The organism is Ruegeria meonggei (genome assembly GCF_900172215.1).
GTDB classification, from domain to species: Bacteria; Pseudomonadota; Alphaproteobacteria; order Rhodobacterales; family Rhodobacteraceae; genus Ruegeria; species Ruegeria meonggei.
On sequence record NZ_FWFP01000011.1, the window covers coordinates 114223 to 160848 of the forward strand.

Sequence of the window (46626 nt, forward strand, 5' to 3'; positions counted from 1 at the left end):
AGAATGCTTACCGCCCGGGCGCGAACATTCTCTTTGGTCAACCCTAGGACCTGCAGCACGATGTCCAGGAACCCGGCCATGTCGAACCGTTCCGGCAGCTTTAGCCCTGCCCCTTAGCGATGTCACCAATCTGGCCGCCATTGGTCGCTCGGATCTGGTCACGCTTTGGCAGCAACTGTTTGATCAACCCGCACCCGCTATGCTCAGCCAACCCTTCCTGCGCCGTTTCATTGCCTTTGAGATGCAGTCCCGCCGTCATGGCGGGCTGTCTCGACAAGTCAAAGCCACGCTGGGAAAAGGCTCTGAGAAGAAGTCCCGGCCCCAATGCCCTGCGCTTAAACCCGGCGGGCGCCTGCTGCGCGAGTGGTATGGCGTGACCCATGTGGTCGATGTAGCAGGGGATGGTTTTACTTGGAACGGTCGGCCCTATCGCTCGCTCTCGGCCATCGCCCGAGAAATTACCGGCGCGCATTGGTCGGGGCCGCGTTTCTTCGGACAAGACCCTCCGAAGTTGGTAACAAATTCCGCAAAAAAGCTCCTAGTGGAACATATCTGCTGTGATGGCGGCGTACCAATTCTCGGATTCTTCGTAGGTTGTCTTGCGCAGATTAGCGTCCTCACCGACTTGGCTGACAAAGCCGTCAACTCGTGCAATCTTTTCTTCGGTCGCTTCGTATGTCGCACCGACTTTGACACCGTCATTTACAGCGATCAATGACCAGCACGTGTTTGCGTATCTAGGCGGGAATATTCGGGACCCGGTCAGCGAACCCCGGACAGCATTGGCGCAGACCTTGGCTTGCGAATTGGCCGAGAATCCAGATTTTGGCATGTCGCCCTGTTGACAGGCATCGCCCAGAACATAAACATCCGGGTCGGTTTTTGACGACATGTCAGCCGAATTGACCGGCGCCCATCGGCCATCCGTAACACCCGCGAGTTCAGCAATACGTCCGGCTTTCATCGCAGGGATGACATTGCAAACATCAACAGCCATTTCTTCGCCGTCAATCGTCAGCATCATCTGATCCGGGTCTACCGATACGTCTCCGCCGCCAAAATCTTCGCCGATCCAGTCGATCAAGCCCGGATAGTGCGTGGCCCAGCCATCCTCGAACAGAGCCATTTTGGAGAATTTTGGTTTAGGGTCGGCAATAACGATTTTGGCCGTCGGGTTGGTGGCTTTCAGAACATGCGCCACCATCGAAATACGCTCGTATGGACCGGGCGGGCAGCGATAAGGGTTTGGTGGCGCAACCATTGCATACACCCCGCCTTCGGGCATGTTCTCGATCTGGGCACGCAGAAGCTGAGACTGAGAACCGGCCTCATAAGCGTGGGGCATTTTAGTCTGCACCGATAGATCCCAGCCTGGAACAGACCCTTCGATGAAATCGATACCCGGTGACAGGATCAGCTTATCATAGGGCAGCACCTGACCACCTGCCAAAGTCACATTTTTGTCGACCCGATCGACCGCAACGGCCCAGTCATGGATAACGTTGATACCGTAATTTGCAGCAAGCGCACCGTAAGTGTGCCCGATCTCATCGATCGATTTCAGTCCGCCGATGTAGAGGTTGGAGAAGAAGCAGCTGAAATACACCTGTGACGGCTCGATAAGGGTGACATCGATTGCACCATCGCTATCCTTGGCAATATATCGCGCGACCGTTCCCCCCCCGGCCCCACCACCAACGACGACGACACGGGGCTTTCCGCTGCCCTCCGCCAGCACTGCTGGCGCTGACAAAGCGCCCGTCGCGGCACCCAGAAATTTGCGTCTGTTCCAGGTCATCTGAATCCCTCCCTGCGGCCCATGTCACTCTAACGTGCTAAAGTAGGCCGCCAACGCCACTATTTCTTCATCATTTAGACGCCCGGCCATCATCTGCATGATGGGATGTTCACGCTGTTTGGCCTTATACGCCTGCATCGCGGCCATAAATGCGTTGGGATCAAGCCCGGCAATCTGTGGGATTTCCTCCGTCTGCGCATTTACCTGATGGCAAGTCACACATTCCGCAGACAGATATGCCCCAAGCTCCACGTCCCCGTCCTTCGCTTCTGCCCTTGCCCCGGCAACGGGAAGAATGCCAAAGCAGGCACAGATGGCGAGCATGGCCTTCCGCACTTTTGATCCACAGTCTTTCAACGCCCAACGCTTACAAATTCCACGCATGATCAGAACCGCCACTTTCGTCGGCATCATGACATGACCGAAATCGCGCGGCTATCGGTGTAGATAGCACCGTCATCGTCAAACCAAATAAAGGTAAAAACGCCAGGTCCCGGAACAAGTGCCTGGAACTCAAAAAACGGGTTTGTCGAAATGCCCGGGCCGATGTCGAGGTCGATGACCAGCTCGCCTTCGAATTCGCACAGAAAACGATGGATGATCGACCGGGGTATAGGCTGGTTATCTGAATCAAGGCGATGCCCGGACTCCATACGGTGGGTGATCAAGGTCTTGATCGTGACCACCTCACCGGCGCGGACCTGTTTGGGTAGCTTGACACGGGTTTTGACGCCTGTGGCCATGTCACAGCACCTCTGTCATGAGCAACCGCCAACGATAACTGACACCGCCTGAGCACCACGGTTGACACCACCGCCCGGCAGGCGCGCGAGGGCAAAAACCTCTTGAGATTGCCCCAGGCGCATGCGCGTTGCGATGGACTGTGCGCCAGCCAAAGGTCCGAACCGCGCCCTGAGAACCGGCAGAACCGGATTGCCGGGCGCGATCAACATGACCTCCTCTGCTGAGGGAGCGTCAATTGTCACCGGTACCCGATAGCCATCCTCGGCAATGGCTTCCATACCGATGGAAACACCACCTTTCTCAGGCGGTGCATCACCCGCAAAACTGTAGATTAGTTCTTCCAGCGTCGCGACGTTTGGCAGAGCCACCAAATCCTGAGCGCGTACCGGCAAAGCGAGGCACATCAAAGCCCAAAGGCTCACCTGCATTGCATCGCGCCGATTTAGGGTCATTGCGGCCCTTTCTTTTTGGTCAGACTCTGATGTTACCTGCGCCATCTCTTTTCGGATAAATAACATATCCGTGAACCTTCACATACTTAAGTCGCGGTTACACACCGGACAGCAAGGTTGAGAAACGTGACCCGACATTGCAAGCTGCCGTCGAGACACACTGTTCGGGACGGAGGAAGAATGTCACACACGCGGTCCCCGGCAGAAGCCAACCCCGGTCTCGCCGTACGCGAGTTGAACTTTCACTATGGTGCCAAGACGGCGCTGGATTCTGTCTCGTTCGACGTGGAGCCTGGGACCTTTTGCGCCCTGCTCGGGCCGAATGGTGCCGGGAAGTCGACTTTGGTGTCACTACTTACAAGGCTTCTCGTGGCGCCAGATGGTGAAATCAGTGTTGCGGGCTACGACCTTCGCCGAACACCGCGTAAGGCGTTGGCAAAACTCGGCGTGGTTTTTCAGCAGCCGGCTTTGGATATGGGACTGACGGTGCGCCAGAACATGACCTATTTCGCCGCCCTGCACGGATTGCCGCGATCAGCTGTTCCGACCCGGATCGACGCAGCACTAGACCGGTTGAACATGCGGGAACGGGCCGGGGAACGCGTGCGCGACCTGAATGGAGGTCATCGACGCCGTATGGAACTGGCGCGCGCGCTGATGCACGACCCTACAGTGTTGCTGTTGGATGAGCCAACCGTCGGGCTTGATGCTGCGGCGCGGCAGTCAATAACCGACCATGTTCATGATCTGGCGGCACAGGGGCTTTGTATTTTGTGGGCCACGCACCTCACAGATGAAGTGCGCGACGATGACCAATTGCTGGTGCTGCATCGCGGTCAGATTTTGGCCCGAGGACAGACGGGCGACCTGCGCGGTGATCACACGCTGTCCAATTGGTTCTTGTCCCAAACCGAGGTCCCAGCATGAGCGGCTTCTGGGGAGTCGCGCGGGCCATTATCGGGCGCGAATTTCTGCGCTTCGTCCATCAACGCGAACGGTTTCTTGCAGCTCTGGTCCGGCCAATGGTGTGGCTAGTGATCTTCGCCGCCGGGTTTCGCGCGGCCCTCGGCCTGTCGATCATCCCGCCCTATCAGAACTACATCACGTATGAGACCTACATCGTACCCGGCCTGTGTGCGATGGTTCTGCTGTTCAACGGGATGCAGAGCTCGCTCAGCCTTGTCTATGATCGCGAGATGGGTTCGATGCGCCTACTGCTGACCAGTTCATTCCCGCGCTGGTGGCTGTTGTTCTGCCGCCTGCTGGGATCAACAGCAATCTCTATCCTACAGGTCTATACTTTTTTGGCGTTGGCGGCGCTGTTCGGAATTGTCCTACCCCTGCCCGGCTATGTTGCAGTACTGCCGGGTTTGTTTCTGGGTGGTCTGATGCTGGGGGCACTGGGTCTGGTGCTGTCCAGTTTTGTCAAACAACTGGAGAATTTCGCCGGAGTAATGAACTTTGTCATCTTCCCTATGTTCTTCCTGTCATCTGCACTCTACCCCTTGTGGAAAATGGCCGAAAGTTCGCCCTTGCTGCGCGATATTTGCGCCTTCAACCCTTTTACACATGTGGTCGAGTTGATCAGGTTCCTGCTTTACCTGCAGATCAATTGGGGGGCCTTAATCTGGGTTCTGGGGTCCACGGTCGTTTTGTGCACGATTGCCGTTTGGGGATATGATCCGGCCCGTGGTCTTATGAAGCGAAAGTCATGAAGACCCAGCCCGAAACCACCAAACGCAGCCTGCTTCTGAAAACCCGTTTAGGTCTCGGTGCGGTTGTGCTTGGATCTGGAACCTTGTTGACTGCTGCTATTCTCTATTTCGGGATGCAAACCGTCGCCAACCGTCTGGAGACCGCGCTGGCCTCGGAAACACGGATGGCGCGCTATGCCGCTTTGTCTACACAGGCCGCCACATTTCTTGTGATCGCTACCGAGTCGATCCAGACCGGTCAATCCGTCGAAACCCGACTGGATCGCCTGTCCCCGATCCGGGACCAGATCGGGACAACCTTTCTACAACTGCGCTCCGATGTGGAGGAGGCCGTAGCCGCCGTTCAGTCGCTCGGGTTGGACGAACAATCTCGGTATGGAACCCAATCCCTCGGCCTGGCTAGGATGGAGGCGCTGCTGGCCAATACGCTGGACGGGCTTGCTGATACAGATGCCGATCAAGCACGGCTGCGTGCTCATATCGACTCGTTTGCATCCGCCTTTGATCCCTTGCTCAGTCAGGCCGTGAATACCGAGGTTCTGTTTCGAAACGCGACATTGGCTGGAATCGAACGGACCCGCCTAACGCTGACTTGGGTCGCATTGGCGCTTGCGCTATTTGCTTTGCTCAGCACGGCATGGTTTTACTATGGTCTGGTAAGGCCGCAGTTTTCTCGTCTTAACCGGCTGCGCAACGCCGCAGTTCAGGTTGGCAAATCAGAGTTTGCTATTTCGCTGCCAAAAACCCGCAACGATGAGATCGGTCAATTATATGGTGAGACCAACCGAATGGCGGCTGCGTTGAAGCAGCGTCAGGATGAGGTTGATGCAGAATGGGCCGGATTGAACGAAACGATTGATCAGCGGACACGGGAACTCAGCGCGGCGAATGAAACCTTGTCCAGGATTGATGAAAACCGCCGTCGCTTTTTTGCAGATATCAGCCACGAATTACGCACACCGCTGACAGTTATTATGATGGAGTCGCAGATTGGCCAACGGGACGGCCAGACCGCGCCAGATGCTTTGGAAACGATCGAAACCAGTGCAGCAAAACTGAACCAGCGTATTGACGATTTGCTACGTGTTGCGCGATCTGAAACCGGGGAATTGGCTTTGGAACCGCGTGATGTTGCGCTGCGCGCGCTGATACAAACCGTTGTGGGTGACATTCAGCCCGAAATCGACAGCGCTAATATGCAGCTCGAGGTCGGAAAATTCCCGGATTGTGCATTGCATTGCGATCCGGACTGGATGCGTCAAGTTTTGCTCAGCCTTTTGCGCAATGCGATCCGGCACGCGCGCGATGGCAAAGCATTGTCTCTTTCCGGCCAATCAGAAGATGGGAGTGCTCAGATAAAGATAACCGACAACGGACCGGGAATTCCTGAAGGCGCACAAGATCAGATATTTGAACGGTTTGTTCAAGGTGCTGCAACGAACAGTCAGGGATTTGGCGTCGGGCTGGCCCTGGCCAGATGGGTCGTCGAGGCGCACGAAGGATCGATCTCGATCACCAGCCCGGTCGCGCGTGAACGTTCCTTGGGCGTAAATCCCGGTACAAATGTCTGCATTCGATTGCCGTTGGCAGAGGCTTAGTGTGATCCCATGGCTTCGAGACTCTTGATCATTGATGACGACCCAAAAATTGCTTCGGCGCTTGTGCGGGGCCTCTCGCTGCACGGCTACTCTGCCGAAGCAGAAAATCGCGCCGATCAAGGGCTGGAGCGGTTGAAGAGCGGTGAATACTCTGGTGCGATTGTCGATGTCATGCTGGGCGCAGACAGTGGTATCGAGCTGGTCCAATCTGCGCGCGCGGCCGGAGTCGCGATTCCTATCCTGATGTTGTCGGCCCTCTCTGACGTCAATCATCGCGCCGCCGGGCTTGAGGCCGGAGCTGATGACTATGTCGTGAAACCCTTCAGCTTTGACGAGCTTGTTGCCCGGCTGCAGGTACAGGAACACCGCGTAGCTTCGCAACGCCCCGATCCAGCGCGGATTTCAACAAAAGACAGAACGCTCACTATCCGCGGAACATGCATCGCGCTAACAGAGCGCGAATTCGATCTGCTCATGCTGCTCAATAGCAAAGCGGGATCGCCCATCTCACGCGGTGAGCTGTTTGACACGCTCTGGTCGCAGGAACGGTCCAGTAACGAAAACGTGGTCGACGTCTACATCGGGTATCTGCGCAAGAAGCTGGGGTCTGATGATTTTGGATTTGAAATCATAACAATACGCAATCAGGGTTTTTGCCTTCAAGGGCTTCCTCCGTTGTTGGATGACGCCTGAGTACCGACCAAAGTCTAAATCCTTCTTATGAATTAAGAGTCGCACGGGCGCACCGGACCTGCCACATTGATTGCAAGCACATCTTAGGAGGAGGACCCCGATATGGCTTGGAGCAAACCTGTTATCCGCGAAATCGAGTGCGGCATGGAAATCAACATGTACGGCCCAGATCATGATGATGAGCGTGGCGGCGGCCTGATCTGATCAGCCGTAAGCGCCAACACTAGATGACGTTGCGCGCGATAATACTTGGGGCCGCTGCTGGCGGCGGCCTTCCGCAATGGAACTGCGGATGTGAAAACTGCAATCTTGCGCGACGCGGAGAAATTCCTGCGCAGACGCAGTCATCGCTCGCCGTGTCCCCAGATGGCCGAAACTGGGCTATCCTGAACGCTTCTCCAGATATTCGCATACAGCTGGGCAACACGCCCGTCCTGTTTCCAACAGGGTTGCGAGAGATGCCGGTTCAATCGGTGTTGGTGACAAACGGGGATATCGACCATGTCGCGGGTTTGCTTACGCTGCGCGAGATGCAGCCTTTCTCGCTGTTTGCGACCAACGGCATTCATGACGTGATTGCAGAAAACCCGATTTTCGATGCTTTGAATGCCTCGGTCGTGAAACGCAGGCCGATCTTGTTGAATGAGCCCTTTGAACTGGTTACAAACCTTACTGCGACCCTTTTTCCAGTACCCGGAAAAGTGCCTCTGTATCTGGAAGGTGATCAGGTCCAAACGGATCTGGTCGGCGAACAGACCGTCGGGGTAGCGCTGCGCACGCAAGGAAAGACAGCCTATTACATCCCAGGATGCGCTGCATTGACGCCGGAATTGCGCGCGCAGCTTGAGGGAGCCAACCTTTTGTTTTTTGATGGCACGCTTTGGCAGAATGATGAGATGGTGCGCGCCGGGCTGGGTCAGAAAACGGGCAAGCGTATGGGGCATATGTCTATGGATGGCCCCGACGGCTCGATAGCAGAATTTGCTAATATGCAGATCGGACGCAAAGTGTTCGTCCATATGAACAACACCAACCCAGTTCTGCGACCGGGCAGTACCGAAAACGCCCGGGCGCAGGCCAAAGGCTGGACGATCGGTCAAGATGGAATGGAGATCACGCTATGACCCAAAGCCGCGACGATTTTGAAGCCCGGCTGCGCCAGATCGGAGCCGAGCGCTATCACGACCTGCATCCGTTCCATCATCGCCTGCATGGCGGTCAGTGCACCCCCAATGAAGTCCGCGCCTGGGTGATCAACCGGTATTATTATCAGCATTCCATCCCGATGAAGGACGCGGCCTTCATGTCGCGCGTTGAAGATCCGTCCCTACGCCGCGCCTGGCGGTCACGGATCGAAGATCATGACGGCACGGATGAGAACGAAGGGGGCATCCGGCGCTGGTTGCGGCTGGCCGAGGCGGTCGGGCTTGATCCGGATTACGTCGCCTCGTGCGAGGGCGTCTTGCCTGCCACCAAATTCGCGGTGGATGCCTATGTGCGATTTGTCCGCGAAAAGACATTGCTTGAGGCGGTTGCTGCTTCGCTCACTGAACTTTTCGCGCCAAAAATTCACGCCAACAGGATCGAAGGTCTGCTTCAGCACTACGATTTTGCGGATGACAGATCCTTATCCTATTTCCGTAATCGCCTGAAAGAGGCCCCGAAGGACGTGGCCTTTGGTCTGACATGGGTACTGGATCATACCGACGCCCCGGAAAAACAGGATGCCGCAGCCAAGGCGCTGGTTTTCAAGACAGATGTCCTCTGGTCGCAATTGGATGCATTGTGGGGAGCCTATGTCGAACCCGCACGCGTTCCTCCGGGGGCCTGGGAACCGGACAGCGGTCTGCTGATGCGACAGGCATCGTGATGCTGGCGCAGGAGATCCCCTCGCTCCCGCGCGGTGTCCGCATCTATTTCGATTCCGTACGGGACAAATGGGTTCTGTTGGCGCCAGAACGCGCCGTGACACTGGATCAGGTTGGACATGCGATTTTGAATGAAGTCGACGGCCACCGTTGCTTTGGGCATATCACGGCTATATTGTCCGAAAAATACAATGCCCCGAAAGAACAGATCGCCGAAGACAGTTCGGGTTTTCTGGATGCCCTGCGGGCGCGGCGCTTTCTGGATGTGATTTGATGCAGGCAAAGGCCCCACCCCCAATTGCCATGCTGGCCGAATTGACCCATCGTTGCCCGCTATCTTGTCCCTATTGCTCCAATCCGGTCGAAATGGCGAAGCTCGACAGCGAGTTGGATACTGAGACCTGGACACGTGTTTTCCAAGAGGCCGCTGCGCTTGGCGTGTTGCAATTGCACCTGTCAGGTGGTGAACCCGCATCGCGCCGCGATCTGGTCGCTTTGGTCAAATCCGCGCGCGAGGCTGGGCTATATACCAACCTGATCACATCGGCGATCGGCCTGTCTGAACGTCGTCTGAATGATTTGGACGAGGCCGGTCTGGACCATATCCAGCTGTCCCTTCAAGGCACCGACGCGGTGATGGCGGATAAGGTTGGCGGTTATCGGGGCGGGTTTGACCGAAAGATGAAGACGGTCGAATGGATCAAACAGATCGGGTTCCCGTTGACCCTGAACTTTGTCCTGCACCGCCACAATGCGCACCAACTGCCACGCGCGCTGGAGCTGGCACAGGAGATGGGCGCACGACGGATCGAGGTTGCAACGGTGCAATTCCACGGCTGGGCCCTGAAGAACCGGGACGCCTTGATGCCCACGCGGGAACAGGCGCAGCAAGTGACGCAACTGGTGACGGAGGCGCGCAAAATCCTTAAAGGACAGTTGGTAATCGACTATGTCCCGGCGGATTATCATGATGACTATCCCAAGCGATGTATGGGCGGCTGGGGCACCACCGGGCTGAACGTGACACCGGATGGTCAGGTTCTGCCATGCCACGCGGCACAGTCCATTCCGCATCTGACATTTGACCGGGTGCAGGACAAACCGCTTGCGGATATCTGGTACAACAGCTCTGCGTTCAATGCGTATCGTGGAACGGGCTGGATGTCAGACCCTTGCAAATCCTGCGAACGAAAAACCATAGATTTCGGGGGCTGCCGCTGTCAGGCCATGGCCATTGTCGGAGACGCGAGCGCCACCGATCCTGTTTGCATCAAGTCGCCCCTTCACCGGGCTTTGCAGGATCAGGCGAACGAACATGCAGCCAATTCGGACGCGCCTTTTTTCTATCGCATCTCACCCGGAAAAGCGACCGAGCCCGCGGAATAAACCCTAACCCAAAACGGCCCCATCCGGCCCGGATATCAAATTTAGTATCCGGTTGGAAAGACGTTGTGCTTCGGATTGGGAGTGGGTCACGAACAGGGTGGCCGGGCCATGCTGCGCGATCAGATCCTCGGTCAGGGTCAGCATCGTTTCGACTGTTTCGGCGTCCAGAGACACAAAGGGCTCGTCCATAATCAAAAACTCGGGCTGCCCGGCAAAGGCGCGCGCCAGCGACAAGCGACGCTGCTGACCCAGGGACAATTGACCGGGAAACAGATTCCCCTTTCCGTCCAAACCGACGTCTGTCAGAGCGGCCTCAACATCAGCGCGAGACAAGCTCGGGTGGACCAGGATCAGATTATCAGAAGCCGAACGCCAAGGCAGCAAGGTCGGTTCTTGAAACACAATCGCGAGCCGATCCGGCCGTACGATTTGGCCGTCAAAGTCAGGATCAATACCGGCCACCAACCGGAGCAGAGTGGTCTTGCCGATACCCGATGGTCCGGTCAGCACGATCGTTTCCCCCGCAGCGATATCAAAGGAGACGGGTCCCAAGACGACATCATTGCCAAAGCGTTTCTGTCGGATGTCAATGCGGATCATGCAGCTCTCCACCGTCGTGCCTTACGCTCCCACGGTTGCAAAACCAACCATTCGACGATCAGCATGACCGCAATGAAGGAAAACGCATAGACAAGCACCATCGCCACATCAAACAGCTGAAAATACAAGTGGATTTGAAATCCAACGCCGGAGGAACGCCCCAGAAATTCGACCACAAGCACGATCTTCCAGATCAGGGAAAGCCCCGACCTTGCAGCAGCGGCGATAAATGGGGCCAACTGCGGCAGGATCACATGTTGCAGTCGCGTTTGCCTCGGCAGCCGGTAGACTTGGGCCATCGCGTCCAAATCCGGGCTCAGTGCTCTGCTGCCTTCGCGCAGGATCGTCGCGACATTGGGAATTTTGTTCAATGTCACGGCTGTGATTGCCGCTGCCTCGGTCAATCCGATCCAGAGATAGCACAGCACGATCAATACCAACGCGGGCAGGTTCAGGAAAATGACCAACCACGGGTCGAGCCAGCGGTTCAGCGCATCCGAACGCCCCATGGACAGCCCAATGATCGTTCCCAATGTCATCGCCAATGCGAAAGCCCAGATCACGCGCACCAAAGTCACGCCAAGGCTGCGCTGCAATTCGCCCGATACCAGTTCCTGTTTAAAACGTGGGATCAGGTCCCAAGGCTGTGGCAGAATCTGGGGGTCTGCCGTAAGAGTGGCCGCAACAATCCACAACACCACAAGGCCCGCAATGGACAAAAGCGGCGTGAGGCACGTGTCTTGCATCACTTCCTATTCCACGTCTGCAAACAGACCTTGTGGCACTGTTGTTGCTTCGCCCACCAGCTCGGCCCCACCCAACTCGGCTATCAGTTCCAGCATCTTGTTTGCGGCTTCCGCGTCGACTGGGCTGCGATCAGGAATCCCGGCGATCCAATCGGATTTGAGCTGTTCAAACTGCGCGTCGGACTTGGCGTTCATACGAGGGCGGATCGCCTCCCACGCCTCAGGAGAATTGGCCAACAGATCCTTGGCTTCTCGGCTGGCGGCGAACAGGCTTTGCGCAATACCTGGATTTTCAGTCAGAAAACTCTCTTTCAGGTAATAGCCCAGCAGCGGCGTATTTGTATCAAGGCCAAGCGCCTGCCCGGCGTCTTCCACCGAGATCAGCTCTTTCATACCTGACGCTTTCATCTTGGCCAGAAAGTGCCAGAAATTGATTGCCCCCGCATAATCCCCCCCGAGAGCGGACTTAAAGATCAGTGGCGGTGCACCGAACACCTGCTCGGTCTCGGTTTTCAGATCCATCCCATATTCCTGCGCTGCATAGGCGCGCAGGATAAGCCAGGATTTGTCCAACGGTCCGCCGGCAACGCCGATCTTGCCGCCTGCCAAATCCTTCAAACTGGTCGCCGGGCTGTCAGCAGGTACAACAACCCCACCGACAGCTTTGGAATAAGGGATGAAGACATATTCCTTGCCAGCAGCCCTTTGGCGGGCAACCCAGATCCAGTCAGCGACGGCCAGATCAGCTTCGTCACCTTCAACAGCGATGCGGGTCGCGCCATTGTCGGCAAAGGGTTGAACATCAAGAATGAAGCCATGTTTCTTGTCCAGACCGTTCTGGCGAATGGTCTCCAGCTCCCAATTCACCGTCCCGATCTTGAGCACCGCTGCGCGAATGGTCGGCAAAGTATCTGCGGCCAGAGCCCCCGCCGTGAAGGTCAGTGAAAGACATGCTGCAAGTAGTTTCATCATGGCTTCAACCCGCTATTCCGCCTTGCGGCTCACTTCGTTCAGGTCCTTGTCCAACTTAATGTCGAACTGGTTGCCACCCTTACAGATGACGTCGTCCAGATCGTAACCGTCATCTTCAACCTCGATATCATCCGGGTCCATCTGGCATTCGATGGATGCAAGATAGGCCTCGATCTTTTCGACGGTTGCCGCGTCAATTTCGTCTGCGAAAGCCGGTGTCGCTATAAGTCCAGCGATCAACAAAACCCCAAGCTTTTTCATCATGCTATCCTTTCTCTATTGAATGCTGACCGTGATGCGTTGTGTTTCCCCGGTGGACCCGGGGATGCGAATTTCATGGCTGCCAGGTTTGATTGCGATAAACGACAGTTCCGCCACACCGGCCTTGTCAAACTCGATGCTATCCACCGCCATTGGGCGGATTTCTATCTTGTTGATCACGATCTCATTCATCCAGATCGCACGAAAGAATGAAGGCCCCTCGATCGCTAGTTCTGCCGAGCCATCCGCGGTGATCTCAAGTTTGTAATACGCGCCGGATTGCAGAACTACGTCCTCGCCCAGTGGCCACCCCGAGGCGAGCGTCAGCTTGATGGTGTCACCGCGATTGCATTTCGCCAGAAGTCCGGCAAATCCCAAATCGTCACAGAGTGGCGCCGCCGAGACCGGCCCACCGAGCGCCGCGACCATCGCTGCGATCATAAGTTTCTTCATTCCCGTCCCTCCCAGAACTTTAGTCAATGGTCACTACACCCCAAGGCTGTTGACCGACCTGCACCGATTTGATGGCTTTCTCTGCCGCCACATCGATAATTGTGATGTCGTTTGAGTTGCCATTTGTGGTCAGTAGGAATTTTTCATCCGGCGTGAAATTGAGCTGCCAAACCCGCTGCCCAACAAGGATGTAGTCCAGAACCTTAAGGCTTTGCGCGTCGACGACGGCAACTCGGTTTGCAGGTCCCAGAGCAACAAACAGACGCTTGCCGTCCGAAGTTACCTTGGCCCCGACGGGCTGCAGCCATTCCGGTTGCACGCCGGGCACCTCAAAGCCGATCTTGCCGACCAACGTGGGCGCTCCGTCCTCGGCAATATCCATGACCGAGACGGTTCCGCCAATTTCCGACGTTACAAACAGCCGTTTGCCATCGGCGGTGTACTGGGCATAACGTGGACGCTGGTCGACCAGAATGTTATGCTTGATGGTGTAATCCTCGGTGGAGATGAAATGCGCCATGTTGGTGGTTTCAGAGGTGTTGACCACAAATTTTGCGTCCGGGCTCATCCCCATGCCTTCGGGTTCGACGCCAACCGGCACCTCGGCCAAAATGGTGCGGGTTTCGGTGTCTGTGACCGTCACCAGATTGTCGTCCTCATTGGCGATGTAGAGCCGCTTGCCAGAGGGTTCGAGGATGAAAAGCTCAGGGTCCGGACCAGAGGGCAGGCTGGGCAGTTCCTCGTAGGTCTCGGTATCAAACACCCGGATGATATTGTCGTCCGAGGCACAGACATATAGCGTCCCGCCGTCCGGGCTGACGGTAATGCCACGCGGGCGGTTGCCGCCTGGAAATTCGGTGATCACCTCCCAGGTTTCGGTATCCACCACGGTAATGGTGTTGCCCCGTTCATTCGAGACAAATGCCTTGCCCGCCAGTGCAGGACCCGAGGTCAGCGCAGCGCAGGCGACGGTCAGCAATAGTCGTTTCATCAAATCCTCCGGTTATTCAAATGCCTGACAACTGGATTCCGTCCGATCCAATCCCAGCGTATCGAGCGGTGATACCTGGTGCAGAAACCCCTCTTGCGGGCTGACGCTGACGGTGATCGATCCGTCATACAGAAGGATCGGTTGGCGCAACTGCCCATTCCAGTCGCGGAACGTTACCTTCTGCCCTTTGAAGGCAGCCAGTTCGAATTCGTCCGACAAGGCATAGTCTCGCACTCCATCGGGGTCAGCTGTGCTGGCACGGGTCACGGCCTCGCCAATCACACGCAGCGCAAGCCAGGTGTTGTAATCTTCGGGCCGAACATAGCGGCCCGTAAGTTCCTCGAAACGGGTCTGGAACTGGGTTGCCCCCCATGCCTCATGTGCGCCGTGAAACGTCGTCGGGCGCAACCCGCCTGATCCCATCACCGGGCGCGGGATCCAGAGGTGGTAAGACAGGTAACGCCCGAAGTAATCGGTTTCGTCCGCAGCAATCACCACGTCATGATCTCGCACGTCCTGCGTATCCAGTGGCAATTGACGCTGAACCAGAACATGACCGGAATCCGTCCGCCGAGAGCCTCCGGTATCCGCAAAGATTCGATCCTCGGCAATCTTTGCGCCAAACTTGGTAGCCGCGCGGCGATAGGCATCTGCCAGTTTCACGTCTTCGGGGTTTGAACCGGCCAGCAGGAACCAATCTCCCCATTTTTTCCAGACCGCAAACTGCGCCACTGCATCGGCCGTCATGGCACGGGACGGCGCAATATGCAGCAGGTTGCCGCGACAGTTTACGTCACGCAAATTGATATCCGGTGCCGATACATTGAACACCAGCACCCCGGATTCAGCCGCCTGATCCGTCAGGCGCAAAATGTCGGGGGCTTCGGCCATCAGAACGATCAGGCGTACCCCGTCGGCGATGATCTGTTCCATCGCGGCGTCTGCCTCTTCCGGCGAAACTGCAACGGTTGCAGTTTCATAGGTATGCCCCAGAAATCCGCCGGTGGTGCCGTTATCCTCATCCCCAAGCGCGGCACCGGCAAAGCCCAGATCGTCCGGCTTCAGATCATAGCGTGAGATCGGCAGAAGCGACGGATAGTCGATCCGCAGCACCGTAGCTTTCACTTCGATCGCCACCGCAGTCACTGCAGACATACACCAGAAAAGCGCTGCAAACAGCGGCAATATGCGCATGGTCAAAATGCCCTCCTGTTACCCGAAAGATCAGGTTGGCTCATCAAGGGTAAAACGCCCCAAGAACGGAACCGATACTTTTGGCCGTGTTGTAAAACAAAGCCTATCAGCTTCATGATTAAGCTCGATTCTTATTTTATAAGAATGCGCGTATGCGATTGATCTTGCTATGGTTTCCCGCGACCAACTGCGTTTTTGCAGGGGGGCGTATAGGATGGCCGTTTCAGTGTGTTTGGTTGTGGAATTGACTGGGAACGCACGATCGGGAGACAGGCCAACGACCGCCAAGCGCATTCAGGGAGGATACAGAATGAATCGACGAGTGCTTCTTGTGACGACCGCTGCGCTATTGGTTCCGGGCATGGTCTGGGCGCACGGACCAACCCGGCAAAAGGTCACATTGACCGCCGAAGTCGCGGCTTCACCCGAAGAAGTCTGGACTGTCGTCGGAAACTTTGATGACATGTCATGGCATCCCGCTGTGTTTGCGACCGAGGGCAAAGGTGGCAATGAGATTGACGCGACGCGGTTGCTGACGCTGGGTCAAGAAGATGGGCCGACGATTGACGAAGTCCTCTACAAATTCAGCGACGATAAGATGAGCTATTCCTACCGGATCACCGATGTCGCGGTTGAGGTACTGCCAGTAACCAATTATTCGTCGCATCTGACGGTCAAACCGCGTGACGGGGGCGGTTCGATCATCGAATGGCGCGGGGCCTTTTATCGTGGCTATCCAAACAATGACCCGCCAGCCGAATTGAATGATGAGGCCGCCATCGCCGCCGTGACCGGAGTGTATCAGGCCGGACTGGATGCGCTGGTCGAGCGTTTTGGTGCGGCAAGCTAGTCGATTGTTCACGTTGCCTGCGGCGATCTCTGCTAGCATGGCGCTGGCAGAGACGGCGTTCATCACTTGTCAAAACGGCGAGGAACTCAGCCGGATTGATCTTTCCGAAATGCAGGAAACCGCCCGTTGGCCTCTGCCTGGCAAGCCTGCGGGCGTAGCCGCTGGGTTGGACGGAACGCTGTTCACCGTATCCCCGGACAGCAAAACGGTGCGGCGTTTGTCCTCTGAGACCGGTGAGACGATAGCGCAAGTTGTACTGGATGGTGGTCCCATCGGGATCGTGCTGGACTCGACAGGTGGACGGGTATTTGTGTCGGATTGGTACAACGCCCGTCTTTGGGTGCTGGACGGCGAAAACTTGGAGGTTCTGACAGAGTTGCCAACAGGCACCGCGCCAGCCGGGATCGCGATTTCAGCCGATGGTCGTTTTCTGGCATCGGCCAACAAGGACGCGGATCAGGTGTCCGTATTTGATGCAGAAACTCTGCAATCACGTCATCGAATTACCGTTGGTATACGCCCTTTCGGATTGCGCTTTGCCCCGGATGGGAGGCTATTCGTCGGCAACGTCGGCAGCAATGATGTCAGCGTTATCGATGTCGATACTGGCACGGTCACCGCCACGGTTCCGGTCGGCGAACGCCCTTATGGGATCGCTTTTGCCCAGGGTCATGCATTCGTCACAAACCAATATGCAAATACGCTCAGCGTTTTCTCTCTAAAGACGTTGGAGCATGAAGCTCTGATCGAGGTCGGAGAGTATCCGGAGGGCATTGATGCAACCGCCAGACAGGATCTGGTGGTCGTTGCAAACTGGTTCGACAACACTGTCAGCATCGTGGACCCAAAGGCGCTCTCTGTGATAGAAACGATAGAAACCTGCGACGGGCCGCGTGCCTTTGGCAGCTTTCTGAAAGGAGGAAGACAATGAAGGCTTCTCACTTGATTGCTGCCCTATTCTGCGTGCTGGCTGCCCCGGCCTTTGCATCGAATGAAGCATGGGAAAATGTCCGCGCACTGCTTTACGGCGACCGGCCCATGCAGAATGGCGACGCATTGATCGCAATTGATGCACCCTATCGCACACCTGATGATGCGCGAGCAAAACTGGCGGCGCAGGTCATCGCCCCCCGAGGAACGAACGTAGCCAAAGTGACTTTGGTACTGGACGAGAATCCAATGCCGGTTTCTGCAATGTTCGAGCTGGAAGAACCGCTGCCGAGTTTCTACTTCGACGTGACCATGCGCGTGAACGGGCCGACCCCGATGCATGTCATCGCCGAAACCACGGATGGCCGGCTTTGGGTCTCGGAAACATTCGTCAAAACATCCGGCGTTGGGGCTTGCGCCGCACCACCCGGCACTGATCCGAAGTTGGCGTTGGAAAATCTGGGAATGATGGAGGCTGAGCTGGTCGGTCGTGTCCCTGCGCTCGACACGCTGTCACGCCTGACCAATTTGGGTGCGGATCGTGCCAACAAAATGGATTTGAACATTGATCATCCATCGCATTCGGGAATGCAGATGGACCAGATTTCTCTGCTGTTCATACCGATGCGATATGTCGAAACCGTGGATATTGATCTTGACGGCACCGGTTATGTTCAAATGATCGGATCAATTTCATTGTCTGAAAACCCGAGGGTCGGCATATCTGTCCCAAGCCGGGCGCAAGCGGTTGATGTGACGATGACGGATACGGACGGCACGGTCAGTCATTTGCATAAGAAACTGGCGGGGTATTAGATCAACCGCCACCGGCCACGGGCTGACCAGGAAATGGCTCGACCTGTTCCAATGGGTACCCCCACAAGGCCCAGCCATCGGTGCCTTCGGGAAACCAATAGACGTTGGTGTAGCCCCATTCGATCACGCGGCGGGCAGCATTCCAACTCATCCAGCAATCTTCGAGGCAGAAAAACACAACTCCATGGTTAAGATCGCCATTGGTGCTGGACTCTAACCCGGTTCGAAAATAGTCCGCAGTGACGTCCGCGATGGCTCCGTAGCCGACATTGGGCAACCAGATCGTACCGGGAATGCTGTCGCGCGGCTTGTCTCGCCAAATCGTGCCCTCGGGCAGATTGGCTGGTTTGGGAGGCTGGGGCAAAACGTCAATAAACGCGGCACTCTGATCTTGCCATAAGCTGTGAGCCTCTTCTGGGCCGATGGTTGTGCCGCCGGTTATCTGGTCCGGCACCGGCGCCCGATAGTGGTCATTGCGGAAGTCACTGGGTTCGGGGACGGTTTGGGCCATCGCGGCAGTTGACAAAAGCGCAAGTGCCACGAACAAGCGCATCATTGCGACAGATCCAGCACCTCAGTTCCCAGATCATTCACCAGCGGAACACCGGCCTCGGCCAACACAGCATTAATCTCATCCTGATTGCGCCTGATCAGAGAATTCAGCTGCCGCTGCCAAACCTTCTCACCCTGCCGCACGCCCATGGTGATGCGATAGAACAAACGCGGAGGCAGTTCTTCGTTGATCAGCGGGATTACCTTGAAACCTGGGTAATCGGCCTTGACCAATGGCCCGCCCAGCGGGCCCCAGAGGATGGCCGCGTCAATCTCGCCCGATTGCAGGTCATCCAGCATATCTATAGCCGGTCTTTCCACGCGCCGATCGACGAATAGGTTGTAAGGCTTGGCCTGTCCGATCAGCCCATTCCGGGCCATATGCGCCGCCGGCGGAGTACCAGCCACGATCCCGATCTTTCGCCCCTTGAGCGCAGGGTCCTTCAACCGATCCACCTCAGTCAGATCGCTGTCCATCGGCACGATGAGCGCATAGGCGGACGTATAGTAGTGATTGGTGTTCTGCACCAACTCATGACCTTGCGCGTAGCCGATCACCACATCGCACCGTTTAGCGGCTAAGGTGTTTCGAATGAACCCCGTCGCTTGGGGAAACCAGACATACTGAACAGGCAATTCCAACTTAGCAGCAATTAGCTCGGCGAGTTGGTTTTCGTACCCTGATCCGTCCTCGGTCGACACAGGGTAGTTGGCGGGGTCCGCGCAAACGCGAAAGGCTGTCTTTGATACTAGGTCAGAAGTTTGGGCCTGCGCAGGCAGCGCCTGACCGAGCCACATGCCAAGTGCCGTCAGAGCAAGACAAGCCTTAACCCATGCACGCATCTTCATCCTCGCGGATCACGTCGGATTTCGCCTCTTTCTTGGGCGGGCGACCACGCGGAATCGCGCCCGACCCATGAGCCTTCAAGTATACATAGATGTCATCCAGAAAGCACATCACATTCGGGTTGTCGCCAAATCCCGGCATCACCGAGTTTTCAGCGGCGTTCACCACCTGTCGACCATTCGTGACGATGTCGACAAAGTCATAATAATCCATATCCAGCGCTGACTCTTTCAGAGCCGGCGCATAGGTCGAGCCCTCGCCATCAGGACCATGACAGACATGGCATTCCGCGTGATAGCGCCGGAAGCCTGAAAATGTCATCCAGTCCACAGTTCCATCTTCGGCCACATTGAATGTCGGAATATCGTCTTCGGTGTAGTACCTCCCATCTTCGGAATACGAGACCGCCAGATTGTCAGCAATCGCGGCAACGGGAAGCCAGGACACAAGAACAGATGCCAGAAGACGTACAGAGAGGTTCATGGAAAGCTCGTTTCATTGCATGTGAAAAACCGGCGCGGTCCGTTTGGGCCGCGCCGGTCGTTGCCTTGGCTTAGTTCGGCAGGGCGAACACGGTCAGCTGACCGCCCAGCGCGGTATAGTCGCTGAGAGCGGCATAGCCACCTACGGCACCCAAACCATCATTGGGGTTGGTCAGACCAGCCGCCAGACCAATACCGGCCCAGCCACCAACACCCGACAGGATGCCGATATATTGCTTGCCACCTTGCTCATACGTCATGACGTTTCCGATGATGCCAGAGGGTGTTTTGAACTTGTACAGTTCTTCACCGGTTTCAGCATGAACGGCCTTCAGATACCCTTCGAGAGTTCCGTAGAAGACAACGTCACCTGCTGTTGCCAGTGCACCGGACCAGACCGAGAATTGCTCGGGCAGCGACCACTTGATGCTTCCATCAGTGTTGTCCCAAGCAATGAAGTTACCCATACCACCATGGCTGTCAGGTGCCGGATACATCGCCAGCGTCGCACCCACATAGGGCTGACCAGCGGTGTAGGACACGCGGAACGGCTCATAGTCCATGCAAACGTGGTTGGTCGGTACGTACATCAGCTGGGTCTTCGGCGAGTAGGCTGCAGGCTGTTGGTCTTTGGTACCCAGAGCCGCCGGGCAGATACCGGTCGAGTTTACGTCCTCGCCGTTCTGTTCCGTCGAATACTGAGCGACCACAGCCGGACGACCATAGGTCTCGCTGTTGGGATCCATATCAACACCCGTTGTCCAGTTAACAACCGGGTCGAACTTTTCGGCCACCAGTAGCTCACCCGTGACACGGTCCATGGTGTATCCCAGACCGTTGCGGTCAAAATGGGTCAGCAGCTTGCGCTCGGTGCCATCAATTTCCTGTTCCGTAAGAATCATTTCATTGATGCCGTCATAGTCCCATTCATCATGTGGCGTCATCTGGTAGAACCATCTTGCCACACCGGTGTCGATATCGCGCGCCATGACGGTCATGGACCAACGGTTGTCACCGGGGCGCTGCGCCGGGTTCCAGGTCGACGGGTTGCCCGTGCCATAATACATCAGGTTCTCGTCCAGATCCGCGGAATACCAGCCCCAAGTGGTGCCGCCACCGATCTTCCACTGATCACCTTCCCAGGTATTCGTACCCGAGTCCGCGCCAACCGGTTTACCCAGATGGGTGGTCTTTTCAGGATCAACAAGGATGTCCGAATCCGGCCCCATCGAATAGGCCCGCCAGACTTGCTCACCCGAGTTCATGTCGTAAGCCGTAACCGACCCGCGCACCCCGAACTCACCACCCGAAATTCCGACAATGACCTTGTCCTTAATGGGCAGGACCGTAGCTGTGTTGGTTTCACCAATCGCCGGGTCACCATTCTGGACTTCCCAAACGACGTCACCGGATTTAGCATCCAGTGCCACAACCTTGGTGTCCGCTTGATGCAGGAAGATCTTGCCATCCGCATAGGCCACACCGCGGTTCACGGTGTCACAGCACATCACAGGAATAACATCCGGATCCTGCTTGGGCTCATACTTCCAGACGATCTTGCCGTCATTCGCCAGATCCAGAGCATAAACAATGTTCGGGAACGGCGTGTGGACATACATCATGTCGCCGATTACCAGCGGCGAACCTTCGTGCCCGCGCAGAACGCCGGTCGAGAAAGTCCACGCCACCTGCAGATCACCAACGTTGTCCGCGTTGATCTGATCCAATTCGGAATAGCGCTGATTTTTGTAGTCACCCGTCTGGATCGCCCATTGTTTCGAGTTATCCATCTGAGCAATCAGGTCGTCATTGGCATAAGCCGCAGTGGCCAGCACAATGGCAATCCCGGAGGTCCAAAGCGATAGATTTTTCATTCAATCTCCTCCCTTTCGTGCAGCGTTGTCGCTGCCTTGTAACACCTCACCCAGGTCGGATTGCGGTGTCTGTTAATGCTCACCCGGACCGGTCCTTTTCCGGTCGTGTTGGGGGCGAGCAATGCGGTCTCTTACGAACCGGTGTCCTCAAAGGTCGCAAGATATGCGATGATGTTGGTGCGATCGTCCTCTTTGCGCAGCCCTGCAAAGGTCATCTTGATCCCCTTCGCGTAGTCACGCGGCTTTGTCAGAAACGCGTCCAGTTCTTCGGGTGTCCAGACCAGCCCTTCTTCGGACAAAGAAATCAGCACCGGCGAATAGCCAAAGCCTTCAACGGTTGCGGCCTGACGGCCAACAATACCGTTCAGCATGGGCCCCACCTTGTTTTCAGCCCCCTCGCCCACAGCGTGACAGGCTTTGCACTTACGAAAGACTTTCTCACCCGCTTCGGGATCGCCTTCGGCACTTGCGAAGGCGGGTGCAAGCGTGAGGCAAGTAGCCGTGATTACCGTTCTGTACACTATCATTCTTTCCTTGCTGTTTTCATTGACTGAGACGTTCGGCGTGCCACTCGACATGATCGCGGGCAAAGCTATTCACGAAGAAATACGAATGGTCATACCCCTCCTGAATTCTGATCTGTCCAGGCTGGCGGCGCTTGGCCATCATGTTAGCCAAAGCTTCCGGCTTGAGCAGATCAAGGAACTGATCATCCGCGCCCTGATCAATCAGCAGTTCCCCTTTCCAACCGTGCTCCTCTAGAAGCAATGTCGCGTCATACTCTGCCCAGGTGTTTTCGTCGTCACCCAGATAGCTGCTGAGCTGTTTACGCCCCCAATCCGAACGCGTCGGATGCGCGATTGGCGCAAACGCCGAAAGAGACCCAAATTTTTCTGCATTGCGTATCGCGATCGTAATCGCGCCATGACCGCCCATGGAATGACCTGTGATCCCATGGCGATCCTGAATCGGGAGATTCTTCAATACGATATCGCGAAGCTCGTCGACGATGTAGTCATACATCCTGAAATGCGACCGCCACGGGTCCCGGGTAGCGTTTACATAGAACCCTGCCCCCTGCCCCAGATCATAGGCGTCGTCATCCGCAACGTTGTCGCCGCGCGGAGAGGTGTCAGGAAACACCACAGCAACGCCGTAATCCGCCGCGGCCTCCTGAAACCCGCCTTTGGTCATCGCGTTTTCATGGGTGCAGGTCAGGCCGGACAGATACCATAGCACTGGCACTGGTCCGGTTTTGGCCTGAGGTGGCAGATAGATGGCAAAGGTCATCTCACAATCACAGCTCTCGGACGAGTGGGAGTAGACAGTTTGTTCCCCTCCAAAACTGCGGTTTTTTGAGATGACCTTTAGGTCCATGTCAGTACTCCACTACTGCACGGATCGACTTACCTTCATGCATCAGGTCAAAGCCGTGGTTGATCTCATCTAGTGTAAGCTTGTGCGTGATCATGGGATCGATCTCGATCTTGCCGTCCATGTACCAATCGACGATTTTCGGAACGTCCGTCCGCCCCTTGGAACCGCCAAACGCCGTTCCACGCCACGACCTTCCAGTGACCAGTTGGAAGGGGCGTGTCGAAATCTCTGCTCCGGCCGGTGCAACACCGATGATGATGCTTTCACCCCAGCCTTTGTGCGCGCATTCCAAAGCGGTGCGCATTACGCCAACATTGCCCGTTGCGTCAAAGGTGTAGTCCGCACCGCCCCCGGTCAGTTCAACCAGATGCGCAACGATATCGCCGCTGACTTTCGAGGGATTCACGAAATCGGTCATACCGAAATGCGCTGCCATCTCGGCTTTGCCATCGTTCAGATCGACACCGACGATTTGATCCGCGCCAGCCATGCGCAGACCCTGGATCACATTAAGGCCGATACCGCCGAGACCGAACACAACGCCGCGCGATCCGATCTCGACCTTGGCGGTGTTGATTACCGCCCCGATACCAGTGGTGACGCCACAGCCGATGTAACAAATTTTGTCGAAGGGCGCGTCCTTGCGCACTTTGGCCAGCGCGATTTCTGGCACCACCGTGTGATTGGCGAAGGTCGAACAGCCCATGTAGTGATGGATCGGCGTGCCATCCAACATGCTGAACCGGGTTGTTCCATCCGGCAACAGACCCGCCCCCTGCGTCGCGCGCACTTTCTGACAGAGGTTCGTCTTGGGGTTCAGGCAATATTCGCATTCGCGGCATTCGGGGGTGTAAAGCGGGATCACATGGTCCCCAACCTCAAGGCTGGTGACACCTTCCCCGACCTCCAGAACAACTCCAGCGCCTTCATGGCCCAGAATTGCAGGAAATATCCCTTCGGGGTCATCGCCCGAACGGGTAAACTCGTCCGTATGGCATAGACCGGTCGCCTTCACCTCAATCAGGACTTCGCCTGCTTTCGGGCCATCCAGTTCAACCTCCATGATTTCCAAAGGTTGACCTGCCGCCACAGCAACCGCCGCGCGTGTTCTCATTTCTGTCTGTCCTCACTTGCACCGGAATCATTCAGGCCGGCCACTTGGGTCGAGTATGAGGGTCAGCCCCTTGTTCAAACAATTAAGACAATGGTGTGTATTGGGTTGAATGGACTTAGCGCGCAGATTTCATGCATAATATCCGCGTGGAGGTGAACTGTGATGTCGAACGGCAAGCTGATTGTTATGGCACTGGCTTGGCTCGGCACGGCTGGTCCAAGCATTGCGGCCGATTTTTCCGATCCAACCTGGCCGTGTATTCAACGCAAAGTCGAAGATCTTTCGCTGGGTCTTATGTGGCCGCACCAGATCAGTGAGAGTGAATCCACACAAAACAGCGCCGACATTGACGAAATCGTCGGACTGCTGGCCCTGAGACGGATCGAACTGGAAGACCTGAAACCCCAAGTCGCGGAATTTGCAGCGCGCTACAACGGGGATCCGGATGTATTAGGATTGGTATTCCAGCGTGTCTTTGAAACCTTGTCGAAACGACGCAAGCGCATCATCACCGGGATCGGAGAGTTTTCACTGAATCAGATCGACATAGCCGAAAAAATTGATCTTGCCCGAGTGGAAATGGAGCAAGCCTTGTCTGCTGACCCGCCGGATTATGACCGCGTTGATGCCCTTGAAGAGCAGCTGGACTGGGACCAGTTGATCTATACAGACCGTCAGCGCTCGATCACCTATCTCTGCGAAACTCCTCAAATAATTGAGCGCCGTCTGTTTGCGATCTCGCAAATGCTGCAGCAGTTGACGTCGGATCAGGGTTAGAGCGCCAGCCAAAAAACGGAGGGATACATGAGAACCTTACTGATCATCTTGTTAGCTCTCGCGCCACTATCCGCCCTTGGCCAGTCACCGCTCAGTGGCGTTGACATGACATTGCCTAAAATGACCGAAGCGCAGATGTCCCGCGCCGACGTTATCGCCCGGTTGGACGCCGCCATGACCGACAACCCCGCCGATTTCACCCGCGTCTGGCTCAACAATCTGGACTTGTCCGGACTGGATTTCAGCAATGCGATCCTTCGAGCGGCATCTTTAAACGGCACCGATTTGTCAGGGGCAAAACTGGATGGTGCAGTTCTTAGCCAGTCCTGGATGATCGGAGCGAACCTTTCAGGCGCATCACTTGTTGGGGCCGAATTGTTCCAGACCCAGCTCAGCAAGGCCGACCTTAGCGACGCCGATTTCACAAGTGCCAGAACCGCCGCGGACTTTACCAAAGCCAATCTGACCCGAGCGGTGTTTAAAGGGGCAGATTTCTCCGCCGACATGCGCAACCAATCCATGGGGCTTATGCGCGGCGTTCTGACCTCGGCGCGTGGGTCGGATGTGGATTTTACCAATGCGCAAATGTCCCGCGCCGATCTGGAATTTGCCAAACTGCCCAACGCAAATTTCACCGGTGCGGACATGTCGATGGCCACATTGGGTGGGGCAGACCTGACAGGGGCCACATTGTCCGGCGCTGATTTTACGGATGCTGATCTAACTGCAACGCAGTTAACGGATATTAAAGGTGCAGATCAGACCAATCTGGACGCCGCGAAGAACCTGAATCGCGCCATTCGCTGATGTGCTATTCCCATTCAAGTTCGGTAAACGCGACCGTTGCATTGCGGGGATTGTAGGTTTCAAACAAATCCCAATGTTCCGCTTCCTCCTGCGCGATCGTTTCGACTGCATCTCCCAGACGCTGACCGCTGTCGATTGCTGCGCGCGTATCTGTTTCCAGCACATCCAGGTAGTGCAGCATATCCGCTGCACCTTCCGGCCAGGCCAGGAGGGGACCACCATGGCCGGGTACAATTTGAGTAACCTCCAACCCGGTCAGTTTTTTGAGAACACGCTGCCAACCGATCAGCTCGCCATCCAACGCCGGGATATGCCGATGAAACACTAGATCACCCGTGAACAACACACCGGAGTTTACATCCATCACTGTCAGGTCATTCCCCGTGTGCGCTCTGGGCCAGGCCCGCAGGATCAGTTTACGCCCGCCCAGATCAATCTCCTCCTCGGTTTCGACCTCGATTTCTACCGTAATCGGCTCAACACCCAGATAGGCCTCGGGGCCAAGAGCTGTGCTCAGGCTTTCGACGTAGTTGCCCAAACGGTCCAACAACGCTCTTTCTAATCCCGCATGGCCAACAACCTTTGCCCCTGCAAGAGTCAACGGTGCGGTCCCAAGAGTGTGGTCGGGATGCATGTGTGTCAAAATTACGTGACTGACGGGTTTGTCTGTTTCTGTCCGAACGGCGCGCCAGATGGCCTCTCCCATCCAAGGTGCAGTTCCCGTGTCGATCACCGCAACACTGTCTTGGCCGATGACAAATCCGATATTCGATATGTCCCCCAAATTGCCCGCTAGGGGCTCTTCTATCAAACCGAGATGCACAAAAAGGCCGGGCGCAACTTCGTCAAAGTTCAGTTTCTGACCAACAGGTTGGCAAAAGGGTTCTCCGCTGTGCCCATCGGTAAGCAGCGGAGGCGAGACCCTTAGCTCCAGTTCGCAATCGACCCGATATTCAGCTTCGTAGCCCGGCAAAAGCTGCTCTCTGCAGAGCTCGGTCGCGGTCTGTGCGCACACTAAAATCACAGCTTCGAACATAGAAAACCTCCGCTGAGTACCTTGGCACAGATCGCTGCCGGAACCACACCGCCTTTCGTCGGCATATATTTTGTTGGGGTTTTATGGCATATTCTGCTGCACCGGTTGCCGGAGGAGACAACATGGCCAGAGCACTTGCACCCGCAGCGATCCTTTCATTTGCGATATCCTTGCCCGCATGGGCAGAACAGCCAGTCAAGAACCCGCTTGCCGACAGCGAGACATGGCAGGACCTGCAATATGACGTGGTGGGAGACGCCCAGATCGGGAACGCGGACACATTGCTTTCTCTGGACGCACCCTATAGGGCACATGATGCGGCGACAGTGCCTATCGTTTTGAAGCAACTCGACCCCAATGTGGAGATATCCGCCGCTACTGTCGTGATCGACGAAAACCCGGCTCCAATCGCTGGTGTCTTCACCTTTTCACCAGCCATGGGTGAATTGGATTTCGAAATGCGGGTCCGCGTGAACCAATACTCGAATATCCGGGTGATTGCCGAAACGCCTGATGGGCTTCACATGACGGGCCGGTTTGTCAAAGCCTCTGGCGGCTGTTCTGCTCCGGCCAGCAAGGATCCAGAGGTCGCTTTGGCGTCGATGGGCAAGATGAAACTGCGCAGTTTTGGGCAAGAAGCACAGGTATCGACACCGCGCCGCGAAGCTCAGATCATGATCCGGCACCCGAACTATTCCGGTCTGCAGCGCGATCAGGTCACGCAACTGTTCATTCCGGCGCACTTCATCGACCATATCGAAGTTTGGCAGGGCGAAGAGCTGTTGTTCACCATGGACGGCGGCATCTCGATCTCGGAAAACCCTGCTTTCCGGTTTACCTATAACGACAACGGCACGACCATGTTGACGGTCAAGGCCACAGATACCGAAGGCAATACGTTTGAGAAAGACCTGCCCAAGGCTGCGGCCAGCTAACGGACGGTTTCGCGTTCAGCTCAGAAACAGACAATTTCAGCTTCGGCCTGTGCGCGGCGCAGATCAGCAACCATGTTATCAGCCAGAACCGCGCTTTTGAAAAACGCCATTCTCTCCCCCCCGACCCGGCGCATCGACAGTACGGTTTCCGCCTGTTCGTATCGTTCATAGGGCAATATCGAAGCGATAAGATCAATCGAGCACGAACACCGGTCCAGCATCTCGCGGGTCTGGCCATTGGTCACCATACATGCGAACACGTAATCCGCGCGCGCTGCGGTCGGGTAATCGTTGAGCCGGTCGGCGACGCTTTGTGCTGACACTGTGATCGGTACAACCAGGAAAGCCGCAACTAAGACGGTATAGATCATCCGGTTACGTCCCCATTTACGGCCCGAGGCATTCATTCTCGACCCTCCTGCACGCCTTCAAACTGTATCTCCGATCGATAAACTGCCGCGCCCTCGCCTTGGGGCGCAGCTTCAGCGACCAGGTGCAGATACCATCCCGGAACCTCCTCTGACACGGTGACGCTGAGGGTAAGATCTCCGAACCCTTGCATTCGGTCCCGGTTCGGATCCTCGGCGAAGGGCCGCATGAGGATGGTCTGTACAGGAATGGTTTTGCCATCGAGCAACGCCTCACCCTTGATAATCTCGGCAGGTTGAACCAGCGCGTCTTTGACGCGGTTTCGGATGTAGAAAGGGCTGCCTCCGGCGGACTCAGCCATGTCCCGGATGGCACTTTCATAAAATACCATGATCATCGGATTCCCGACACTGGCCGGAAAGACTCCCATGGCGCGGTGTTTGTCATTTTGGCGAAACTCCAGATGCGCCATTTCGGTTCCATCGTCCGCGAAGCTGAGCGCGATATCGCCGGTGTCACGCTCGGCTGTATCGGCCCGAAGCTGGTTTGTGACGGTGCGCTGGTATAGCAACTCCTTGTCCCTTGCGATACTGTCCAGAACGCCATCCTGGAACAGCAAATCATAAGCCTGTTCTGCGTCAATCGAGGCAGCGGCCAACGGACTAAGACTCAAAAATGAAGCCACCAGTCCGCAAAGAAACAGTCTCATGATTTTGTCCTCCCATGAATGAAAGTATGGGCTATTCGCCCCATGTCACCGCCGACTTTTGTCGGTGTCGAGCGATTGAGTGGCCAGAGCGTGCTGAATCTTCCAGATGATCAAGGACCGGAGCCGGGGCAGCTTGACCGGTTTTGTCATAACGGAAATCTCATACCGCAATCCTTCTTTGCGTAAAGCTTCGCTGCGATCCGCCGTGATCAAAATCGCCGGAATCTGAGTCTGCGTCATCTCTCGGATTTGGCGGATTGCGTTCACACCAGTTTCACCATCATCCAGTTGGTAATCCGCCAGAATGATATCGGGCGGCATTCCTATATCTGTGATGAACTGCATGGCCTCCTGCGGTGACAGGGCTGGCAGAACACTGGCGCCATTCTGTTCCAGCCATTGCGTTGTGCCAAACAGAACATCACGGTCATTTTCGATTACCAATACGATGAAATCCAACGGCAGATCTCCGGCGTTCGTCAGAAGATCCAATGGCTCAACAACACTTTGCTCGGTTTCGACCCTGTCCATTTCGATGCTGAACACAGATCCCATCCCGGGTTTTGACCGAAGCGCCAGTTTGTGGCCCAAAAGCCGGCACGCGCGGTCCACGACGGACAACCCCAGTCCCATACCGGACCCAAGAAGCCCGTTTTCAGCGCGTGTAAATTCTTCGAACACGCGTTCCTGATCTTTGCGTGCAATGCCAATACCCGTGTCCCAGACTTGCAGGATGACTTTGTCACCACGTCTGCGACACCCCACCAATACCCGACCACCGGGCTCAGTGTATTGGATGGCATTCACCACCAAATTCTGGATCGAGCGCAAAAGATAGACCGGATCGGAGTTCACGATTACCGAGCACAGAACCACATCAAGCTTCACATTTTTGTTCTCAGCGACCAGCATCTGGTCGCCTTGTATCCCTGCAATTATCGAGGCGAGGCTGACATCTGTGGGTGAGACCATATCCGGGTCAACGGTTTCGAGCCGTGAGATATCCAGCAATGAATGCAACAACTGCTCGGCAGAACCGAATGCACCGTCTAGTCGCTCCATCATCTCATAAAACTCGCTCTCGCGCGTGATCTCCAGCAAAGTTGAAATCATCAGTTTTGCTGCATTGATCGGCTGAAGCAGGTCGTGACTGGCGGCAGCAAGGAACCGTGTCTTGGAGGATACCGCAGCTTCAGCGCGTTCCTTTGCGATCCGCAGCGCCTCTTCCACCCGCGCTTTTTCGTCGTATTCCTGAACCAGCTTGGCATTTGCATGAGTCAATTCTGCCGTGCGTTCCATGACTCGGTTTTCCAGGGTCTCAGTCGCACGGGCCTCCAGCGTCACGTCTTTGAGTTCGACCAGAAAACCACCATCTGGCAGTTGGTTGACTTGTATGTCCAGAACTCGGTCCGATCCGTCACGTACACGTTTGCGCAGCCAGCCCCGACTTTTAAGTTCGTGCTGCCATCTACCGATCCTGCGTTCATCTTCGGCCTTGATCAGCTCACGTGTCCGCATCAGATCCAAAAGCGTTTTCACAGGTACGTTTCCCCGCAAAAAAGAGAGCGGCAGGTTCAGAATTTCTCGAAATCGCGCATTGTGCATCATGATCTGGGACTCAGACGAGAACGTGCAGACGCCAGAGCTCATGTTTTGGAAAACAGCCTGAAGATAGTCCTCCTGCCGGTCGATAAGGGTCTCTTTCTCGTCGCGGTTCCGACGCACAACCGAAGTGATGTCGGTGAGCAGAATAACCACGTTCTGAGCCGAAGTGTATTGCGCACTGAGTTGATACCAACGGTCGCCACGCAGTTCGATCACGTCACTTGACACCATACCCGTGTGGCAATTGCGCTCCAGCGTGTCCAACATGTTCGAGATGCCATGGTCGGACGACACGAACTCGGGGCTACTTTGCACCAATAGAAAGAACCGTCCCAGGCTGAGGCCTGGACCGACAATTTCCGATATGTCCGGGAAAATCGCCTGAAACAGCTCGTTACACAGGTTCAACTCACCATCAGTGAACAGCGCAAACCCTTCTTCCATGGAAGACAGCGCTTTGACGAGGCTTTTGCGGGTTTGCTCGCGTTCGTATCTGGCGCTTTCAAGTTCGGTTGTGGCCCGTTCCAGATCGCGGCTCTGCTCCATCACCTGCTGCTGTAGCTCGATAGCAGACTGAAACGCCAGGAAGGCGGATGGTCCGACGTCCTTTTGGCGATTGGCGCGCCGCATCAGCGCATCAATGATCTTGGCTTGTTTCGAGACCTGAATCTCGAGCGGATCGTCTGGATTAAGCATGGTCAACTCAGGTCCCGCTTCTCTGGCTCAAAGAAGGCGACCCCCACAAAGGTCTGGTTCATGTGGACACCGGATTGCTGCTCTCCATAGGTGTTGAAACCAACAACCCGGTGGGATTGCAAAACGTCCGAGACCTGATTGCTCAGCTGTTTCTGTTCGATTTCCAGCTTGCGCAAAATACAGTCGAACCCAAGGATGAAATCCGGTGCCGTTCCGGTATTGTCGCGCACATCGAGCCCAGACTTGAGCGTTTCGATGATTTCCTTCCCCCGTCCCAAAGTCATGATCAGGCCATCGTCTATCGCCGCGAGAAAGGACAGCGAGCCCCCGTCCATCGGTTCGCGAATGGCGCGTACGTAGTAATTCAAGTTTTGCCGCAGAAGCAGCGGGTTTTCTGCAAAAACCAGCGGCGAAAGATCCTCGGCTGCGCAGCCGACCAGCCGCGCGTATTCCTGAGCCGCCGGAGCGCCATTGATCTCATAGACCACACGCTCTTCCGGATTGGCATCGGTGATAATGATCTCTGACCCGATTGGCAGGAAATGGTCAAAACCGATACCTTGAAAACCGAGGTTTGTCTCAATCAACAAAAGGATAGCGGCATTGCTGTAGGCACTGCCGCCATGTAAAACAAACGTTTCTTCATATTGCAAGCCATCTCCAGCAGAGCCGCCAAAGATCGACAATCCGTCAAGAACGGTTTCCAGGGTTGAGACCAGCAGATCTTCTTGCTTGGACAATCCATCCGAGAATACCAAAGCCAACCTGTTCCATCCTGCCGTATGACGAAATCTCTCGGCCTGACGTTGTGCGGTAGCTGCGATTTCCGTTGAATCCAACGGCCTGAGTTCCTCGTACAGAATCGAGGAGCATCGAAAATTGGACTTGGGAAAGGCCAACAGCAAAAGCGCATCCGATTCATAACCTGATCGCGTTATCTGCCCCGCAGTTGTGCAGCCGAAAACGGGAACGCCCGCAAGCTTCCAGTTTAGGCGGCGCGATACTTCCGCGGGATCATGGTTGCTGGGAACAAAGGCTAGGACGAAGCAAGATGAGAGGCAATCAATGTCCGCGCAGGCTTCCTCAACGGCGGTTGCCGGGTCCGAGCTAGCGGAACGGCCAATAGCTATGAAGTTCGGTCTAGGTTCCAAATCCCGCATGCACGCCCCCTAGTGCTGAAGAAAGGACTTAACCTCCGGCTCATGTCGCGACTGACGGGCGACAACCGAGTCGACCAGAACAGCGGCCTGGGTTCGATTGCGCACCCCTAGTCGACGCAGTAAAGCGGTGATATGCGCCTTGACGGTCGCCTCGGCCAACGACAGCTCGTATGCGATCTGTTTGTTAGATTGGCCCACACAAATAAGTTTGAGAATTTTGACCTGTTGCGGCGTCAGTGATGAAAGTTCAGGGCTGGATTGATAGACAATGCTCTCTAGTGGCTTTGTCTCTTCAACCCGTCTGTATTCGACAGGCACATACTTACGGCCAGAAGCGATTTCCTGAATCGCGATCTTGAGTGTTTGCGCGGGCGTATCTTTGGGAAGAAACCCCATCGCACCGTGATCCAGTAAAGATCGCACAAGCTCTCCGGATGCAAGGGACGAGATAACCAGAACCGGCACCTTCGGACAGCGCTGTCGGAACTGTTGAAAACCCGAGATACCTGTGACGTCCGGCAACTTGAGGTCAAACATGATCAGGTCAGGTTTGAAGCCCTCGCCAAGTATCTCAAATGATTGCGCGAGCGTGTTGGCTTTTTCAATCCGGCAATTCTCGAAACTCAGTTGCAACGCCGCAGCCAGTGCGTCGCTAAACAGCGGATGATCATCAACAATAAGCACGCTGGACACTTGGTCCAACGGTTCAGGGCATCCCGCAGTATGCATAGCCTCTCCTCCAATGGGAAAAGTACATCATTTCTTGATCAGTTCAACTGTTTCATTTTGATACGTTCAAAAGATTCCATAAATAACAGAAGCTTGATAACTCGGAGGGTCTAATTTTTGAGGAATTTCCTGACAAATTCATTCAAATCAGGTGCCGCTACCTTGGGATCGAACACCTGCCTGTCAAAGTCTCGAATTTGTTCAAGGCGCCCGGATGAGGGTCCGTCCCGACGTAAGATCGCAACAGCAGTTTGTCGCAGCCCGTTTGCGCGACCGGCCTTGGCGCAACCCCGCAAATCACGAACCAGGGGATCGAAAACACTTAAACGCTGCAATGCCTTTGAAGCGGCCACTTTATGCCCAGACATGCCTAAAACCAGACCAGCCAGAAAAACGACAGCGGCGAATGCGAAAGCTGGCCATTTCAGCAACGTCACAGGTGGCGCTACCTCCTCGGGGCCGTCAGAGGGCACCGCTCCGGTGAACGTGCCGTACGCAATGCGTTGTGGTGAAATCGTGACCTCGCGAGCTTCGCGCGCGAAGGTGTCGAAATAGCTGAATTGCAGGGGTTCAACAAGGCCAGACGTATCGTTAGACGGGCGAATGGTCCAGCGCCAGAATGCATAGGTTACTGGCCCCTCCGGGGTCAATTCGACTAGACGTTTCTCAGGATGCGCGAAGATCAAAGCCGAAGGTGAGGTTAACTCTGGCATCGGCGGGATCATCTCGGGGGTTGCACCCAAAGCCTCCAGCCGGATGACACGCAAGACACCCTCGCCCGGGGCAAGTTGATCTGGTGCATTCGACCACTGGTCTGAGATTTGCAACATGCGCACCGGAAACCACCAATCCTTCGTGGCCGGGGCTTCAGCGACCTGAATGGACAGTGGTTCCGATTGAATCTCATGTTCAAACCAGTCGTCATTTTCGTCAGTCAGCGTCAACCGGTGAACGAATGGACCAATCGCAAGCTCGCCCGCCTCGACCGGATAGATTGCCATGCGCCGGGTAAACACTATGAACTTCCGACCATTGATCCGTTCTTCCGACCAACTGTCCGGCCCAAGCTGTGCCCAGCTAAACCCTTCAAAATCGGGTTGGACAAGTTCCTCACGAGTGATGTGTCGGCGGTAAACACCCCGGATCGTCAAAAGCACCATCTCCTGGGTGAAAGGAACAGAGCCGTTGTCTTCAATGGTAACCTCTATCGACGCCTCAGATGGCAGCACGGTCTTTGATTGCGCCAGCACCTGAACAGGGAGAACGATGAGAAGTAAAACCAACCACTTCATTCCGAACTCTCAGCTTCAGGAGGGGAAAGACCCAGCTTGACCCTGCGTTTGTGTTCCTGCGCGATACGGGCCGCCATAAACTCACCCGGAACATCGGAAAGCTGATGGAGCCATCGCTGGTCAGCTACCATGAACTTGTCATCAAAGATGCGCCGCACGCCCAATCGCCCGCGGCTGTCCAATTCCGCCAGTCCCAGCATCGTGTTCGAATTCGTGACCTCACTGCCCGTTCCCGCCGCGCGCGCATTGCCACGGGCCACAAAGCTTTCGGCTTTAGGACCTGACTTGCGTTCCGGGAAAAGGCCCAACGCCTCTGGCTCGATCTGCTGCCCCGCATAATAGGCGGCCAGCACATCGAAATTTGCCTGAGCATCCGAGTTACCCTTGCCGATGGCCTGATCATAAGCCTCCAGTGCGGCGGCCATTTTACCGTTCCGGGCCTCGGCATTGCCGAGATTGTACTGGTCACCGGCGCTTTTGAACGCTTCGGCGGCTTCATCGAAGTCCCCGGAACGGTACAGGGCAATACCGTGCCAGCTCGGATCCGAAAACAGGTTTGCCGCCAAAGGGTACAGGCCAATCGCCAAGGCAGCGCGCCCAAAGGGGGTAGCACCGCCCAACGCAAAAGCGAGAGCAATACAAGCAGCGCCAGCGATTGCAAGCCATCTCATGCGCGTTCCCTCCAAAACAACAACAAGAGCGGGAGCAATGCGAATATCAACAGATACCGCCCCAGATCGTGCCAGAACAACACCGGATAGTCTGCGCGTTCCAACCGAGTTGCGGCATCATCGGCCAACCAAAGGGCCAGATCATCCGTCTGGTCCAACGTAAACACGGCACCGCCGCCGACACCGGCATGCATTTGCGTTCGCGCCGTCGGAGACAGTAGCGACACCAAAGACACGCGCGCACCGCGCGACGCAAGAGACGCGACCTGTTGCAGCGAGAGTGAGCTCAATCCGTCGCCGTCCGTGAATATCACCACGTCCCCGGCCAAAATCCCTGTCTCCTCCATCCGCTGAAACGCCAGTGCCAGTGCTCGTTCAGGGCGCGATCCTTTGTCAGGAACAGTCTCTCCGTTGATGAGAGAGAATGTTTGCCCCAATTGGCGGTGATCCGTCGTCATGTCCGTGGCCACATAGGCATCACCTGCAAATACAATGATACTGCCGGGCCGGGATCCAAGCGCGCTGATGCCAAAACGCCCCATGCTCAGCATTTGTGGCCAGCGGCTGTCATCCACCACGCTGTCTGACACATCCACAAGGAACAGCACGCCATCCAGATTACGATAGGTTTGCGCGTCGCGCCGTTCGATGGCCGGGCCCGTAAGCGCAATGGCAACGATTCCGCTGGTCAGCAGTAAAGCGGCTGGCGTAAGCGGGAACGAACCACCTTCGATCCTGCCGATCGCCGCCATTGCTTTCATAAGCTGAGGATCGGTAACTCTGTCCCAGGCACCAAACCCACCAGTGCGGGAAATTACCCACCAGCCGACCGCGCATAGGAAGAACAGGGAAAGCCCCCAAAACGGCCTGAGCAAAGTGACGTCCAATTCACTCATTCCGCCTGCCTCCATGCCGCGATCAGGGCAAGTGTCGCTGCCACCGCCGCAGGCCATATCCAATAGGATTTGTGGATCTCGGCCGTAAGGCCAGAGCTGTCGGTCGCTTCCAACCGATCCAGCGCTTGCGTCACGTCGATCAGATCATCGGTAGTTTTGACGCGAAAAGCCTCACCACCCGATACTTCAGCAATGGCGCGCAAAGTGGCGGCATCAACAACTCCGCGTTCACCGACCTCAGCGCTTTGCAGGTCTTTGGGGCCAAGCGCAATTGTGTGAACCCGCACGCCCATTTCAGCGGCCAGTTCTGCCACGCCCCGAGGGTTCGTGGCCCCCGCGTTGTTCACCCCATCCGACAACAAGATCACAACGCGCGACGCTGCCTGACTGTCAGAAAGCCGCTTCAACGCAAGGCCCAGGCCATCGGATATGTTGGTCGCTCGACCCGATATACCTATCGTGGCCTCTTCAATCCGTCGTGCAACAGCCTCGGTATCGAATGTGAATGGCGTCGCGAAATAGGCTTCAGAACCAAACACAATCAAAGCCACCCGGTCGCCAGCGCGGCGTCGGGCGAACTCGGACCCAACGCTTGTTACTGCCTTCAGCCGGGTGATCTTGCGCCCATCGAGATGAAAATCATCCCGCACCATCGAACCCGAAAGATCCAATACAATCGCAAGATCCCGCCCAGAAACTTTCAAAGCGCTGATAGGTTGCAGCTCGCGCGGACCGGACAAGGCAAAGACAATCAGCGCCCAAATGGTCCACAAGGTGAGGCGATCTGCCAAGCGCCGGTTCACGGCGTTAACCTGAGGACTTGCCGCCAACAGCATCCCGCCAATGCGATCCGGAACCGGGAACCCACGTTCAAAAACTGGCCGTGGTTTGATCAGACGAACAATCACCAGAGGCAACGGCAACAGAAGCAAAGCCCAGGGATCAGCAAGCTCAAACACCGCCCGCAACCTCATCCTGCAGAGTCTCCAGATCGGGTCCTCCGCCGGGTTGGTAAAGCTCACCCCTCAGTTCAGCATAACGCCTCGGGTTCTGAGCGCGTAGCCTGTGCAAAAGCGCCACCTTGCGCCGATCCGCAGACCAACCGAGTTGTTCTGTAAATTGATCGGGCGTTTCCAACTGTTTGTTTGCGGTGGCCTTGATACTCAGAAACCGCAGGATGGCAACGCACCCTACTGACGCCAACGCTGCGAACCCGAAGACAGCTGCGTATTCGGCAAACACCCCGCCCGCAGCCTCGGCGGGTAAGTGGATGTCCCGCAGACTGGCCAGCATTGTGGCCTCATTGAGTGCCTTCTCACTCATGGCTCGTATCTTGCCGCAAAGGCTGACGAAATGCGGCGGGATGTTTCCTCAACCGGGTCGCTCGCGTTCACAACAAGCGCCATATGTGCCGCAACCTTCTGATAAATCAGCACATCATCAGGCGCAGTCTTACCCAGATAAACGCGCCTTTGCTGCCCGTCCGGCAGGCGAATCGGATACCAGCCGCTTGGCATCTCATGTGTTTTGCTTTCAGTTAAAAGGACCAGACGTGGGTTTCGGCGATGATCAAGCCGATCCAGCAGATCAGAAAACCCATCACCCTGATGATCAAAACCAGACGCGATGATGATCTCGGAGCCGGTGGGCGTCAGCCTTTCAACACCGGTTAGCGACTGTTCCAGCGTCCACCTCTCATCCTTGCCGTTCTGCAAGGCGTTCAGACTGCGCGAATGAGCCTGAACCAGACCGCCGATCACATCCAGCATCCCGCGTGTCTTGCCTCGTGGCGGGACAATCACAGATGTATCGGTTGATATCGTCAGCAAGCCGACGCGCCCACCGCTTTCAACCATATGCCATCCGATCAAGGCCAGAGCCTCGGCGGCAGCAACAGAGAGAAACGCCCGCTGCAGGCCCCAGAACATCGGCGCGCGGAAATCGGCAACCAACAGGGTGACCCGATCTCGTTCCTCCTGAAACTGTCGGATATGCAGACGCCCTGTTCGGGCGGTGGTGCCGCGATCCAGATGTCGAATGTCATCCCCCGCCACGTATTCGCGAACATCTGCAACTTCGACGCCCTGCCCGCGCTTACGGGTCAAAAAACCGCCGGGCAAGGCAGCCACTAGGGGATTTTCGTGGTCGGCTAACGCAAGGTGCCGCAATGCAATCAGGGCATCTGTTGTAAGACTTACGCCTGCATGTGCCAGCGCACCCCTCACAGCGGTTCGACCGTATTTAGTATGTCGGCCACCAGCTCGCGCGGCTTTTTCCCATCCGCTACCGCCCTCCAGGCCAGTACCATCCGGTGCGCCAGCGCATCCGGTGCAACGGCGGCCACATCCTCGGGCAACGCGAAATCTCGGCCTCGCAGATAGGCGCGCGCGCGCGCCGCCGAAGCCAGAGCCAGTGACCCCCGAGGTGAGACTGCATGTTGCACATGTTCGGCAAACGGGCCTTCGCGGGTCGCGGTCACGAGACGCACGATATAGTCTCGCAATTCCGGCGCCACATGCACCGCCTGTGCTTCAGCGCGCGCAATCATCAATTCCGCGAGCGTCATCTTTTGAACATCTGGCGGACCATCCTGCGTTTCAGCAATGACCAAGTCGAGAATCTGACGTTCCGTTTCCAGATCCGGCAAGGTCAGGACCAAATGTAATAGAAATCTGTCCAGCTGTGCCTCGGGCAAGGGAAATGTCCCGTCATGTTCGATCGGGTTTTGTGTGGCGATGACCAGAAACGGGTCCGGCAGAGCGTGTGTTTCGTTGCCAACCGTAACCTGATGCTCTGCCATGGATTCCAACAGTGCGGACTGCACCTTTGGTGGAGCTCGGTTGATCTCGTCAACAAGCACCAAAGTGTGAAACACAGGCCCCGGTACAAATTCAAATCGCCCCTCCTGGGGCTGGTACACAGGCGTTCCTGTCACGTCAGAAGGCATCAGGTCCGGTGTGCACTGGATACGGGCAAAGCTGCCCTCGACAGCGTTCGACAGCCTTTTGACCGCGCGCGTTTTTGCCAGCCCGGGCGGTCCTTCCACAAGAAGGTGACCGCCTTCCAGCAACGCGATCAGCAAGGACTCCACCAGATGCTCGTGACCAATAAGCCCCTGCGACAAATACCCCGACAATCGCGCAATCGCGCGCGGCGGGTTTTCTGACCTTGTGTCCATATGTCCTCCCATAGACCCCGAGGGCACAATACCTGCGCTCAGGCTACCCGGAGTCGCCCGTTCAGCAAAACACAGCAGATGGTATTACCTGGGCACGAGGACGGATGTTGAGCAGCCTTCGTCAAACAAGGCTGCAAATTGTGGATCAGCCAGAGTCTCATCCGCCTGAGCCCAAAGGTGATCGTATTGCCGATCAATGTAGTCGATAAAGCCTGGGTCAATGGTTTGATCCGCAGGAGATTGCGCGACGGCGTGCATCATGAAGATGTCAAACGCACACAGACCGCTCGGGTTCGAATTCAACAGAGCGCGCATAAATTCATGCGAACTCCACGGCAGTCGCTGCAAGTTCACAGGCGTTTCCTGCAGCTTGGACAAGAACCCAGTGGACTTATCATATAACAAGATGTCCATGCCAAATGTGAAAGACTGAAACAACTCTTCCAGCAGGATCGATTTGTGAAAGTCCTTCTCAAGCTTGCCCGGGCGATCATGCGCCGGTTGCTTGACTACGATATGGGTCCCCTGCCCCCGACGACCAAAAAAAGTCTGCGCCATCGCCGGAGACGTCACCAAATAGGCGCGCCCCTGAGGCAACCCAAGCTGATGTACTTCACTAAGCCAGTCAATATCAGCTGAAAGATCGCGATTGGGAGGGTATCCAGAATATAGCCGCAATATCACAGTTCGGCCGGTTCCGCAGTCCCGCGCTGAAAGCCCAGCGTAACGCATCGGGGTCGGGTGACCAAAGCTGTGTTTCAGCAATTCTCGAAATGTATTCAAAACTGCCAAAGTCTGTGGATGCGGCCTTTCGCCTACAAGGCATAGGGCTGCACCCACCAGATCGCGCCCGTTTATGTGAACGGGGATCGCCATGTCGCGCCCCAACATCGTTGAGCGCAGTTCATACCCCCATCCTTGCTGCGCAAGCTCGATATAGTCGCGTTTATCCGCATGAAGCGTGCCCGCAAAAGCAACAAGCAAAATGATTTGCAACAGAAGATAGCGCATGCAATCCCTCATGAAGTGGAGCGCATCGTATCCAGAATACCCACACCATCCAATACCGGTCCTTCATAATCATCGCAGCGAATGGTGCTGTCAGACCAATTCGAACCAGTCTCTGTTTACCCCTAAATGCCGGAACTTATGCTGAACAAAGTTGGCGCCACTCGGAGAGAGCAGCGGCGCGGTTGAACTTGAAATTGTCTCTGCTGTAGAGGGCGCGTTCCTGATTGAAATGGTTGTGGACGGAAGAATGAACTGCGGCGAACTTCTGCAAACATCGCATTTGCCTGAAGCGGAGCATCGCACGTTCTCGTCGTCGAAATGGCAGATGGGAATTCTCGGCCCGATTGTTCAGCCAGCGGCCGGTCTCTTGCCGACTACCGTTCCCGACAACTCTCATCGCCGCGCCATAAGACCGCAGTTTGTCTGTCACGATGGATTCAGGTTGACCGTAGCGTTTCATTGATTTTCTGAGGAATTTCAACGCAGCTTTGCGGTCACGGCGCTTGGTCACATAACTTTCCAGCACCTCGCCTTCGTGATCCACAGCCCGCCATAGGTAGTGCGTCTCGCCATTGATCTTCACGAAGACCTCGTCCAGATGCCACTGCCAGTTCGAATAAGATCGCATCCGATTGACCCTGTTTCTGCGGATCTCTGCCGCGAATATCAGGCCAAATCTGTTCCACCAATAACGCACAGTTTCGTGGCTGATCTCGATGCCGCGCTCGTGCAAAAGATCTTCAACATTGCGAAGCGAAAGCGGAAACCGAACATACATCATGACGGCCAGACGAATGATCTCGGGTCGCGTCTTGAAGTAGCGAAAAGGGCTGCGTTTTGTCATCCTGCGACGCTAAGTGCTCGCCCTGCCCGCCTCAATAAGTTTCTTCTGACAGTGCCATTGCGGGTGCAGCCTGTTCATTCTTGAACCACAGCAGGCTTCGCCAATCTGTTTACCCTTGAAAGGGTTTCAATTGGTCATGGGTAAAGATTGCGAAGGCCACCTCAGGCAGGGCTTTTTTCAAAGACCAAGGACGAAGGGTATCCTATTAACACACTTGCGCGGGCGTCGGTTTTATGTTGGTCGGGATCACCACCCGACTATTCAATCCACCCAGGGAGTCCGATTTCCCCAATTCGAGCCGGGCACCGTAAGCGTTCAGCAAATCAACTGCAATTGCCAATCCTAGCCCGCTGCCTTTGAACGAGGTATCAAGACGCCCCCCGGATCGCAGCGCTTCGGGCCGTGCATCTTCTGGAATTCCGGGGCCGTCATCTTCGATGCAAACTTCGATACATCCTGCCCGGCGCTGTGCTGTCAGTCTTACGGTGCTTCGACACCATTTGACTGCGTTGTCTAACAAATTTCCAAGAACCTCTTCAATATCCTGAGTGTCCATGCGGACCCAGAGTTCAGGATCATTATTGATTTCAAGGGTTTTCCCATCTCTCTCAGCCATTGTTGAGAAAAGCCGTATTAGTCGGTTGACCGAATTTGAAACATCTGTGCGAGAATGCGTCAGCTCTGCTGTGTTCATCGCCCGCAGCCGCGCAAGCGACCGACCGAGTTGAGCATCAATCCGATCCAAAGCCTCCTGAGCGATTCCAGTGCTGATATCGCTCTCGGTCATGCCTTGCAGTTCGTTTCGCAGAATGGCCGCTGGTGTTTTCAGAGCATGAGCGAGATCGGCAGCGTGCCTGCGAGAGCCGGAAACGATGTCCCGATTGCGACGTAAGAGCTGGTTGAGGTCCTCGACCAGAGGGGCCACCTCTTCGGGATAATCCGCCGGGTCGAGGTCGTCATCAAAGTCCCATCGGTGAGACACATCCGTTCGCAGTTTTTGCAGTGGCCCCAGAATAAACGTCATAAGCAGCAAAGAACCCGCAACACCAATAAGGCCGACAAGCCCAAATACGGGAAGCAAACTGCGCTGAGCTGCCCTACGTTCATTGAGCAGTTGGGACTGGCTTTCGGCAACGCTGATGCCCCAAATGGTTCCATCCTCGTATGAAATTGTTTGATAGGCGCTACGAAGCACTTCGCCTTCAGGCCCAGAAGTGTTCCAAAGTGTGGCGTTTTCAGGAGAACCGGACGGTTCCGCAATGGTTTCGTCAAACAGCGAAGCGGACGTGAAAATATCTCCATCCGCGTTTGAGATTTGCCAGTATCGGCCTGAATATGGCGTGCTATAGGCCGGATCGAACATGATATCGCGCAAAGCATCGGGGTTCTGAGTTGTCACACTCAGCCCGACGACAAGTTGCGTGTGCCGGTCACGAAGCGCGGCGTCGAACTGACTTGAAACGCGAGAATCGATGTAAGAGAAAACAGCCAGCGTGCCCACACCAACGGATAAAGCCCCGGATGCGACCCCCCCAAACAAAGCCCGTTGACGCAGTGACAACATCAGCCAGAATCGACCATATACCCACGACCCCGAACCGTTGTGATTAAGTCTGGTCCCAACTTCTTACGTAGGCGATTGATGAAAACAGCAATGGTGTTTGAGTCCCGATCACCATCATATTCGTAGATATGCTCCGAAAGCTCAGTTCTTGGGACCATACGACCTGCGTTATGAGCCAGGTAGGTAAGCACCGCGATTTCCTGTGCGGTCAAGTCAACCGGAACCCCGTCGGCGGTCACCCGACCATAGCGTGTATCGAGAATGACATTCCCCATCTCGATCACAGGGTTCAACTGGCCGCTTTGACGACGCAGAATGGCGCGGACCCGCGCCGCCAGTTCCGGTAAATGGAACGGTTTGGTCATGTAGTCATCTGCACCTGCATCCAAACCATCGACTCGTTCGCTCCAGCCATCGCGGGCCGTTAGTATCAAGACCGGTGTCTTGATGCCGGCTCCCCGCCATTCACGCAAAACAGAGATGCCATCACGCTGCGGCAAGCCGATGTCGAGAATGATCATGTCATACGGTTCGGTTGATCCCAAATGCAGGGCATCAACGCCATTATTGGCAATGTCGACCACTCGACCCTCTGCGTTCAGCAGTTTTTTGACTTGATCGCAAAGGTGCGGTTCGTCTTCAGCGAGTAAAATTCTCATTTCTCGAATCTACAGGTGTGTGATCAATAGTTTAAACACTATTTTTTACCACCACCGTTCCCGCCAGAGTTCCCGTTCCCGTTTCCACCGGAGTTCCCATTCCCGCCGGAGTTTCCGTTCCCGTTTCCACCGGAGTTCCCGTTCCCACCGGAGTTTCCGTTCCCGTTCCCACCGGAGTTCCCGTTCCCGTTCCCACCCGAGTTTCCGTTCCCGTTCCCACCGGAGTTTCCATTCCCGTTCCCACCGGAGTTGCCATTGCCGTTCCCACCGGAGTTGCCATTCCCATTTCCGCTGTTCGCCTGGCTGTTGTTGGATTTCGCCTGGGAATTAGCGTTGGCAGAGTTACCTGTTCCGGATCGAGCCGCGTCGGAGATCTGGCGTCCAACAATAGAACGATTGGGCACTACAACGCCCGTTTGAGCATTGACGATGACGCTGATAATTTTTCCGTCGGGTTTTTTGACCAGAATGCGGTAGTAAACTTTGTCAGCCTGAAAGGCGCGGGCGTCCACCGGGGTTCCGCCAAAGACCCTTTCCACACCTTTGATGACTCTTTTCAGCCGAATGGCGCTGCCGGATGTTGTCGCTTTGCGCAATTCAGACTGTTTCAATTCACGCGCAGCAGTATGCCCCTCTCCAGCCTGGAGAAAGGCGAACAGACAAGCGATGATCAGAAGCTTCTTCATCTTCAATACTCATTATCGCGCATGCACCCCAAAAATCTACTGGTTTCAAGGTGAACTGGCGGTGAACGGCCAGTTAGTCGCGGGTTCAACGATAATGGGTTTTAATCTGGGCGTTGGTCCCTGATTCCGACACAAACCCCAGCGTTTTCGGAACGTATGTTACGCGCTTTTAGATGAGATATGCATTCAACAAACGAGGATTGTCATGAAAACCAAATTAATCGGCCTAATGAAGGTTTCCTCTATGGCAATTTCCTTACTGGGGTCCACAGCGATTGTTGGAGCGATCGTACCGCCGGATGTTGCCTTCGCAAAGGAAGGCAATGGAAACGGCGGTGGTAAAGGAAACGGTGGTGGCAACGGTAGTGGAAACGGCAACGGTGGCGGAAACGGCAACGGTGGCGGAAACGGCAACGGCAACGGCAACGGTGGTGGAAATGGCGGCGGGAACAGCCAAGGCGATGGTGGCGGCCATGGAAAAGGTCACAACAAGGGTGGCGGATCTGCCGCGTCTAAGGGTGACACAAGTAAGGCTGCTGGAAAGTCACGCCGAAACACTTCAGGATCAGGGGCTTCCAAGTCGAAATCTTCGAAGGGCGGAAAATTCTCTCTGAAGGGCCTGATGACCGGGAGCAAAGGCAAAGCCAGCAACAAGAAGAGACAAGGTGGCATCAGGAGCTTGTTTAAAGGCAACAAGACGCTCAACACCAAAGCGCAAACAAAAAAAACAACAGTTAAGAAATCTCTTAGACCCGCAAGTCGTAAAGCAAAGTATCTTGAGGATGGTACGCTTAATCCGCGCAACCTTGGCAAGCTGAACGGTGCTATCAACTCCAGCGTCAATGCAAAGCTCGCGCATATTGCCAATGGTCAGTTTACGAAGGGTACCGGGCCGGTCAGTCTTGCCGCCGGTCTCGCTGTAGCGGACGCCAAATTCAATCACGCCATGGGGGAAGACAATCCATACAGCCCTGAGGATGTAAAAGAAATCTCAGCGGCATTTGGGTATTTGGACGAAGCCCCCATGTCCCTGCAAGAGGCCAAGGATGTTCTGGCTGACGAAGCAGCGAATCCAGGAACAACTGATCCTGATGTCTTGGATGACGCACAGAATGTTAAAGAGGCACACGACGTAACCACCGATGACGCCGGGAACCCGATTGATCGCCCAACTGACGATCAACAGGCTGCTGCAGAGGCAGTGCATGAAGCAGAGGACAGCCTCCTGGGCCATTACAAGGGTGACTTTTCTGACGACGACACCGTCGCAATGCAACAGCAAGATCGCGTCCTTGACGCCGTGCGGGCCTCCAACCCTGATGACGAAGCGGTCAAAAGCACGCTTGGTGTTCCGGATGAGGGATACGATGATTATGATGATGACGTTAGCACCGATCCAGTAGCAGAAGACGAGACCTCTGACGAGGAATCGGAAGAAGAGCTTGCAAATAACGGTTAATCGCTACTCAGAAAACGGGTGACGAAGTCGTAGAGGCAGCTAGTGCCGCTTCTGGCGACTTCTTTTTCCCATTTCTTCTCCACGAGCGACACTTAGAAGGTTGTGTCCAGCACGACGGCTTCAGGCAAAATATTTCCTGCTGGCCGCCCACTGTTTAGCAGTTTGTAGAGTTCAACGCGCCAATTCCTTCTGCACCCATCAAAAAAAACCCGCTCCGGCAGGAGCGGGCCTCTGCATTTAAGTTTTTCCGGGTAGGACGTGTCCCGGTAAAACTGCAGATGTCGTGACAGGAGATCAGGCGGTCAGGCGGTCTTCTTCGCCCCATCAAGTCGCTTATTGCTAATAATGTCCATCAAAGCACTTTCGATAGGAGGGAATCGACCAGTGTTCGACTTCGCGGTGTTTGAGAGCTCTATTCTTACGGTGGAACCAGTAGATCTCATGCTTTGGAGGACTTGATTCACAGAAGCAACTTCAGTGGCAGACTTCATCAGCTTTTCCCCTTACAAAGGACCAACGGATGGTTTCGCGTTTGGCCCGAGTGAGGGAGTATGCCTGACAGAGGTTGAACACTGAAAGAATACACTATTCACGTTCTGTTAATGTTGTTGCCGATGCGTAGACAATAAGTGCGCAGCCATCACTGTCGATTTGTTTTGCCGCACCAAAACACCACGCGAAATGGTGCTGTCAGACCAATTCGAACCAGTCTCTGTTTACCCCTAAATGCCGGAACTTATGCTGAACAAAGTTGGCGCCACTCGGAGAGAGCAGCGGCGCGGTTGAACTTGAAATTGTCTCTGCTGTAGAGGGCGCGTTCCTGATTGAAATGGTTGTGGACGGAAGAATGAACTGCGGCGAACTTCTGCAAACATCGCATTTGCCTGAAGCGGAGCATCGCACGTTCTCGTCGTCGAAATGGCAGATGGGAATTCTCGGCCCGATTGTTCAGCCAGCGGCCGGTCTCTTGCCGACTACCGTTCCCGACAACTCTCATCGCCGCGCCATAAGACCGCAGTTTGTCTGTCACGATGGATTCAGGTTGACCGTAGCGTTTCATTGATTTTCTGAGGAATTTCAACGCAGCTTTGCGGTCACGGCGCTTGACCCTGAATGTACTGCTGTCCTTTGCTCAGTTTGAACGGGAAGTCACCGCCGAACGTATTCGTGACAAGATTGCAGCGTCTAAGAAAAAGGGGCTTTGGATGGGTGGCAACCTGCCTCTCGGCT

Annotated in this window: 53 protein-coding genes and 3 pseudogenes (1 of these 56 only partly in view); 18 read left to right on the plus strand and 38 right to left on the minus strand. The window is 55.6% G+C overall.

Features of this window, described 5'->3' with window-relative positions; translation table 11 throughout:
* Positions 1 to 80 carry the start of a phage tail family protein gene (locus RUM8411_RS17390; protein WP_085823989.1) on the minus strand. 760 nt of this gene lie to the left of the window's left edge, so the window shows 80 of its 840 coding nt (coding positions 1–80); its start codon is at positions 78 to 80; its stop codon lies beyond the left edge, outside the window.
* A gap of 95 nt (positions 81 to 175) precedes the next feature.
* Between RUM8411_RS17390 and RUM8411_RS17395 the strand changes: the two are divergent.
* Positions 176 to 436, plus strand: a pseudogene (locus RUM8411_RS17395) (DUF2924 domain-containing protein); the annotation flags it as partial.
* A 102-nt stretch (positions 437 to 538) separates the two neighbouring features.
* On the opposite strand, the gene RUM8411_RS17400 reads toward RUM8411_RS17395, so the two are convergent.
* Genes RUM8411_RS17400 through RUM8411_RS17415 form a run of 4 tightly spaced genes read right to left on the minus strand, consistent with a single transcriptional unit; the run spans position 539 to position 2994 of the window.
* A complete protein-coding gene (locus RUM8411_RS17400; protein ID WP_085823990.1) occupies positions 539 to 1798 on the minus strand; it encodes an NAD(P)/FAD-dependent oxidoreductase in 1260 nt (419 codons plus the stop codon).
* A gap of 24 nt (positions 1799 to 1822) precedes the next feature.
* Complete coding sequence (locus RUM8411_RS17405; RefSeq protein ID WP_085823991.1) at positions 1823 to 2212, minus strand: c-type cytochrome; 390 nt, start codon at positions 2210 to 2212, stop codon at positions 1823 to 1825.
* Positions 2209 to 2541, minus strand: a complete 333-nt coding sequence (soxZ, locus tag RUM8411_RS17410) for a thiosulfate oxidation carrier complex protein SoxZ (protein ID WP_085823992.1) — start codon at positions 2539 to 2541, stop codon at positions 2209 to 2211. Before soxZ ends, RUM8411_RS17405 begins: the two co-directional genes overlap by 4 nt.
* Positions 2542 to 2556: 15 nt before the next feature.
* A complete protein-coding gene (locus RUM8411_RS17415) occupies positions 2557 to 2994 on the minus strand; it encodes a thiosulfate oxidation carrier protein SoxY (RefSeq protein WP_159453924.1) in 438 nt (145 codons plus the stop codon).
* Positions 2995 to 3174: 180 nt separating this feature from the next.
* Here RUM8411_RS17415 and RUM8411_RS17420 point away from each other — a divergent pair, with 180 nt between their 5' ends.
* From RUM8411_RS17420 to pqqE, 9 genes are all read left to right on the plus strand, one after another.
* Complete coding sequence (locus RUM8411_RS17420; protein ID WP_085823994.1) at positions 3175 to 3921, plus strand: lanthanide ABC transporter ATP-binding protein PedB/LutE; 747 nt, start codon at positions 3175 to 3177, stop codon at positions 3919 to 3921.
* Positions 3918 to 4709, plus strand: coding sequence for a lanthanide ABC transporter permease protein PedC (locus RUM8411_RS17425; protein WP_085823995.1), 792 nt, complete (start codon positions 3918 to 3920; stop codon positions 4707 to 4709). The genes RUM8411_RS17420 and RUM8411_RS17425 overlap by 4 nt, the downstream gene beginning before the upstream one ends.
* Positions 4706 to 6307 carry a sensor histidine kinase gene (locus tag RUM8411_RS17430; protein ID WP_085823996.1) on the plus strand — a complete coding sequence of 534 codons (1602 nt, stop codon included), beginning with the start codon at positions 4706 to 4708 and terminating at the stop codon, positions 6305 to 6307. The genes RUM8411_RS17425 and RUM8411_RS17430 overlap by 4 nt, the downstream gene beginning before the upstream one ends.
* Positions 6308 to 6316: 9 nt before the next feature.
* Complete coding sequence (locus RUM8411_RS17435; RefSeq protein ID WP_085823997.1) at positions 6317 to 7000, plus strand: response regulator transcription factor; 684 nt, start codon at positions 6317 to 6319, stop codon at positions 6998 to 7000.
* A gap of 102 nt (positions 7001 to 7102) precedes the next feature.
* Positions 7103 to 7204 carry a pyrroloquinoline quinone precursor peptide PqqA gene (gene pqqA / locus RUM8411_RS17440; RefSeq protein ID WP_085823998.1) on the plus strand — a complete coding sequence of 34 codons (102 nt, stop codon included), beginning with the start codon at positions 7103 to 7105 and terminating at the stop codon, positions 7202 to 7204.
* A gap of 23 nt (positions 7205 to 7227) precedes the next feature.
* Complete coding sequence (gene pqqB / locus RUM8411_RS17445) at positions 7228 to 8124, plus strand: pyrroloquinoline quinone biosynthesis protein PqqB (protein ID WP_085823999.1); 897 nt, start codon at positions 7228 to 7230, stop codon at positions 8122 to 8124.
* Positions 8121 to 8870 carry a pyrroloquinoline-quinone synthase PqqC gene (gene pqqC / locus RUM8411_RS17450; RefSeq protein WP_085824000.1) on the plus strand — a complete coding sequence of 250 codons (750 nt, stop codon included), beginning with the start codon at positions 8121 to 8123 and terminating at the stop codon, positions 8868 to 8870. The genes pqqB and pqqC overlap by 4 nt, the downstream gene beginning before the upstream one ends.
* Positions 8870 to 9142 (plus strand): pyrroloquinoline quinone biosynthesis peptide chaperone PqqD, encoded by a 273-nt coding sequence (gene pqqD, locus RUM8411_RS17455; RefSeq protein WP_085824001.1) that lies wholly within the window; start codon positions 8870 to 8872, stop codon positions 9140 to 9142. Before pqqC ends, pqqD begins: the two co-directional genes overlap by 1 nt.
* Complete coding sequence (gene pqqE, locus RUM8411_RS17460; protein ID WP_085824002.1) at positions 9142 to 10254, plus strand: pyrroloquinoline quinone biosynthesis protein PqqE; 1113 nt, start codon at positions 9142 to 9144, stop codon at positions 10252 to 10254. The genes pqqD and pqqE overlap by 1 nt, the downstream gene beginning before the upstream one ends.
* Positions 10255 to 10257: 3 nt before the next feature.
* On the opposite strand, the gene RUM8411_RS17465 is transcribed toward pqqE, so the two are convergent.
* The 7 genes from RUM8411_RS17465 to RUM8411_RS17495 are packed head-to-tail and all read right to left on the minus strand — an operon-like array spanning position 10258 to position 15471.
* Positions 10258 to 10854 carry an ABC transporter ATP-binding protein gene (locus RUM8411_RS17465; protein WP_085824003.1) on the minus strand — a complete coding sequence of 199 codons (597 nt, stop codon included), beginning with the start codon at positions 10852 to 10854 and terminating at the stop codon, positions 10258 to 10260.
* Complete coding sequence (locus RUM8411_RS17470; protein ID WP_085824004.1) at positions 10851 to 11600, minus strand: ABC transporter permease; 750 nt, start codon at positions 11598 to 11600, stop codon at positions 10851 to 10853. The genes RUM8411_RS17465 and RUM8411_RS17470 overlap by 4 nt, the downstream gene beginning before the upstream one ends.
* Before the next feature lie 6 nt (positions 11601 to 11606).
* Positions 11607 to 12572 (minus strand): ABC transporter substrate-binding protein, encoded by a 966-nt coding sequence (locus RUM8411_RS17475; protein ID WP_234995280.1) that lies wholly within the window; start codon positions 12570 to 12572, stop codon positions 11607 to 11609.
* A 12-nt stretch (positions 12573 to 12584) separates the two neighbouring features.
* Positions 12585 to 12833: a PepSY domain-containing protein gene (locus tag RUM8411_RS17480; protein ID WP_085824042.1), complete on the minus strand. Its 249-nt coding sequence runs from the start codon at positions 12831 to 12833 to the stop codon at positions 12585 to 12587.
* A 15-nt stretch (positions 12834 to 12848) separates the two neighbouring features.
* Positions 12849 to 13286: a cupredoxin domain-containing protein gene (locus tag RUM8411_RS17485; RefSeq protein ID WP_085824006.1), complete on the minus strand. Its 438-nt coding sequence runs from the start codon at positions 13284 to 13286 to the stop codon at positions 12849 to 12851.
* Between the two features lie 19 nt (positions 13287 to 13305).
* Positions 13306 to 14277 carry a YVTN family beta-propeller repeat protein gene (locus tag RUM8411_RS17490; protein WP_085824007.1) on the minus strand — a complete coding sequence of 324 codons (972 nt, stop codon included), beginning with the start codon at positions 14275 to 14277 and terminating at the stop codon, positions 13306 to 13308.
* 12 nt (positions 14278 to 14289) lie between these two features.
* Positions 14290 to 15471, minus strand: a complete 1182-nt coding sequence (locus RUM8411_RS17495; protein WP_085824008.1) for a lanthanide ABC transporter ABC transporter substrate-binding protein PedA1 — start codon at positions 15469 to 15471, stop codon at positions 14290 to 14292.
* Between the two features lie 310 nt (positions 15472 to 15781).
* Here RUM8411_RS17495 and RUM8411_RS17500 point away from each other — a divergent pair, with 310 nt between their 5' ends.
* From RUM8411_RS17500 to RUM8411_RS17510, 3 genes are read left to right on the plus strand one after another with little or no spacing between them, the layout of a single operon-like run.
* Positions 15782 to 16321, plus strand: coding sequence for an SRPBCC family protein (locus RUM8411_RS17500; RefSeq protein WP_085824009.1), 540 nt, complete (start codon positions 15782 to 15784; stop codon positions 16319 to 16321).
* On the plus strand, positions 16287 to 17252 hold the full coding sequence (locus tag RUM8411_RS17505; protein ID WP_085824010.1) for a YncE family protein: 966 nt from the start codon (positions 16287 to 16289) through the stop codon (positions 17250 to 17252). Before RUM8411_RS17500 ends, RUM8411_RS17505 begins: the two co-directional genes overlap by 35 nt.
* Positions 17249 to 18067, plus strand: a complete 819-nt coding sequence (locus RUM8411_RS17510) for a quinoprotein dehydrogenase-associated SoxYZ-like carrier (protein WP_085824011.1) — start codon at positions 17249 to 17251, stop codon at positions 18065 to 18067. The genes RUM8411_RS17505 and RUM8411_RS17510 overlap by 4 nt, the downstream gene beginning before the upstream one ends.
* A 1-nt stretch (position 18068) precedes the next feature.
* On the opposite strand, the gene RUM8411_RS17515 is transcribed toward RUM8411_RS17510, so the two are convergent.
* From RUM8411_RS17515 to RUM8411_RS17545, 7 genes are all read right to left on the minus strand, one after another.
* On the minus strand, positions 18069 to 18623 hold the full coding sequence (locus tag RUM8411_RS17515) for a PQQ-dependent catabolism-associated CXXCW motif protein (RefSeq protein ID WP_085824012.1): 555 nt from the start codon (positions 18621 to 18623) through the stop codon (positions 18069 to 18071).
* The gene (locus tag RUM8411_RS17520) at positions 18620 to 19417 is read right to left on the minus strand and encodes a substrate-binding domain-containing protein (protein WP_234995284.1); all 798 of its coding nucleotides are present in this window, start codon (positions 19415 to 19417) and stop codon (positions 18620 to 18622) included. Before RUM8411_RS17520 ends, RUM8411_RS17515 begins: the two co-directional genes overlap by 4 nt.
* 28 nt (positions 19418 to 19445) lie before the next feature.
* Positions 19446 to 19949, minus strand: coding sequence for a c-type cytochrome, methanol metabolism-related (locus RUM8411_RS17525; protein WP_085824013.1), 504 nt, complete (start codon positions 19947 to 19949; stop codon positions 19446 to 19448).
* A gap of 70 nt (positions 19950 to 20019) precedes the next feature.
* Entirely contained in the window at positions 20020 to 21822 is a 1803-nt protein-coding gene (gene xoxF5, locus RUM8411_RS17530) for a lanthanide-dependent methanol dehydrogenase XoxF5 (RefSeq protein WP_085824014.1), read from the minus strand.
* Between the two features lie 131 nt (positions 21823 to 21953).
* Positions 21954 to 22349, minus strand: coding sequence for a c-type cytochrome (locus tag RUM8411_RS17535; protein WP_085824015.1), 396 nt, complete (start codon positions 22347 to 22349; stop codon positions 21954 to 21956).
* 16 nt (positions 22350 to 22365) lie between these two features.
* Positions 22366 to 23199: an S-formylglutathione hydrolase gene (gene fghA, locus RUM8411_RS17540; protein WP_085824016.1), complete on the minus strand. Its 834-nt coding sequence runs from the start codon at positions 23197 to 23199 to the stop codon at positions 22366 to 22368.
* A gap of 1 nt (position 23200) precedes the next feature.
* Positions 23201 to 24313 (minus strand): S-(hydroxymethyl)glutathione dehydrogenase/class III alcohol dehydrogenase, encoded by a 1113-nt coding sequence (locus RUM8411_RS17545; protein ID WP_085824017.1) that lies wholly within the window; start codon positions 24311 to 24313, stop codon positions 23201 to 23203.
* 162 nt (positions 24314 to 24475) lie between these two features.
* Here RUM8411_RS17545 and RUM8411_RS17550 point away from each other — a divergent pair, with 162 nt between their 5' ends.
* A complete protein-coding gene (locus RUM8411_RS17550; protein WP_085824018.1) occupies positions 24476 to 25090 on the plus strand; it encodes a hypothetical protein in 615 nt (204 codons plus the stop codon).
* A 27-nt stretch (positions 25091 to 25117) separates the two neighbouring features.
* Positions 25118 to 25897, plus strand: a complete 780-nt coding sequence (locus RUM8411_RS17555; protein WP_085824019.1) for a pentapeptide repeat-containing protein — start codon at positions 25118 to 25120, stop codon at positions 25895 to 25897.
* Between the two features lie 4 nt (positions 25898 to 25901).
* On the opposite strand, the gene RUM8411_RS17560 is transcribed toward RUM8411_RS17555, so the two are convergent.
* Positions 25902 to 26933 carry a quinoprotein relay system zinc metallohydrolase 2 gene (locus RUM8411_RS17560; RefSeq protein ID WP_085824020.1) on the minus strand — a complete coding sequence of 344 codons (1032 nt, stop codon included), beginning with the start codon at positions 26931 to 26933 and terminating at the stop codon, positions 25902 to 25904.
* A gap of 122 nt (positions 26934 to 27055) precedes the next feature.
* Between RUM8411_RS17560 and RUM8411_RS17565 the strand changes: the two genes are divergently transcribed.
* Positions 27056 to 27868, plus strand: a complete 813-nt coding sequence (locus RUM8411_RS17565) for a quinoprotein dehydrogenase-associated SoxYZ-like carrier (RefSeq protein ID WP_085824021.1) — start codon at positions 27056 to 27058, stop codon at positions 27866 to 27868.
* Positions 27869 to 27888: 20 nt separating this feature from the next.
* On the opposite strand, the gene RUM8411_RS17570 is transcribed toward RUM8411_RS17565, so the two are convergent.
* The 17 genes from RUM8411_RS17570 to RUM8411_RS22875 all read right to left on the minus strand — a co-directional run bounded on the left by RUM8411_RS17570 (position 27889) and on the right by RUM8411_RS22875 (position 43937).
* Positions 27889 to 28239, minus strand: a complete 351-nt coding sequence (locus tag RUM8411_RS17570) for a hypothetical protein (RefSeq protein ID WP_085824044.1) — start codon at positions 28237 to 28239, stop codon at positions 27889 to 27891.
* A 32-nt stretch (positions 28240 to 28271) separates the two neighbouring features.
* Complete coding sequence (locus tag RUM8411_RS17575) at positions 28272 to 28946, minus strand: hypothetical protein (protein WP_085824022.1); 675 nt, start codon at positions 28944 to 28946, stop codon at positions 28272 to 28274.
* A gap of 45 nt (positions 28947 to 28991) precedes the next feature.
* Positions 28992 to 31247 (minus strand): hybrid sensor histidine kinase/response regulator, encoded by a 2256-nt coding sequence (locus tag RUM8411_RS17580; RefSeq protein WP_200818602.1) that lies wholly within the window; start codon positions 31245 to 31247, stop codon positions 28992 to 28994.
* A gap of 2 nt (positions 31248 to 31249) precedes the next feature.
* Positions 31250 to 32407, minus strand: a complete 1158-nt coding sequence (locus RUM8411_RS17585) for an FIST N-terminal domain-containing protein (protein WP_085824023.1) — start codon at positions 32405 to 32407, stop codon at positions 31250 to 31252.
* Between the two features lie 9 nt (positions 32408 to 32416).
* Positions 32417 to 33136, minus strand: a complete 720-nt coding sequence (locus tag RUM8411_RS17590) for a response regulator (RefSeq protein WP_085824024.1) — start codon at positions 33134 to 33136, stop codon at positions 32417 to 32419.
* A gap of 110 nt (positions 33137 to 33246) precedes the next feature.
* Complete coding sequence (locus RUM8411_RS17595) at positions 33247 to 34428, minus strand: BatD family protein (RefSeq protein ID WP_085824025.1); 1182 nt, start codon at positions 34426 to 34428, stop codon at positions 33247 to 33249.
* A complete protein-coding gene (locus RUM8411_RS17600) occupies positions 34425 to 35099 on the minus strand; it encodes a hypothetical protein (RefSeq protein ID WP_085824026.1) in 675 nt (224 codons plus the stop codon). The genes RUM8411_RS17595 and RUM8411_RS17600 overlap by 4 nt, the downstream gene beginning before the upstream one ends.
* On the minus strand, positions 35096 to 35995 hold the full coding sequence (locus RUM8411_RS17605) for a VWA domain-containing protein (protein ID WP_085824027.1): 900 nt from the start codon (positions 35993 to 35995) through the stop codon (positions 35096 to 35098). Before RUM8411_RS17605 ends, RUM8411_RS17600 begins: the two co-directional genes overlap by 4 nt.
* The gene (locus RUM8411_RS17610) at positions 35992 to 36969 is read right to left on the minus strand and encodes a VWA domain-containing protein (RefSeq protein ID WP_234995281.1); all 978 of its coding nucleotides are present in this window, start codon (positions 36967 to 36969) and stop codon (positions 35992 to 35994) included. Before RUM8411_RS17610 ends, RUM8411_RS17605 begins: the two co-directional genes overlap by 4 nt.
* Positions 36947 to 37318, minus strand: coding sequence for a hypothetical protein (locus RUM8411_RS17615; protein ID WP_085824028.1), 372 nt, complete (start codon positions 37316 to 37318; stop codon positions 36947 to 36949). The genes RUM8411_RS17610 and RUM8411_RS17615 overlap by 23 nt, the downstream gene beginning before the upstream one ends.
* Complete coding sequence (locus tag RUM8411_RS17620) at positions 37315 to 38100, minus strand: DUF58 domain-containing protein (protein WP_234995282.1); 786 nt, start codon at positions 38098 to 38100, stop codon at positions 37315 to 37317. Before RUM8411_RS17620 ends, RUM8411_RS17615 begins: the two co-directional genes overlap by 4 nt.
* Before the next feature lie 116 nt (positions 38101 to 38216).
* The gene (locus RUM8411_RS17625; RefSeq protein WP_085824030.1) at positions 38217 to 39173 is read right to left on the minus strand and encodes an AAA family ATPase; all 957 of its coding nucleotides are present in this window, start codon (positions 39171 to 39173) and stop codon (positions 38217 to 38219) included.
* 84 nt (positions 39174 to 39257) lie between these two features.
* Complete coding sequence (locus RUM8411_RS17630; protein ID WP_085824031.1) at positions 39258 to 40184, minus strand: hypothetical protein; 927 nt, start codon at positions 40182 to 40184, stop codon at positions 39258 to 39260.
* A 136-nt stretch (positions 40185 to 40320) separates the two neighbouring features.
* A complete protein-coding gene (locus RUM8411_RS17635; protein WP_085824032.1) occupies positions 40321 to 41028 on the minus strand; it encodes an IS6 family transposase in 708 nt (235 codons plus the stop codon).
* A 205-nt stretch (positions 41029 to 41233) separates the two neighbouring features.
* The gene (locus RUM8411_RS17640) at positions 41234 to 42592 is read right to left on the minus strand and encodes an ATP-binding protein (protein ID WP_085824033.1); all 1359 of its coding nucleotides are present in this window, start codon (positions 42590 to 42592) and stop codon (positions 41234 to 41236) included.
* Entirely contained in the window at positions 42592 to 43251 is a 660-nt protein-coding gene (locus RUM8411_RS17645; RefSeq protein ID WP_085824034.1) for a response regulator transcription factor, read from the minus strand. Before RUM8411_RS17645 ends, RUM8411_RS17640 begins: the two co-directional genes overlap by 1 nt.
* 38 nt (positions 43252 to 43289) lie before the next feature.
* Positions 43290 to 43937: a PepSY domain-containing protein gene (locus RUM8411_RS22875; protein ID WP_200818603.1), complete on the minus strand. Its 648-nt coding sequence runs from the start codon at positions 43935 to 43937 to the stop codon at positions 43290 to 43292.
* Between the two features lie 205 nt (positions 43938 to 44142).
* On the opposite strand from RUM8411_RS22875, the gene RUM8411_RS22880 reads away from it, so the two are divergent.
* Positions 44143 to 45396 (plus strand): hypothetical protein, encoded by a 1254-nt coding sequence (locus tag RUM8411_RS22880; protein ID WP_200818604.1) that lies wholly within the window; start codon positions 44143 to 44145, stop codon positions 45394 to 45396.
* Positions 45397 to 46132: 736 nt separating this feature from the next.
* On the opposite strand, the pseudogene RUM8411_RS17665 reads toward RUM8411_RS22880, so the two are convergent.
* Positions 46133 to 46513 (minus strand): annotated as a pseudogene (locus tag RUM8411_RS17665) (DDE-type integrase/transposase/recombinase); the annotation flags it as partial.
* Between RUM8411_RS17665 and RUM8411_RS17670 the strand changes: the two are divergent.
* Positions 46494 to 46626: pseudogene (locus RUM8411_RS17670) on the plus strand (recombinase family protein); the annotation flags it as partial. The pseudogenes RUM8411_RS17665 and RUM8411_RS17670 sit on opposite strands and share 20 nt — an antisense overlap.

Coding starts and splice junctions, on each gene's coding strand:
- RUM8411_RS17570 (WP_085824044.1), bottom strand. CDS start 28,239: ATGATCTATACCGTCTTAGTTGCGGCTTTCCTGGTTGTACCGATCACA.
- RUM8411_RS17585 (WP_085824023.1), bottom strand. CDS start 32,407: ATGCGGGATTTGGAACCTAGACCGAACTTCATAGCTATTGGCCGTTCC.
- pqqE (WP_085824002.1), top strand. CDS start 9,142: ATGCAGGCAAAGGCCCCACCCCCAATTGCCATGCTGGCCGAATTGACC.
- xoxF5 (WP_085824014.1), bottom strand. CDS start 21,822: ATGAAAAATCTATCGCTTTGGACCTCCGGGATTGCCATTGTGCTGGCC.
- RUM8411_RS17430 (WP_085823996.1), top strand. CDS start 4,706: ATGAAGACCCAGCCCGAAACCACCAAACGCAGCCTGCTTCTGAAAACC.
- RUM8411_RS17595 (WP_085824025.1), bottom strand. CDS start 34,428: ATGAAGTGGTTGGTTTTACTTCTCATCGTTCTCCCTGTTCAGGTGCTG.
- RUM8411_RS17525 (WP_085824013.1), bottom strand. CDS start 19,949: ATGAACCTCTCTGTACGTCTTCTGGCATCTGTTCTTGTGTCCTGGCTT.
- RUM8411_RS17560 (WP_085824020.1), bottom strand. CDS start 26,933: ATGTTCGAAGCTGTGATTTTAGTGTGCGCACAGACCGCGACCGAGCTC.
- RUM8411_RS17615 (WP_085824028.1), bottom strand. CDS start 37,318: ATGAGTGAGAAGGCACTCAATGAGGCCACAATGCTGGCCAGTCTGCGG.
- RUM8411_RS17565 (WP_085824021.1), top strand. CDS start 27,056: ATGGCCAGAGCACTTGCACCCGCAGCGATCCTTTCATTTGCGATATCC.
- RUM8411_RS17580 (WP_200818602.1), bottom strand. CDS start 31,247: ATGCTTAATCCAGACGATCCGCTCGAGATTCAGGTCTCGAAACAAGCC.
- RUM8411_RS17535 (WP_085824015.1), bottom strand. CDS start 22,349: ATGATAGTGTACAGAACGGTAATCACGGCTACTTGCCTCACGCTTGCA.
- RUM8411_RS17495 (WP_085824008.1), bottom strand. CDS start 15,471: ATGCGCATATTGCCGCTGTTTGCAGCGCTTTTCTGGTGTATGTCTGCA.
- pqqA (WP_085823998.1), top strand. CDS start 7,103: ATGGCTTGGAGCAAACCTGTTATCCGCGAAATCGAGTGCGGCATGGAA.
- RUM8411_RS17555 (WP_085824019.1), top strand. CDS start 25,118: ATGAGAACCTTACTGATCATCTTGTTAGCTCTCGCGCCACTATCCGCC.
- RUM8411_RS17415 (WP_159453924.1), bottom strand. CDS start 2,994: ATGACCCTAAATCGGCGCGATGCAATGCAGGTGAGCCTTTGGGCTTTG.
- RUM8411_RS17590 (WP_085824024.1), bottom strand. CDS start 33,136: ATGCATACTGCGGGATGCCCTGAACCGTTGGACCAAGTGTCCAGCGTG.
- RUM8411_RS17400 (WP_085823990.1), bottom strand. CDS start 1,798: ATGACCTGGAACAGACGCAAATTTCTGGGTGCCGCGACGGGCGCTTTG.
- RUM8411_RS17545 (WP_085824017.1), bottom strand. CDS start 24,313: ATGAGAACACGCGCGGCGGTTGCTGTGGCGGCAGGTCAACCTTTGGAA.
- fghA (WP_085824016.1), bottom strand. CDS start 23,199: ATGGACCTAAAGGTCATCTCAAAAAACCGCAGTTTTGGAGGGGAACAA.
- RUM8411_RS17470 (WP_085824004.1), bottom strand. CDS start 11,600: ATGCAAGACACGTGCCTCACGCCGCTTTTGTCCATTGCGGGCCTTGTG.
- soxZ (WP_085823992.1), bottom strand. CDS start 2,541: ATGGCCACAGGCGTCAAAACCCGTGTCAAGCTACCCAAACAGGTCCGC.
- pqqC (WP_085824000.1), top strand. CDS start 8,121: ATGACCCAAAGCCGCGACGATTTTGAAGCCCGGCTGCGCCAGATCGGA.
- RUM8411_RS22875 (WP_200818603.1), bottom strand. CDS start 43,937: ATGAAGAAGCTTCTGATCATCGCTTGTCTGTTCGCCTTTCTCCAGGCT.
- RUM8411_RS17405 (WP_085823991.1), bottom strand. CDS start 2,212: ATGATGCCGACGAAAGTGGCGGTTCTGATCATGCGTGGAATTTGTAAG.
- RUM8411_RS17645 (WP_085824034.1), bottom strand. CDS start 43,251: ATGAGAATTTTACTCGCTGAAGACGAACCGCACCTTTGCGATCAAGTC.
- RUM8411_RS17635 (WP_085824032.1), bottom strand. CDS start 41,028: ATGACAAAACGCAGCCCTTTTCGCTACTTCAAGACGCGACCCGAGATC.
- RUM8411_RS17640 (WP_085824033.1), bottom strand. CDS start 42,592: ATGTTGTCACTGCGTCAACGGGCTTTGTTTGGGGGGGTCGCATCCGGG.
- RUM8411_RS17625 (WP_085824030.1), bottom strand. CDS start 39,173: ATGGACACAAGGTCAGAAAACCCGCCGCGCGCGATTGCGCGATTGTCG.
- RUM8411_RS17515 (WP_085824012.1), bottom strand. CDS start 18,623: ATGATGCGCTTGTTCGTGGCACTTGCGCTTTTGTCAACTGCCGCGATG.
- RUM8411_RS17520 (WP_234995284.1), bottom strand. CDS start 19,417: ATGTGGCTCGGTCAGGCGCTGCCTGCGCAGGCCCAAACTTCTGACCTA.
- RUM8411_RS17490 (WP_085824007.1), bottom strand. CDS start 14,277: ATGAAACGACTATTGCTGACCGTCGCCTGCGCTGCGCTGACCTCGGGT.
- RUM8411_RS17610 (WP_234995281.1), bottom strand. CDS start 36,969: ATGAGGTTGCGGGCGGTGTTTGAGCTTGCTGATCCCTGGGCTTTGCTT.
- pqqD (WP_085824001.1), top strand. CDS start 8,870: ATGCTGGCGCAGGAGATCCCCTCGCTCCCGCGCGGTGTCCGCATCTAT.
- RUM8411_RS17605 (WP_085824027.1), bottom strand. CDS start 35,995: ATGAGTGAATTGGACGTCACTTTGCTCAGGCCGTTTTGGGGGCTTTCC.
- RUM8411_RS17550 (WP_085824018.1), top strand. CDS start 24,476: ATGTCGAACGGCAAGCTGATTGTTATGGCACTGGCTTGGCTCGGCACG.
- RUM8411_RS17600 (WP_085824026.1), bottom strand. CDS start 35,099: ATGAGATGGCTTGCAATCGCTGGCGCTGCTTGTATTGCTCTCGCTTTT.
- RUM8411_RS17575 (WP_085824022.1), bottom strand. CDS start 28,946: ATGAGACTGTTTCTTTGCGGACTGGTGGCTTCATTTTTGAGTCTTAGT.
- RUM8411_RS17465 (WP_085824003.1), bottom strand. CDS start 10,854: ATGATCCGCATTGACATCCGACAGAAACGCTTTGGCAATGATGTCGTC.
- RUM8411_RS17500 (WP_085824009.1), top strand. CDS start 15,782: ATGAATCGACGAGTGCTTCTTGTGACGACCGCTGCGCTATTGGTTCCG.
- RUM8411_RS17420 (WP_085823994.1), top strand. CDS start 3,175: ATGTCACACACGCGGTCCCCGGCAGAAGCCAACCCCGGTCTCGCCGTA.
- pqqB (WP_085823999.1), top strand. CDS start 7,228: ATGACGTTGCGCGCGATAATACTTGGGGCCGCTGCTGGCGGCGGCCTT.
- RUM8411_RS17505 (WP_085824010.1), top strand. CDS start 16,287: ATGCGCTGGTCGAGCGTTTTGGTGCGGCAAGCTAGTCGATTGTTCACG.
- RUM8411_RS17510 (WP_085824011.1), top strand. CDS start 17,249: ATGAAGGCTTCTCACTTGATTGCTGCCCTATTCTGCGTGCTGGCTGCC.
- RUM8411_RS17480 (WP_085824042.1), bottom strand. CDS start 12,833: ATGAAAAAGCTTGGGGTTTTGTTGATCGCTGGACTTATAGCGACACCG.
- RUM8411_RS17485 (WP_085824006.1), bottom strand. CDS start 13,286: ATGAAGAAACTTATGATCGCAGCGATGGTCGCGGCGCTCGGTGGGCCG.
- RUM8411_RS17425 (WP_085823995.1), top strand. CDS start 3,918: ATGAGCGGCTTCTGGGGAGTCGCGCGGGCCATTATCGGGCGCGAATTT.
- RUM8411_RS17475 (WP_234995280.1), bottom strand. CDS start 12,572: ATGATGAAACTACTTGCAGCATGTCTTTCACTGACCTTCACGGCGGGG.
- RUM8411_RS17435 (WP_085823997.1), top strand. CDS start 6,317: ATGGCTTCGAGACTCTTGATCATTGATGACGACCCAAAAATTGCTTCG.
- RUM8411_RS22880 (WP_200818604.1), top strand. CDS start 44,143: ATGAAAACCAAATTAATCGGCCTAATGAAGGTTTCCTCTATGGCAATT.
- RUM8411_RS17630 (WP_085824031.1), bottom strand. CDS start 40,184: ATGCGCTATCTTCTGTTGCAAATCATTTTGCTTGTTGCTTTTGCGGGC.